Consider the following 47,528-nt stretch of genomic DNA (forward strand, 5'->3'; position numbering starts at 1 on the left):
GTCACGCCCTACCGCGACGGCATGAACCTCGTCGCCAAGGAGTACGTCGCCTGCCGCTGCGACAACGACGGTGCCCTGGTGCTGTCGGAGTTCGCGGGTGCGGCCGACGAGCTGCGCCAGGCCTGGCTGGTCAACCCCTACGACATGAACGGCATGAAGGCCGCGCTGCTGGAGGCCTACCGGGCCGAGCCCAAGGAGCTCACCCGCCGGATGAAGGCGATGCGCAAGCAGATCAGCCAGCACGACGTGAAGGCCTGGGCCGACAGCTTCATGACCGAGCTCGAGGCCGACGCCCAGCACGTCCACACCAAGACCGTCCGGCCGGCGACGAAGTCCTGACCCGGCCGCCGGCCGGAGGTACCGTTCGGCCATGGATCTGGTGCCGCTGCGCTCCCGCTCGGTCCCGCTCCCGGGATCGGCGCTGGTGCCCGGCTTCGTGCCCGGGCCCGACCAGGTGGTGGCCGCGGCGAGCAACGTCGCGCACAAGGTGCTCTACGGCGGCCTCGCCGACCTGCGCCCGATGCCCCGCACCCTCATCGACGAGGGCACCCTCCGCGAGGTCTACCACTACCGGCCGAGCGGCACCGTGCAGGAGACCGGCGACCCCGTCCTGCTCGTCACGCCGCTGGCCGCGCCGTCGATCTGCTACGACCTCCGCCGGGGGTGCTCGCTCGTCGAGCACTTCGTGACCGAGGGCCGCCCCACCTACCTCGTCGAGTACGGCGAGGTGTCCTTTCGCGACCGCAACCTCGGCATGGAGCACTGGATCGACGAGGTGGTGCCCACCGCGATCCGCGAGGTCTCCGAGCACGCCGGCGGTCGACCGGTCCACGTGGTCGGCTGGAGCCTTGGCGGCATCTTCTCGCTGCTCACCCTCGCCGACGCCAGGTCGGGCGACCTGCCGGTCGCATCGCTGACGGTCGTCGGCTCGCCGATCGACGTCAGCCAGGTACCGCTGCTGGCACCCTTCCGCCCGCTCCTGAACTGGAGCAACGGCAAGGGCGTGATCACCCGTGGCTACCAGGTGCTCGGCGGGGCGCCGAAGCCCCTGGTCCGCTGGGCCTTCCAGCTCACCGGCTTCCAGAAGCTGGTGACCAAGCCCCTCGCGATCGCCACCCACATCGACGACCGGGAGTTCCTGGCCCAGGTCGAGGCCGTCGACCGGTTCACCGACAACATGATCGCCTACCCGGGCCGCACCTTCGGCCAGCTCTACCACCGGTTCGCCAAGGGCAACCAGCTCGCCGGCGGCACGTTCGAGCTCGACGACCGCACGATCGACCTGGCCGACATCGACGTGCCGGTGCTGGTCTTCGCCGGCTCCACCGACGGGATCGCCCCGGTGGGGGCGGTCCGTGCCGTCGTACCGCTGCTGACGGGGGCGCCGGAGGTCCGCTTCGAGATCGTGCCGGGCGGCCACCTCGGGATGCTGACCGGGCGCGCAGCGCGGCGCACGACGTGGCTGGTGCTGGACGAGTGGATCAGCCGGTGGTCCGAGGGCGAGGCCGCGACGCCGGACCCCGCCACCGCCGGCGAGACCGGCGGGTCCGCGGCGCCGCCCGCGATCGGCACCAACCGCACCCGCCGGCACTCCTCGGCCGCCTCCCGCGCACTGTCGAAGTAGCGCCGCGCCGATCGCCGCCGGGACCTAGTCCCAAAGGACTAGCGACCTCCGACCTGCTGCCCGATTCCCCGCCCGCCGCCGCCACATAGATTTCTACTCACCGACGCGGACCTCGATTCACTGGAGGGAGCCCCTCCGGGTCCGGCGCCCCTCGCGGGAGCGCCGCCGGAGGACCAGTCAAGGCTTGAGGTCCGCGTCGGAGCTAGCGCAGTGCCGCCTGCGTGGCGCCCCTTGGAGGGAGAGGGGCGCCGCAGGCGGAGCTGGGCGGCAGGGAGTAAAAGGAGAGCGGCTCCACGGCCGGGGCCCTGGGGGGGCCAGTTATGGTCCCGGCCGTGGGAGCACTCTCCGGACTCGTCTCCAAGGGCCTGATGGCAGCCGACTGGGCCGAGGCCCTGGCACCGGTCGAGGACCGCGTCGCCGACCTCGGCCGGTTCCTGCGGGCCGAGCTCACCGCCGGCCGGTCCTACCTTCCGAGCGGCGACCAGGTCTTCCGCGCCTTCCGCCGTCCCCTGGCCGACGTCCGCGTGCTCGTCGTCGGCCAGGACCCCTATCCCACGCCGGGCCACCCGATCGGGCTCTGCTTCGCCGTCGACCGCGCCGTCCGGCCGATCCCGCGCAGCCTCGCGAACATCTACCGCGAGCTCGCCGACGACGTGGGCGTCGTACCGCCGCCGCACGGGGACCTGACGGCGTGGACGGAGCAGGGCGTGATGCTGCTCAACCGGGTGCTCACGGTCCGGCCCGGCGAGCCCGGCTCGCACCGCGGACAGGGCTGGGAGCACGTGACGGCGTGCGCGATCCAGGCGGTCGTACGACGAGCCGAGGCGGGTGCTCCCCTGGCTGCGATCCTCTGGGGGCGCGACGCCGGCACGCTGGCGCCGCACCTCGGCCCGATCCCGTGGGTGGGGTCGGCCCACCCCTCGCCCCTCTCGGCGTCGCGCGGGTTCTTCGGCTCCCGCCCGTTCAGCCGGGTCAACCGGCTCCTCGCCGACCGGGGCGGCACGCCGGTCGACTGGTCGTTGCCGCACTGAGGGCAGCCCCTTCCTCCCCCGCGATGGAATATAGTTAAGTTCTCAACCATTGGGGAGGCATGGACAGCTCGACGACCGCGATGCCGGCGCTCTACCTCGGGCACGGGGCACCGCCCCTGCTCGACGACCCGGTCTGGAGCGCGCAGCTCGCGGCGTGGGCAGGCGACCTGCCCCGACCGCGGGCGATCCTGATCGTCAGCGCGCACTGGGAGTCCGCGCCCCTGTCCCTCTCCGCGAGCGGAGCACCGCTGGTCTACGACTTCGGCGGCTTCGACCCGAAGTACTACCGGATGACCTATCGCACCCCCGACGCCACCGCGCTGGCGGAGCGCGTGGCCGCGATGATGCCCGACTCCGAGCCGGTGCACCAGCACCGCACCCGCGGACTGGACCACGGCGCGTGGGTGCCGCTGGCGATCATGTATCCGGAGGCGGACATCCCGGTCGTGCAGATGTCGCTGCCCACGCACGACCCCGCGAAGCTGCTTCGGATCGGGGAGCGGCTCCGCCCGCTGCGCGAGGAGGGCGTGCTGGTGATCGGCTCCGGCTTTCTGACCCACGGCCTGCCGTTCCTGACCGAGTTCCGGATCGACGCCGCGGCACCGGGGTGGTCCGCCGAGTTCGACGCCTGGGCGGGCGAGGCGCTCGCGCGCGGCGACGTCGACGCGCTGGCGTCGTTCCGCTCGGCGGCACCCGGCATGCCGTTCGCGCATCCCACCGTCGAGCACTACAGCCCGCTCTTCGTGACGCTCGGCGCGGCCACCGACCCGGCACAGCCGGGCGAGCAGCGGATCGACGGCTTCTGGATGGGCCTCTCGAAGCGGTCGCTGCAGGTCTCCTGACTCTTGATTTTCAGAAACAACTTTCCTACAACTGGTGTTGCAACTATGTGCCGACCGGCCACGGCCGGCCCCAACGCCGAAGGAGGTTGAGACCGTCATGTTGCTGCGTACCACCGACCCGTTCCGTGACCTCGACCGGCTGACCAGCCAGCTCCTGGGCGCCGGATGGGGGACCACCAACCGACCTGCCGTGATGCCCATGGACGCCTGGCGCGAGGGCGACCGCTTCATCCTCGAGTTCGACCTGCCGGGCGTCGCCAAGGAGAGCATCGACATCGACGTCGAGCGCAACGTGCTGACCGTCCGGGCCGAGCGGGTCTCCGGCAACGGGGACTGGCAGCGGCTGGCGTCCGAGCGCACCCACGGCCAGTTCTCGCGCCAGCTCGTGCTGGGCGACAACCTCGACCTCGAGCGCATCGACGCCGCCTACGACAACGGCGTGCTGCGCCTGGTCGTCCCCGTCGCCGAGAAGGCCAAGCCGCGGAAGGTGCAGGTCGCCGGCGTCGAGGCACCGGCGGAGCGCGATGCGATCGGGTCGCGGGCCGAGACGTCGGACGCCACGGCCTGACCGGACCTGACCGGCCCTGACCGGACCTGCTCGGACCTGATCAGGCCTGGTCCGGCCGGGCTCCTGCGGGCTGCGCTGCTCGACCGCCTTCACGCAAGGCGGTCGGGCAGCGGCGTGCTCAGCGGACGCCGAGCCTGCGCATCAGCTTCAGCGACGAGAGCATCTGCTTGACGTAGGCGTCGTAGTCCTGGCCGGGGCGGGCGCCCATCACCTGCTTCTTCAGCACACCGACGTTTTTGACGTCGGTGTACTTCAGCAGGCCCTGGTCGCCGTGCCGCGCGCCGACACCGGAGTTCTTCACGCCTCCGGAGGGCGTGCCCTTCGACGCGTAGGCGGTGGCGAGCGCGTCGTTGATGTTGACGTTGCCCGACTCGATGCGCGCGGCCACCGCCTCGGCGCGGGCGAGGTCACCGGCCCACACCGACGCGTTGAGGCCGTAGTCGGTGTCGTTGGCCAGCCGGACCGCCTCGTCCACCGTGCGGTACTTGTACAGCCCGACCACCGGACCGAAGGTCTCGGTGGATCCCGCCAGCATGTCCTTGGTGACGCCCTCGAGCACGGTCGGCTCGAAGAACGCCGGGCCGATGTCGGGCCGCGCCCGCCCGCCGCACAGCACCGTCGCGCCCTTCGCGACGGCGTCCTCGACGTGCGAGGCGACCCGGTCGCGGTGGTCGACGGAGACCAGCGAGCCGAGCTCCGGGCCGAAGTCGTACGCCGCGCCGATCCGCAGGCTCTTGGCCCGCTCCACGAACGCAGACTTCAGCTCGTCGTACCGGCTCTCGGGGAGGTAGATGCGCTCGATGTGCATGCAGATCTGCCCGGTGTTGCCGAAGACGCCGAAGGCGGTGGAGTTGACCCACTCCTCGACACCGGCGTCGTCGAGGTCGTCGAGCACGATCATCGGGTTCTTGCCGCCCAGCTCCAGGCAGCACCCGATCAGGTTGCGCCCGGCACGCTCGCCGATCACCCGGCCCGTCGCCGTGGAGCCGGTGAACATGATGTAGTCGGCGTTGTCGATCAGCGTCGGGCCGACGTCGGGACCCTCGCCGCACACGACCTGGAACAGGCCCTTCGGCAGGCCGGCCTCCTCGAGCAGCGAGATGCCGTAGAGGGGCGAGAGGGCCGTCTTGTTGTCCGGCTTCACCACGACGGCGTTGCCGGCGATGAGGGCGGGGATCGCGTCGGACAGCCCCGTGGCGAACGGGAAGTTCCACGGCGCGATGATCCCGACCACGCCCTTCGGCGTGCGGACCTCGGTGGAGGAGGAGACGAACGGCACCGGCCCACCGCGCTTCACCGGCTTGAGCAGCTTCTCCGCGCGCTTGAGGTAGTAGCCGATCACCATCGGCGGATCGCAGGTCTCCTCGATGGCCATCCGCCGGTTCTTGCCGCTCTCGGCCTGGATCAGGTCGGCGGTGGTGTGGGCGTTGTCGACCAGCAGGGTGTGGGCCCGCTTGAAGACCTCGAGCCGCCTGGCGACGGGCCACTGGGCCCACAGCCGCTGCGCCTCGCGCGCCGCCTCGAAGGCGGCCGTGATGTCGTCGGGGGTCGACTGCGGCAGCTCGACCAGCACCTCGCCGGTGTAGACCTCGGTGAGCTTCCAGGTGGCTCCGGACCGGCCCGGCACGCGCGCGACCAGCCGCTCCAGGAACTCGTCGGTCAGGGTCGCGGGGCGGGTCAGGTCGGTCACCACGAGGCACCTCCCAGGATCAGCTCGGCCGCCTTCTCGCCGATCATGAAGCACGGCGCATTGGTGTTGCCGCCGGTGATGGACGGCATGATCGAGGCGTCGGCGACCCGGAGCCCGTCGATGCCCTTGACCTTGAGGTCCGGCCCGACCACCGCTCGGTCGTCGACGCCCATCCGGCAGGTGCCGACGCCGTGGTAGACGGAGGTGGACCGGATCCGCAGCGCCTCGCGGAGCTCCTTGCCCTGCAGCGCCGCGCCGGGGTGGATCTCGTCCTTGACGGCACCGCCGAACGCGGCGCCCTTCATGATCTCCCGGATCATCTCGGTGCCCTCGGCGAGCACCTCGAGGTCGTCGGGCTCGTTGAAGAAGCCGTAGTCGATCAGCGGCGCGGCGAGGGGGTCGGACGACGCGAGCCGCAGGGTGCCGCGACTGCGCGGGTAGATCAGCGTCGAGAACACCGTGACCGCGGGACGCGGGTCGACGTCGTGGCGGATCGGCTCGTCCTGGTTGGGGCTGACGTAGGACCACGGCAGCATGTGCAGCTGCAGGTCCGGCACGTCGGTGGCGAAGGACGTACGCACGAAGCCGACCGACTCGAAGACCGAGTTCTCGAGGAACGACGTGCCGCGGGCCAGCTGGCGCACCAGCCCGCCGGCGAAGTACGACGCCTTGCCGCGGTGGGTGACCGTCGGCACGTGGAAGGTCAGCGGGTGGAACAGGTGGTCGTGCAGGTTGTCGCCGACGGGCAGGTCGGCCAGGCAGTCGATGCCGAGGCCCGCGAGGTGGTCGGCGTGACCGATGCCGGAGAGCATCAGCAGCTGCGGGGAGCCGATGAACCCGGCGGAGACGATGACCTCCTTGGCGGCGCGGATCATCCGCCGCGTGCCGCCGCGGCGGCCCTGGTCGAGCACCTCGACGCCGACGGCGCGGCCGTCCTTCACCACGATCCTGGTGGCGACGACCTGGGTCTGCACCTCCAGGGTCTGGGGCGCGAGGTGGTGGACGTAGCCGCGGGCCGAGGAGTAGCGCAGGCCGCCGGCAGCGTTCTGCTGCATCCGGGCGATGCCCTCCTGCTCGGCGGCGTTGTAGTCGTCGAGCACCTTCACGCCGAGGGTGTCGGCGGTCGCCTGGATGAACTGGAGCGTCGCCTCCTGCGGCTTCTTGGCCCGGGTGATCTTGATCGGGCCGCCGGCGCCCCGGTAGGCGTTCTCGCCGTCCTCGAAGTCCTCGTAGCGCTTGAACGCCTCGTTGACGCTATCGGCGTCCCAGCCGGTGTTGCCCTCGGCGGCCCAGGAGTCGTAGTTGGCGCGGTTGCCGCGCACGTAGACCATGCCGTTGACAGAGCTCGACCCACCGAGCACCTTGCCGCGCGGTGCCGGCATCCGCCGGCCGTTGAGGTTCTCCTGGGGGACGGAGTAGAAGCCCCAGTCGTTGAGCTTCTTGATCTTGGGCTCGGCGTGCATCGGGCCGATCATCCCGGGGATCTTGGTCAGCAGCTGCTCGTCGGACTTGCCGGCCTCGAGCAGGATCACCTTCGCGCCCGACTGTGCCAGTCGGCCCGCGAGGACCGAGCCGGAGCTGCCGGACCCGACGACCACGTAGTCGGCCTCGTTGCTGCGTGTGCTCGTCCGTCCCGCACGCTTCGCCATGGCGCTTCCCATCCTCTTGGTGACCCTAGTCGCCGGCGTGACCCGGCTCACGTGAACTGTAACGCGTTCTATTCTGGGACGTACAGGTGTCTCCGCGATACGAAACGCTTTCGTCTGCGACCATCGAGGGGTGCGGATCCTCTCCATCCAGTCCCATGTCGCCTACGGCCACGTCGGCAACTCCGCCGCCGTGTTCCCGCTCCAACGGCTCGGCCACGAGGTCTGGCCGGTGCTCACCGTGCACTTCTCCAACCACACCGGCTACGGGTCCTGGCGCGGCCCGCTGCTCGCCCCCGACGACGTCCGCGACGTGGTCTCCGGCATCGAGGAGCGCGGCGTGCTGCCGACCTGTGACGCCGTGCTGTCGGGCTATCTCGGGTCCCCGGCCGTGACCGAGGTGGTGGTCGACGCGGTCCGCCGGGTGAAGGCGGCCAACCCCGCCGCCACCTACACGTGCGACCCGGTGATGGGCAACGCGAGGTCCGGCTGCTTCGTGAACCCCGAGATCCCGCCGATCATCCGCGAGCGCGTGGTGCCGGTCGCCGACGTCCTCACCCCCAACCAGTTCGAGCTCGGCTTCATGACCGGCCACGACGGCCTCGGCGAGCCGTCGCCGATCGAGGACGTGCTGACGGCCGCCGACGAGGTGCGCGCCATCGGCCCGTCGCTGGTGCTGGTGACGTCGGTCGACCGAGTCGACGCCCCGGCCGAGACGATCGAGATGCTGGCCGTCTCCGGCGAGGGCGCCTGGATCGTGCAGACGCCCCGGCTGCCGATGAAGGCCAACGGGTCCGGCGACATCACCGCGGCGCTGTTCACCGCCCACCTGCACGCGAGCGGGTCACCGGCGGTCGCCCTGTCCCGGACCGCCGCGTCGGTCTTCGACGTGCTGGAGACGACGCTGCGCTCCGGTGAGCGCGAGCTGCGGCTGGTCGCCGCCCAGGACGCGATCGCCCACCCCGACGAGCGGTTCGAGGTCCGTCAGCTGCGCTGACCCGGCGCTTCGCTTAGCCGGTGCTGCGCTGGGCCGTCCCCTCAGTCCCGCTTCCGCTTGGTCTGCAGCGCGACCAGCGCGCTGGTCACCCGGTCGGAGAGGTGGGTGGCGGTCTCCACCATCATCGCGTTGAGGACCGAGCCGGCGCGGACGTGCGGCTTGCCCTTCATCATCCCCTCGAACCCGTCCTTGGCCACCGTCGCCGGGTCGTCCTTGCGACCGCGCGCCAGCGGGGAGTCCTCCATGTCGGCCCGGGCGAACAGCTCGGTGTCGGTCGGCCCGGGCATCAGCGAGGTCACGGTGACGCCGGTGCCCTTGAGCTCGTGGCGGATCGCCTCGGCGAAGGAGTGCACGAACGCCTTCGAGGCGGCGTACGTCGGCTGGAAGGGCGCCGGCGCCACGGCCACGATCGAGGCGGTGATCAGGATGCGTCCCCGGCCCTGGGCGACCATGTGGTCCACGACCCGCTTGCCGAGGTGGACCGTGGAGCGGACGTTGAGGTCGACCAGGCCCTGGTGGTCCTCGAGCGAGGTCTCCGCGAACCGGCCGGCGACGGCGGTCCCGGCGTTCAGGGCGGCGGCGGCCAGCGGCCGACCCAGCCGCTCGACCTCACGCCACACCTGCTCGACCTCCGCCGCCACGGTGAGGTCGGCCCGCACCGGGACCACCTCGCGGCCGGACCGCCGGAGCTCCTCCGCCGCCTGTTGCAGCTCCTCGTCCTCGGCGACGACCACGACGTCGTACCCGTGGTCGACGAACTGGCGGGCCAGCTCGAAGCCGATCCCGCTGGACGCCCCGGTGACCAGGGCGAGGTCCGCGTCAGCACTCATGCGTGAGCGGTACCCAGCCGGCGCCGGCCCAGTGCCGTCGCTGACTAGGATTGCCCGGCGCCCGCAGGGCAGCGCCGGTGTAGCTCAGTTGGTAGAGCGCCTTACTTGTAATAAGGATGTCGCGGGTTCGATTCCTGTCACCGGCTCCCACCACGTCCGTCCGGCCTCGGCGCGCCGATGAGTCACCCGCGACCACCTAGTCTCAGGTCTCGTGGACCTGCCCGTGATGCCGCCCGTCCAGCCCATGCTCGCCAAGTCGGTCTCGGGGGTGCCCGACCCGGCCAAGCACGATCGGGTCGGCCTCTCCTTCGAGCCGAAGTGGGACGGGTTCCGGTGCATCCTGTTCCGGGACGGCGACGAGGTCGAGCTGGCGAGCCGCAACACCAAGCCGCTGACCCGCTACTTCCCTGAGCTCGTCGAGGCCGCGCGCAGCGAGCTGCCCGAGCGGTGCGTGCTGGACGGCGAGATCTTCGTCGCGGTCGGGCCGCGGCTGGAGTTCGAGGTCCTCCAGGAGCGGATCCACCCGGCGGCGTCCCGGATCAACCTGCTCGCCGAGCAGACGCCGGCGAGCTTCGTCGCCTTCGACCTGCTGGCCCTGGGCGACGAGTCGCTCCTCGAGCGTCCCTTCGGCGAGCGACGGGCCCGGCTGGAGGAGGCGCTCGGCGGTCTCGCCGACCGCGCGGGGCGTTGCCACCTCACCCGGACGAGCACCGACCCGGCCGTCGCCGAGCAGTGGTTCCACCAGTTCGAGGGCGCCGGGCTCGACGGCGTGGTGGCCAAGCCGCTGAGCGCGCCGTACTCCCCCAACGCCCGCACCATGCTCAAGATCAAGCACGAGCGCACGGCCGACGTGGTCCTCGCCGGCTACCGCGAGCACAAGACCAGCACGCCCGAGCGCCCGCTGATCGGCAGCCTCCTGCTGGGGCTCTACCAGGACGGCGAGCTGCAGCACGTCGGCGTGAGCGCCAGCTTCACCGAGAAGCGGCGGGCCGAGCTGTGGCAGGAGCTGCAGCCGCTGGTGTGCCCCATCGAGGAGCACCCCTGGGGCCGGTGGCAGGAGTTCCTCGTGGCGAACCCCAGCCGGGTGCCCGGCACCCAGAGCCGGTGGAGCCAGGGCAAGGACCTCTCCTTCACCCCGCTGCGGCCCGAGCGCGTCGTCGAGGTGAAGTACGACGCCATGGAGGGCCGCCGGTTCCGCCACACCGCGCACTTCAAGCGGTGGCGCGACGACCGCGACCCCGAGTCGTGCGGCTACGAGCAGCTCGACCAGCCGGTGCGCTACGACCTGGCCGACGTCCTGGAGGGATGAGGCGAGCCGACTCGACCGTCGACCCCGCTCGGTGTAGGACTGAGGCATGAGCACCGAGCCCGTCGGCAGCCCGTCCGGCTCCGGCAGCGACGACTACGACGTCGTCCTGCTGGTCGAGCAGACCCTCACCGTCGCGGACGCCGCCCAGGTCCGATCCCTGCACGAGGCGCTGGACGTGCCGGTCGTCTACCACGTGCTGCTGCCCATGGCCGACGCCGCGGCGGCCGTCGAGGCGTCGCTGGGCGTGATGGGCGGCGCCGACCTGATCGCGCCCGCCGTTACACCCTCGGCCGACGAGATCGAGCACCTCCGCGACGAGTACCGCGAACAGGCCCGCCGCGACCTCGACCGGACGGCGCAGGCGCTCGCGAGCGCGGGCGCCGCGGTCGGCAGCGTCACGGTGGTGACCGACGCCCCCGTGGACGCGCTGGCCCGCAAGGTGCGCGAGGTCGACGGCCGGGAGGCGATCGTGCTGACCCGGCCGCACGTGGTCGCCGAGTTCTTCCACGTCGACTGGAGCTCCCGGGCGCGGCGCAAGCTGGGCGTCCCCGTCCTGCACCTGCTGGAGCACGAGAGCTTCGACGAGCAGGCGGGCGGTGGCGAGGGCGTCACCGGCATGTGACCGCTCGGTCCCTCCCACCGGCTGCGTCAGCCGTCCGACTCGTCCCCGTCCGCCCGGCTCGCTCCGACCGCTCCGAGCTCGACGACGATGTCCAGGTGGCCCGCGTGCCGTGCGTACTCCGCCAGCACGTGGAAGCAGATCCACTCCAGCGTCGGCGGCGCGTCGTCGAAGCGGCCGCCGACCGCGCCCCGCGCCGTCAGGGAGTACGACGCCAGCACCTCCCTGGTGCGAGCGCCCACGGCGTGCAGCCGCTCGACGAGGTCGGCGGCCGCCACGTCGTCGGGCACCGTCCACCGGGCGGCCGGCCTGGTCTCGTCGCCGTCGTCGGAGACCCACGGCTCCGGCACGTTCCAGTCGCCCCACGGCTCGGCCACCTGCTCGCCGAGGAAGCCCCACACGAACCAGCGCTGCTCCATGTGGAGCACGTGGGAGAGCAGCTCGATCGGCGTCCATCCCGACGGCACCAGGGAGGTGCGCTGCCGGTCCTCGGGCAGCGCCAGCACCGCCCGCGCGAGATCGCCGCGGACCCAGTCGAGGTAGTCGGCCCAGCGGGCGGCACCCGCCCGGTCGGAGCCGGAGCCCGGCTCCTGCGGCTCCGGAACCGCCGCGCGACTGCTCGTCACCGGCCGCCGACCCGGTTGCCGTGCTCGTCCCAGTGCTCGGCCACCTTCTTGCTCGGCTGCACCCGGGGCGGCTCGCCGGGCATCTTGGGATAGTCGGGCGGGAAGTTGAGCTCGCCCTCGCCGTCGGCGACCTGTTGCTCCCACAGCTCCAGCAGCGGCTCGAGCGAGAAGGCCCGGGCGTCCATGTCCGCCCAGGGGTCGCCGTCGGCGAGGCGGTCGGGCACGGTGAACAGGTTGAAGGCCCGCGGGTCGGTGACCTCCGCGAGCTCCTCCCACGTGACGGGCGTGGACACCGGCGCGCCGGGGAGCGGGCGCAGCGACCACGCGGAGGCGATGGTGCGGTCGCGGTTGTTCTGGTTGAAGTCGACGAAGATCCGCTCGCCGCGCTCCTCCTTCCACCACGCGGTGGTGACCTGCTCGTCGCGCCGGGCGAGCTCGCGGCCGAACCCGATCGCGGCGTGCCGGACGTCCTCGAACTCCCAGCGCCGCTCGATGCGCACGTAGATGTGCACGCCGCGGTTGCCCGAGGTCTTGGGGTAGCCGCGGATGCCGAGCTCGTCGAGGAGCTCGCGGGCGACGCCGGCGACCCGGACCGCGTCGCCGAAGGTCGTGCCGGGCTGGGGGTCCAGGTCGATCCGCAGCTCGTCGGGGTGGTCGGTGTCGTCGCGGCGCACCGGCCAGGGGTGGAAGGTGAGCGCCCCCATCTGGGCGCACCACACCGGCACGGCGATCTCGGTCGGGCAGATCTCCTCGGCCCTACGTCCGGACGGGAAGGTGATCTCCACCGACTCCAGGTAGTCCGGGGCGCCCTTGGGGACCCGCTTCTGGTAGAACGCCTCGGCGTCGTTGTCGCGTGGCCCCGTGGCCAGCCGGAACCCCTCGCGCACGCCCGACGGCCACCGCTCCAGCGCGGTGGGCCGGTCGCGCAGCGCGCGCATCAGGCCCTCGCCGACGGCCGCGACGTACTCCGCGACCATCAGCTTGGTCACCTCGGGCGTGCTGTCGGTCGCCTCGTAGATCACCCGGTCGGGGCTGGAGATCCGGACCTCGCGCTCGCCGGCCCGGACAGTGGCCGCCGCGGTCTTCGCCATGGGCCGACCCTAGCCCGTCGGCTCCGTCCCGGACCCGGATCGCCGCGGGGCGCGGCGGCTGCGCCGCTACTCCGGGGCTACTCCGCCGCCGCCGCCCCGTCGAGGGGCTCGAGGGTCAGGCTGATCGAGTTGATGCAGTAGCGGTCGCCAGTCGGGGTCCCGTAGCCGTCGGGGAAGACGTGGCCGAGGTGGGAGCCGCAGTTGGCGCAGCGCACCTCGGTGCGCTTCATGCCGTGCGAGTTGTCCTCGAGGTACTCGATCGCCTCGTTGTCGAGCGGCTGGTAGAAGCTCGGCCACCCGCAGCCGGAGTGGAACTTCGTGTCGGACTCGAACAGCGTCGCCTGGCACGCCTTGCAGCGGTAGACGCCCTTGGTCTCGGTGTCGGTGTACTCACCGGTGAAGGCACGCTCGGTGCCGGCCTGGCGGAGCACGGCGTACTCCTCGGGAGTGAGCTCCTTGCGCCACTCCTCGTCAGTCTTCTCGACCTGGTAACCCATGCCTTCAAGGCTACCGGGACGCGCCAGCCGGAGCCTCAGGGAAGCCGGGCGAGGAGGTCGGCGACGTCGGTCCGCCGCCCGGTGTAGAACGGCACCTCCTCGCGCACGTGCCGACGGGTCTCCGAGCCGCGGAGGTGACGCATCAGGTCGACGATCCGGGTGAGGTCGTCGGCCTCGAACGCCAGCATCCACTCATAGTCGCCGAGCGCGAAGCTCGGGACGGTGTTGGCCCGCACGTCGGGGTAGCCGCGCGCCATCTGACCGTGCTCGGCCAGCAGCCGCCGGCGCTCGGCGTCGTCGAGGAGGTACCACTCGTAGGACCGGACGAAGGGATACACCGCGACGTAGTCGTGCACCCGCTCGTCGGCCAGGAACGCCGGCAGGTGGCTGCGGTTGAACTCCGCGGGGCGGTGCAGCGCCATCTGCGACCAGACGGGTGCGAGCCGGGTGCCGAACGCCGTACGACGCAGCCGGTGGTACGCGTCCTGGAGCTGGTCGCTGGAGCCGGCGTGCGACCACACCATCAGGTCGGCGTCGGCGCGGAGCCCCGCGACGTCGTAGACGCCGCGCACCACCGTGTCGCCGGCGGCCAGCTCCGCGAACAGCGCCTCGACCTCGTCGGCCTCGGCCTTGCGGGCGACGTCGTCGTCCCCGAGCGGCCGGTCGAGCCGGAACACCGACCACATCGTGAAGCGGACCGTCTCGTTGAGCTCGTTGATGCGTGCGGCGTTGGACTGGATGTGCGCCTGCGGGTCCGACATGGCTCCATTCTGCCCGGCGGGCGGGGACGCCGGGACGCGGCCCGCCCCCGGGGCTCAGCGGCCGTAGCCGGCCTCACGCGCCTTGACGATGGCGTCGGCGCGGCCGGTGGCGTGCAGCTTGGCGTAGATCGCGGAGACGGTGTTGCGGACGGTCTTGTTGGACACGTGCATCGCGGCGGCGATCTGGTCGTTGCTGCGGCCGGCGGCGATCAGCTGGAGCACGCCGCGCTCCCGGTCGGTCAGCTCGGGGAACGGCTCGGCGCCGGGGGCGTGGGCGGCAGCGCCGGACGCCCCGGCGAAGAACCCGGCGACGCGTCCCGCGAGGCTCGCACCGAACACCATGCCGCCGGCGGCCGCCGAGCGGATCGCGGCCTGCACCTCCTCGGCGCCCGCTCCCTTCAGCAGGTAGCCGCAGGCGCCCGCGCGGATCGCGCTCAGGATGGTGTCGTCGTCCTCGTTCATGGTCAGCATCACGACCCGCAGGCCCGGCTGCCGGCCGGTGAGGAAGCGGGTGGCCTCGATCCCGTCGAGGCGAGGCATCTGGATGTCCATCACCACCACGTCGGGACCGGTCTCCTGCACCACGTGGATCGCCTCGCGGCCGTCGGCGGCAGCGCCGACGACCTCGATGCCGTCCAGCGCCCGCAGCAGCGCGACGAGTCCGTCACGCACGATCTGGTGGTCGTCGACGACGACGACCCGGACAGCCGAGCTCATGGCCGGCTCCTTCCTGACGGGGTGGGCTCGAGCGGCAGGCGGGCCCGGACCAGGGTGCCGCCGCCGGGTGGGCAGCTGACGTCGGTGGTGCCGCCGAGCTCCGCGGCGCGCTCGCGCAGGCTGGACAGTCCCACCCCCGCCTGTCGCTCCGGCGGGATGCCGCGGCCGTCGTCGGCGATCTCGACGAGGAGCGCCTCGTCCGCGAGCTCCAGCCGCAGCCGGGCGCGGGTGGCGCCGGCGTGGCGGGCGACGTTGGTGAACGCCTCGCCGGCGATCCGGTAGGCGGCCACCTCGACCGCCGCGGGCAGCCGCCCCTGCAGGTCCTCGTCGGGCGCGACGACGTCGACCTCGAGCGGCAGGTCGAGCAGGTCGGCCTGCTGCCGGAGGGCACCCACCAGGCCGCGGTCGTCGAGGGCCGGCGGCCGCAGGTCGTGCACCAGGCGTCGTACGTCGGCGACGACGTCCTGCACCTGGCCGGTGACGGCCGCCAGCTGGTCGCTGGCTCGGCCGGGGTCGGTCCGCACCGCCATCCGGGCCGCCTCGAGCTGGAAGACGATGCCGCCGAGGGCCGGGCCGAGCCCGTCGTGCAGGTCGCGGCGGATCCGCCGCCGCTCCTCCTCGCGCGCCGCGACCAGCCGCTCGCGGCTGCGCTGCACCTCCTCGGCCAGCTGGCTGGTGCGCGCGGCCGTCGCCGCCTGGCGCACCAGGTCGCCGAGCAGCTGCTCGTCCTGCGCGGTGAGCCGGCTCCGCAGGCCGCGCGCCGGCAGCACCAGGCGGCCGACGCCGGCGCCCCGGTAGGTGATCGGCAGCGTCCGCACCTCGGCGGGCCGCGCGCCGTACGTCGTGACGAGCCGCTCGCCGTGACTGCGGTCCACCTCCACGCTGACGAACGCCACACCGAAGGCGGCGGCGACGGCCCGCGCCACCGCGGCGAGCTGCTCCCCCGTGTCGTCGGTCGTCTCCAGCGTGGAGGCCAGCCCGGCCACGGCGTCGTAGCGGTTGCCGCGCTCCCCCAGCATCAGCCGCTGGACGGTCGAGGAGAGGCGCTGGCGGAGCGGGCCGTAGAGCAGCACGGCGACCACGAGCACCACCGCCACCACCTGCGCCTGGGTGAGCGCGTCGTCGAGCACGACCGTCAGCAGGGCGAGCACGGCGACGTCGGCGACCACGAGCACGACGAGCAGCGCCGCGAGCACGGCCGTCCTCGCCAGCAGGTCCCGGATCGGCACGATCGAGGGGTCGACCACGGCGATCGCCATCGAGCCGACGGGCAGCACCATCACCACCGCGGACAGCAGGTAGTCGTCCGCGGGCAGGTCGACGACCAGGCCGGCGAGCAGGACCGCCCCGATGACGGTCACGCTCCACAGCAGCCACCGCATCCGGTCGCGCATCAGTCCCTGCGAGGCCCGGTAGCGGACCACCACGAGCACCATGGTGAGCAGGAACCCCACCACACCGGCGCCCACGCCCACCGACACGACCTGCTCGCCGTGACCGCGGAGCAGCTGCAGGGACGTCGGGTCCAGGTCCACCTCCGACGGCACCATCCCCGTGGCCAGCCTTCCCTCGGCGGGCGCCACCAGGAGCGCCGCCCCCGCCACGAGGGACAGGCCGAGGGCCGCCCTCCCCACGAGACGCCAGACGCCCGGCAGGAGCCGGCCCGTGGGGAAGAACAGGAGCAGAACGGCGACCGAGATCGGGAGGAACGCGCCGAACCGGTTGAGGAACCAGACGGCGAACGTCATCGCCGGCCAGGCCATGTCTGCGGTCAGGCCCGCTCGGACGTATCCCTGCGCCAGGCCGTCGAGCGCCCAGAAGACCCCGAGCAGGGCGATCAGCGACCCGAGCAGGAGGTCCCTTCCCCGCCTCAGGATCGCCGCTGCGCAGAGCGCGATGAGAAGGCCGTTGGCCGTGAACGGCCAGCTCACGCCGGGCGCGAGCCGCGCGCCCGGCCCGCTGGGCTGCGCTTGCAGGTCGAGCGCCACCGATCCCGCCACGGCCACGGCACACAGCAACGGCACGACCACCGCCGCCGCCAACGCGCCGCGACGCCTCGACCGGGGGGCCGGCGGTCGGTGGCTCGCGTCGTCGGGCTGCAGCACCGGGACATTGTGCAGCCGGTCCGGCCCCCCACGGGCCGGACCGGCTGAGATGGTGCGGCTCCTCACCCGCAGCGGTCAGCCGCGGCCACGGTGCGCCCTGTCACCGACGAGGAACCCGAGGGCGAGGACCAGCACCAGGACCGGGCCGGTGAACCCGGCCATGTACTGCGCCGGCGAGATCCCGGCGAGCAGTGTGAGCCCGCCGAGGAGCAGTCCCACCAGGGCGATCCAGCGCGGGACTGTCCCGTCCCGGCCGGCAGAGAAGACCGCCAGGCCGGCCAGACCCGTCAGGCCCCACACCCACGGGATGGTGGCGATCCAGTGCCCGAAGAAGACCGCGTTCACGGGGTCGGTCAGACCGTCCTCCGCCAGTCCGAACATGAACTCGGTGTTGAGACCCGCACCGAGCATCACGATCACCGACGTGCCGAGCATGCCGGCGAAGGCGACCATCGGTGCGATGCTGCCCGGCGCGGCCGCCCTCAGCCGACGGTGGAGACCGGCGGCGAACACGACGAGCAGCACGGCACTCAGCCCGGCGAGGACGTGGAAGGCCGCGATCTGCGGGATCTGCTCGGCCAACCGGTCGGCCTGGCCCGCCGTGTCGCCTCGCAGGTCGGGATCGTAGATCGCGTCCACCTGGAGCGAGGTCACGACGGCCGCGGCGCCGAGGGCACCGGCCCCGACGCCGGCGAGCGCCCATCGGGCCGACCCCTCGGCGGACGCGACGGCCGACGGGTCCGCCGCGTCGGTGACGGGCACGTCGGACCGGACCGGATGGTGACTGACGGTGTGCGTGGTCATGCCTGCTCTTCTCCTTCGGTTGGCGATGACCCGACGGTGCCCGTCCCGTCGTCCCGCCCCCCAGGGACAAGGGGGCAGACCTGCCCGGGACACCCGGGTCCCCGGTCCCTGGTTCCCGGGACACCGGGTCGGCCACGCTCGGCGCACCGAGGACCAAGGAGGCCCAGACGTGAGTTACTTCGCCGTCGCCCAGCTGCAGATCCACGAGTCGGACTGGATCCCCGACTACGTCGAGGAGGTGAGCCCCCTCGTCGAGCGGTACGGCGGCCGCTACCTGGCCCGCACCCCGCGGGTGGAGTGGGTGGAGGGCGAGGAGCAGCCCGGCCGGCTGGTCGTGCTGATCGAGTGGCCCTCGCGCGACGCGGCGATGGAGTTCTACCGGTCCGAGGCCTACCGCCCGCACCTCGAGGCGCGCCGGTCCGGCTCCAGCGGCGACTTCCTCCTCGTCGCCGGGGAGGACGGTGCGCGCTCGAGCTAGGAGCCGGCAGCGCCGAGGACGTCGTGGACCGCCCGCCGCGCGGAGCCGACGGTGGCCGGGATCCCGACGCCGTCGTACGCGGCACCGCAGACGGCGAGGCCGGGGACCCTGGCCACCGCGGCCCGGATCCGCGCGACGCGGTCGAGGTGTCCCACCCAGTACTGCGGGAGGCCACCTCCCCAGCGCTGCACCACAGCGTCCACCGGTGCCGAGGTCAGCCCGGTGGCGTCGGCGAGGTCGACGAGCGATGCGTGGACAAGCTGCTCGTCGGGAACCTGGAGCGTCCCTTCCTCGCCGAAGCGGCCGAGGGAGGTGCGGAGGAAGAGGAGACCTCCGCCCTCCCCGGCCGCCCTGACCCAGTCCCACTTGGCGAAGGAGAAGGTCGAGGCCTTCACCCGGCGACCGTCCACCGGAGGGACCAGGAACCCGGACGCGCCGACGTCGAGGGCCTCCCGCACGCCGGGGTCGTCGGCCCGGAAGGCGAGGGTGACCACGGCGACGGAGGCGTAGCCGATCTCCTCCAGCTCGCCCGCGGCGGCGGGCGCGACGTCGGAGAGCAGCCGCGCGGTCGCCGGCGCGGGGGTGGCCAGCACCAGCACCCCCGCGCGCTCCTCGCCGGCGGACGAGGAGACCGCGAAGCCGTCGGACGTACGACGCACGCCGGTGACCGTCGTCCCGTGGCGGACCTCCACGCCGGGCCGCTCCCGCAGGTCCGCCTCGAGCGCACCGGGCAGCCGCCACATGCCGCCCGCGACGCCCGCGAAGACCGGCGGCGCGTCCGCGGGAGGGTGCGGGACCGTGACCTCGGGCCGGACGATGAGGTCGGCGAGCTGCGGGATCGCCGCTCGGACGGAGATGCTCCGCGCCTGGCCGGCGTACACGCCGCCGAGCAGCGGCTCGACGATGCGGTCGACCACCTCGTCGCCGAACCGGGCGGCGACCAGGTCGCCGACCGACCGGTCGTCGTCCACCGTCGGCACCTGCTGGTGGCGAGCCCGCGCCATCCCCTCGTCGCTGAGGATGCCGGACCGTTCGAGGTCGTCGAGGTCCAGCGGTGCGCCCATCAGCGTGCGAGGGAGCCGACGGAGCGCGCCACGGGTCCAGATCCGTGAGCTCGCCCCGGTCGGGTGGACGATCGGCAGGTCGAGGTCGGCGGCCAGGCCGACGCCCTCGGGCCGCCGGCTGATCATGGCCTCCGCGCCGACGTCGACGGTGACTCCGGCCACCTCGCCCGCCCGCAGCTTGCCGCCGGCGCGGTCGGTCGCCTCCAGCAGCAGCACGTCGGCGCCCGCCGCGGCCAGCTCCCGGGCGGCCACGAGCCCCGCGACACCAGCACCGACCACGACCGTCCTCACCCGGCCAGTGTCCCAGACCGGCGTGGTGGGAACCGGTGACCCGCTCCGGCCGTCCGATCGTCATGACCACCCGCCGAACCACCCCGCGCAGACCGATCCTGCTGGTTGCCGCCGCCCTGGTCGCGGTGCTCGCCGCCGGCTGCTCCGACGGCTCCGACGACGCAGGCCGGGCCGGGACGATGTCGGGCGACCCGATGCAGGCGGAGGCGCCCACCGCCGCCGACGAGGCCGCTCCGGCGGACGCCCTGATGGACCGGTCCGCGGGCGGGGCCGACTCGGACAAGCGCGGCAGGGACGGCAGCGGCCGGCCCGGCAGCGAGCCGGGCGACGTGCAGCCGGCGGTGATCTCGACCGGCACGGTGTCGCTGGCGGCCGCCGACGTGGCCGATGCCCGCGCCGAGGTGCAGCGGATCGCCGACCACGCGGGAGGTGCCGTCACCCAGGAGGAGACGACCACCGACGACGACGGCGCGCTGTCGACGGCGCGGATGGTGCTGCGGGTGCCGAGCGCCGAGTTCTCCGCGACCACCGACGCCCTGGAGGAGGTCGGCACCCTGGAGAGGTCGACGACCGGCTCCGAGGACGTGACCACCGAGGTGCTCGACGTCGCCGCCCGGATCCGAGCGCAGGAGAAGAGCGTCCGCCGGGTGGAGGCACTCCTCGCCCGGGCCGACACCCTCAGCGAGATCATCACCATCGAGGCCGACCTCGCCGAGCGTCAGGCCGACCTCGACTCGTTGAAGTCGCGGCAGAAGTGGCTCGAGGACCAGACCAGCCTGTCCACCATCACGGTGCACCTGCACCGCACCGGCGACGACGAGACCGACGACGAGGACGGCGCGGACGGGTTCCTGGGCGGCCTCGAGACCGGCTGGGACAGCTTCGTCGCCGGACTCGCCGTGGCTGCGACGGCGGTCGGGTTCCTGCTGCCCTGGGTGCTCGCACTGGCCGTCCTCGGCGCGCCGCTGCTCCTCTGGTGGCGGTCCCGCCGCCGGCACCGGCAGCTCGCACCGGCAGCCGGTCCGACGGCCGGTCCCGCGGCTGGGCCATGATGGGCGGATGGATCCCGCCACGACGCGCCTCGCGGTGCTCATCGACGCCGACAACACCTCACCGAAGCACGTGAGCGCGCTCCTGGAGGAGCTCGCGCAGTACGGCGTCGCCACCGTGAAGCGGGCCTACGGCGACTGGACCACCCCGCAGCTCAGCGGCTGGAAGGCCGAGCTCAACCAGCACGCGATCCTGCCGGTGCAGCAGTTCTCCTACACGACCGGCAAGAACTCGACCGACTCGGCGCTGATCATCGACGCGATGGACCTGCTCTTCGAGGGCAACCTGGACGCGTTCGCTATCGTCTCCAGCGACAGCGACTTCACCCGGCTCGCCGCGCGCCTGCGCGAGTCGGGCAAGAGCGTCTACGGGCTCGGCCTGCGCAAGACGCCGAAGCCGCTCGTCGCGGCGTGCGACACCTTCATCTACCTCGAGGTGCTCGGGACGGAGCAGTCCGGCAGCGGAGGCGGGCAGGACCCGGCCGAGGAGCCGGCGAGCGGGCAGGAGCTGCCGAACCTCCAGAGCCTGCTGACCCGGGCGGTCAACACCACCTCGCAGGACGACGGCTGGGCGCACCTGAGCGCGATCGGGTCCTACCTCCGGTCGGTGAGCTCGTCGTTCGACTCCCGGCTCTACGGCTACCCGAAGCTGCTCGCCATGGTCGAGGCCCAGCCCTACCTCACGGTCGCCAACGACGGCAACGGCGTGCTGGTGCGGCTCAAGGGCGGCAAGGCGCCGGCGAAGAAGGCCGCCGCCAAGAAGACTGCCGCGAAGAAGACGAGCGCGACCAAGACGACCGCGTCCAGCAAGCGCTCGTCGAAAGCGACGAACCAGGCTCAGCCCAGCGGGTAGCCCTGGACGAACTCGGTGAGCCGGGCGAGCTGGTCGGGGTCGGTGCTCGGGATGACGCCGTGGCCGAGGTTGAAGATGTGACCCTTCGCCGCCCGACCCGCCTCGATGATCTCGCCGGCGCGAGCGGTCATCACCTCGGTGGGGGCGAAGACCAGGGTGGGGTCGAGGTTGCCCTGGACGACGCGGTCGCCCACGACCGGGATCGCCCGGTCCAGCGGCGTGCGCCAGTCGACGCCGACCACGTCGGCGCCGGCCTCACCCATCAGGTCGAGCAGGTTCGTCGTACCGACACCGAAGTGGATGCGGGGGACGCCCAGCTCGCCCACCTCGGCGAGCACCCGCGCCGAGTGCGGCTGCACGTGCTCGGCGTAGTCGGCGGGGGTCAGGGCACCGGCCCAGGAGTCGAAGAGCTGCACCGCCGAGGCGCCCGCCGCGACCTGGGTGGTCAGGAACGCCGCGGAGATGCGCCCGATCTTCCGCATCAGCGCATCCCAGACGTCCGGCGCGCCGAACATCAGCGCCTTCGTCCTCGCGTGCTCCTTCGACGGCCCGCCCTCGACGAGGTACGACGCCACGGTGAACGGGGCGCCCGCGAAGCCGATGAGCGGGGTGCCGCCGTTGATCGCGGCGAGCTCGGCGGTCAGGCCCTGCACGGCCTGGGTGATGAAGGGGATGTGCTCCGGCGTCAGGTCGGGGATGGCCTCGACGTCGGCGAGGGTGCGGACCGGCCGGGCCACGACGGGGCCGACGCCCGGCACGATGTCGAGGTCGACGCCCACCGCCTTCAGCGGCAGCACGATGTCGGAGAAGAAGATCGCCGCGTCGACGCCGTAGCGGCGCACCGGCTGCAGCGTGATCTCCACGATCAGCTCCGGGTCGGCGCACGCGTCGAGCATGGCGACGCCCTCCCGCACCTTGAGGTACTCGGGCAGCGAGCGGCCCGCCTGCCGCATGAACCACACCGGGGTGTGCGGGACCGGCTCCCCGCGGGCCGCCCTGAGGAAGGCGCTCCCCGCCAGGTCGTCGTGCCGTGCCTGCTCACTCACGGCTCCAGCCTGACAGGTCGGCGGCGTGGGACGCACATCCAGCCGCCGGTTTCGGCTTAGTGTGACCCCATGGTCGCCCGGCAGGAGACGAACCAGGGGCCCGGCGCGGCCGGGGCACCCCCGGAGTTCCTCGCTGCCGTGGAGGCCCTCCGTGCGGCGGTGCTCCGGCCGGAGGTGCTCTGCGAGGAGATGCCGGCCCCGCAGCGGATCGCGCCGTTCGCGACCGCGCTGTCCGCCGACGTCACCGTCGACGGCGAAGACGTCGCGACCGGGCGGCTGGTGGTGCTGCACGACCCGGCCGGCAACGACGCCTGGGAGGGCACCTTCCGCTGCGTCGCCTACTGCCGGGCCGAGATCGACGGTGAGCTCGCGACCGACCCGCTCCTGACCGACGTCGGCTGGACCTGGCTGACGGAGGCGCTGGACGCCCACGGCGCCGCCCACGTCGCCGAGTCCGGCACGGTCACCCGGGTGGCGACCGAGAGCTACGGCACCATGGCCGGCGAGCCCGGCAACGCGCAGCTGGAGATCCGGGCGTCGTGGACGCCGGCCGACCCCGCCGACCTCACCCGCCACGTCGAGGCGTGGGGCGAGCTGCTGTGCACCGCCGGTGGCCTCGAGCCGGTGCCGGAGGGAGTCGCCGTGATGCCGTCGCGTCGCGGTCAGCGGGGTGGCGCCGGCTGATGGCTGGACCGACCGGGCGCGACCCCTCCGCCGAGACCACCCCGGAGGAGGAGCAGGAGCCCGTCGAGCTGCTCGAGCTCTCCGGTGGACTGCCGCCGGTCATCGACACCCCCGCAGCGCTGGCGGAGTACTGCGCCACCCTGGCGGCGGGCACCGGGCCGGTCGCCATCGACGCGGAGCGCGCCTCCGGCTACCGCTACTCCAGCCGCGCCTACCTGATCCAGGTCAAGCGCGAGGGAGCCGGCATCGGGCTGATCGACCCGATCCCGTTCCCCGACCTGCGGCCGCTCGCCGAGGCGATCGGCGACGCCGAGTGGATCCTCCACGCCGCCACCCAGGACCTGCCGTGCCTCGCCGAGGTGGGCCTGCGGCCGGCCGCCCTGTTCGACACCGAGCTCGCCGGGCGCCTCCTCAACTATCCCCGCGTGGGCCTGGCGACCCTCGTCGAGACCCTCCTCGGCCGCCAGCTGCTCAAGGAGCACTCGGCGGTCGACTGGTCGACCCGGCCGCTGCCCGAGCCGTGGCTTGAGTACGCCGCGCTCGACGTGGAGGTGCTCGTCGAGCTGCGCGCGATCCTGGTCCAGCAGCTGGAGGAGGCCGGCAAGACCGACTGGGCGCGTCAGGAGTTCGAGCACCTGCGCGGCTTCCAGCCGACGGTCCGGGTCGACGCCTGGCGGCGTACCTCGGGCCTGCACAAGGTCCGCGGGCGGCGCACCCTCGGGGCGGTGCGGGCGCTGTGGGAGACCCGCGACCGGATCGCCCGCGAGCGCGACGTCACGCCCGGCAGGCTGGTGCCCGACTCCGCGATCGTCGCGGCCGCGACGGCGATGCCGACCAGCCGCGGGGCTTTGATGAGCACCCAGGGCTTCCACGGTCGCGGCGCCTCCCGCTACGCCAACGAGTGGCTGGCGGCGATCCGCGAGGCGGCGGAGATGCCCGAGGACGAGCTGCCCAGCCGGGTGAGCCAGGGCGACGGGCCCCCGGCCCCGCGCACCTGGGCCGACCGCGACCCGGTCGCCGCCCGGCGGTTGGAGGCCGCACGCTCCGCCGTCGCCGCGATCGCAGAGGACAACGCGGTGCCGGTCGAGAACCTGCTCACCCCCGACCACCTGCGCCGGGTGATGTGGTCCCCGCCGCGGACCCGCGACCCGGTGGAGCTGCTGGAGGCCGTGATCGACCAGCTCGCCGCCCTCGGCGCGCGGAGCTGGCAGGCCGGGCTCACCGCGCCCGCGTTGACCCGGGCGATCCTCGATGCGGAGCAGCCGGCGGCTCAGTCGCGCAAGCGGTCGTCGCCCGTCGACCCCGAGGGCGACCCCGACGGCGACCCCGACGGCGACGCCGGAAGCGACGACGACGGGTCGCCCTCGTCGCCGTCCGCGCCGTCGTCGGACTCCTCCGGCTCGTAGTCGGGGTCCAGCACCGAGCGTGACTCCTCGTCGATCTCCGCGAGGGACTCCCGCAGGTCGTCCAGCGCCGGGGTGGTCAGCAGCGCCTCGATGTCAGGGTTGACGAGGGCGCGCAGCTCCTCGCCCTCCTCCATCAGCGGCGGCAGCACGATCGTGCCGGCGGCCTCGTTGAACACCTGGGAGTGCTCGGGTGCCTGGTCGGGCTGGAGGAACGCCGGCGTGAGCGCGACCTTGAGGTTCGCCGGCTGCAGGTAGCCGGTCTGGGCGACCCGGGCCACCGCCTCCTCGCTGACGAAGTAGGTGAGGAAGTCGGCCGCGCTCTCGGCCCGGGCCGGCTTGCCGGGCGAGAGGCAGATGCCGGTCAGCTCGCCGACCGTCTGGTTGGAGCCGAGGGAGGGCATCGGCATCACGTCGAACTCCAGCCCCTTGGTCCTGCGCAGCTCGGGCGTGAGGCCGCGGAAGCCGGCGATCATCGCGAGTCGTCCACGCTTGAACCACTCCAGCGCCGGCCGCCGCTCGAGCTGGCGGCTGGTGAGGGTGAGGCGGGGGTCGCGCAGCAGCTCGAGGGTCTGCCGCAGGGCGCTGGCCGAGTCGTCCTCGCTCAGCGTCAGCCGCCGTGGTCGGACCTCGTCGTCGAACACCTGGCCGCCGCCGGAGTGGACGAAGGGTGCCAGCCCGTCGAGGGTGGGGTCGATGTGGACACCCCGGGTGCGCTGGCGGGGCTTGCTGGCGAACTCTGCCGCGGCGCGGAACTCCGTCAGGCTCCAGCCCGTGTGGTCGGGGTTGGGCGTCGGGAGGTCCTGGGCCTCCATCCGCTCGAAGTCGACGAGCCGGGTGTTGTAGTAGATCACCATCGGCGAGGAGCCGTACGGCATGCACTGGAGGTCGTCGTCGGCGGAGAACGCCGAGATCGCGTCGCGCGAGAAGTCGTCGCCGATCGGCACCTCGCGCGAGTCGAGCAGGTCGAGGAGCGGGCGGTTGCGCTCCTCCGCGATCGTCTCCGCGAGGTCGCTGTGCGGGATCAGGAACAGGTCGGGGTCGGTCGCCCCGCTGCGGATGTCCTCCATCATCTCCGCCGCGGTGGGCCAGGAGACGAGCGAGACGTTGGTGTCCTCGGTCGAGGCGTTGTAGTCCCTGACCACCGCGCGGTAGGCGGCGACCTCCTCGTCGCTGCCCCACACCGCGAACTGGAGGCGGACCATCGCCGGGGCGGTCGACCGGTCCGGGCGCGGCTGGTCGTCGGCGCTGCCGTCGGAGATCGCGATCATGCCCACGAGGACCGCCACCGCGACGACCACCACCACCGCGACCGTCCGCCAGTCGAACCGTCCCACCCCAGACTCCACGTCCTGATCCCCTGTCCTCGGAACGATCCACTCTCCCGCAACGCGCCACCTTACCGAGCGCCCCGCGCCGAGGAGGCAGCTTGCCGACCCACGCGCGTCGACGGGGTCGGGCCGGGAGCCTCGCGGCGCCCTGCGCCGGTTGACGAGACCGGCTCCACAGGGCCAGCGGGGAGAGCACGCCGAGCCGGGAGCGCCTCACGGCGCATGGCCGCTCGTAGCGGCTTTCAGTTGGGACCCGGGGCTGCCGCGACCCGGCGTGCTCGACCCCCCACTGTAACGACTTCGCGGTGAGCCGGGGCCGGTGTGAACAGGCTCTCAGCCCAGCCCGCGACCGAGCTCGACGTGACCGGCCGACTCCAGCTGCTCGGCCAGCACGAGCATGCGTCGTACGTCGTCGTGCGGCACCTCGGGCGTGGCGGCCCGCCCGGCCGCGACCACCCGGGCGAACGCGGAGGCACGGAAGAGGACGTCGGCGAAGTCGCCGCCCGCGATGCCGCGGAGCACCTCGTCGATCATGGCCCGCAGCTCGTCGGGGCCGGGCGGGTGGGCCACGCCGGCGACCACCTCGGCGAACTCCGCGCGGGAGCGCCCGCTCTCGAACTGGTGCGCCACGCCGCTGGGATCGGCGTGCACCCAGGACCGCAGCAGGTAGAGCCGCCACAGGCAGCCCGCCAAGGAGTCCGGAGCGGCGTGGGACCAGACCTCGGCGATCGCCTCGATGCCTTCGGTCTCGGTCAGCCGGACCAGCCGGTCGGCGACCCCGGCGTCGTCGCTGGAGCGTGCACCGCGCACCAGCAGCACGGCGGCACGCTCGGCGGCCTCCATCACCAGCGCCGGGTCGGCGCCGGCGGCCACCTCGTCGAAGAAGGCAGCCTCCCGCGGGGCGGGACGGTGGTGCTCGCGGCGCTCGGACACCGCACCAGCCTAGGGGGTGGCAGGGCACGGCTCCGGCGGTTTCGACGTGCTGCGGGACTGCCCGCTCACAGCGCGTCGAGCGCCTTGCGGATCCGCACGTCGGAGACCGGCCCGTCGGTGCCCAGCGCCTGCGCCCACAGGGACACGCGGTACTCCTCGAGCATCCAGCCGACCTTGCGCAGGCCGGCGGCCGGCGGCCGTCCCTCGGGCAGGGCCGCGAGGCGGGCCAGGTAGGCCTCCTGCAGCGGCTGGACCAGGTCCATCCGCTGCCGGTCCTTCACGACCGCGGCGGCGCCGCCGGTGTCGAGCGCGGTGCGGCGCTCGCGCATCCCCATCAGGTAGGTGCGGTAGCGGCGCAGCCGAGCGGCGCCGGCCTCGCCGACGAAGCCCTCGCGCACCAGCCGGCCGAGCTGTGCCTGAAGATCGGTCAGGGCGGGCAGCAGCGGCAGATCGGCCCGGCCGCTGAGCAGGCGGTCCACCTCCCGCCAGAGCGCGAGCACCCGGAGCAGCTCGGCCAGGACCTCGCGAACAGCGGCCGGGCCGTCCTTGCGCAGGGCCGCGAGCAGGGCGTCGTACTGCTGCTCCGTGCGGACCTCGCCCGCCGCGTCGACGGCGTCGACCACCACCGCGCGCAGGCAGTCGGCGAGGATCGCCGGCACCCCGGCGTAGGGCGTGCCCGCGAGGCCCAGCTTCTCGGCGTTGCCGAGCCCGTCCGCGATCCCCGCCAGCGGCGCGTCGCCGAGCTCCAGCAGCAGCAGGCGTACGACGCCGAGCCGGTGCCGCGCGGCGCGCTCGTCGGCGGACCCGAAAACCTGGAGGCCGACGGTCGCGCCCTCGTCGACGAGGCCGGGGAACGCCTCCACCTCGTGGCCGGCGCGGGTCCAGGTCGCGGTGGCCGGCACCTCGCCGAAGGCCCAGCTCGTCTCACCGGTGTGCGCGACGCCCGAGTCGGACGCCACCTCGGCCATCGCCTTCTCGAACTGGGGCCGCAGCGGTGCCTTGAGCTCGGTGAGCGACTTGCCGCGGGCCTGCTCGCGGCCCCGGTCGTCGACCACCCGGTAGGTCGGCTGCAGGTGCGCCGGCAGGTTGTCGAGTCCCCAGGCCTCGCGGGGCACGTGCACGCCGGTCGTGGAGCGCAGGTAGCGCTCCAGCGCGTCGAGCAGCGGCTCCTCCCCCGGCGGCACGTTGGCGAGGAACTCGCGGGCGGTGTTGGGCGCCGGCACGAAGCTGACCCGCAGCTGCTTGGGCAGGCTCCGCAGCAGCTCGGTCACCAGCTCCTCGCGCAGTCCCGGGACCACCCAGGAGAAGTCCTCGTCGGCGACCCGGTTGAGGGTCGCGACCGGGATGTCGATGGTGATGCCGTCGTCGGCCGCCCCCGGCTCGAAGTGGTAGCGGATCGGGAAGCTCAGCCCCTCGTCGAAGGACCACGCCTCGGGGTAGTCCGCCTCGCGCACCTCCTCGACGGTGTCGTGGGTGAGCATCGCGGGGTCGAAGGTCAGCAGCTCGGGCTCCGCCTTCCGCGCGTCCTTCCACCACCGGTCGAAGTGCGCGCCGCTGACCACGCCCTCGCCGACCCGCTGGTCGTAGAAGTCGAAGAGCGTGTGCTCGTCCACCACGAGGTCGCGCCGGCGGGCGCGGTGCTCGAGCTCCTCGGCCTCCTGCAGCAGCCGGCGGTTGCGGTGGAAGAAGCGGTGGCGGGTGTCCCACTCGCCGTAGACCAGCGCGTGGCGGATGAAGACCTCCCGCGCCAGCGCCGGGTCGACGCGCCCGTAGGAGACGAGACGGTCGGTGGCCAGCGGCACGCCGTACAGGGTCACCCGCTCGCGCGCCATCACGGCCTGCCGCTTGCGCGACCAGTGCGGCTCCGACCAGCTGCGCTTGACCAGGTGGTCGCCGAGCCGCTCGGCCCACTCCGGCTTGATTTCGGCGTTCTGGCGGGCCCAGAGCCGCCCGGTCTCGACCAGCTCGCCGGCCATCACGAACGGCGGGTTCTTCCGCGCCAGGACGGAGCCGGGGAAGATGGCGAACCTCGCGCCGCGGGCACCGAGGTACTCCCGCGGCCCGGGCCGGCGACGCTCCTTGGGGGCGCGCCCGGGTGGCGGCTTCTCGCGCTCCTCGCGCAGGCCGATGTGGGACAGGAGCCCCGAGAGCAGCGCCTGGTGCACGCCGTCGGCGTCGTACGGCGCCCCTCCCTCGGCGCCGCTCTCCGCGCCGCGCGTCGGCTCGACCCGCAGCCCCATCTCCTTGGCGACCTGGCGCAGCTGCGCGACGAGCTCCTGCCACTCCCGCACCCGCAGGTAGTTGAGGAACTCCCGCTTGCACATCCGCCGGAAGGCGCTGCTCGACAGCTCGTGCTGCTGCTGCCGCAGGTGCCGCCAGAGGTTGAGCCAGGTGAGGAAGTCCGAGCCCTCCGCCTTGTAGCGGGCGTGCAGCTGGTCGGCCTGGGCCCGCTCGGCCGGGCGGTCGGCCCCGGGCCGCTCCCGGGGGTCCTGGAGCGACAGCGCGGCGACGATGACCATCACGTCGCGCACACAGCCCAGCCGCTCGGCCTCCAGCAGCATCCGGCCCAGTCGCGGGTCGACGGGGAGCCGCGCCAGGCGCCGGCCCACCTTCGTCAGCTCGCCCTTCGCCGAGACCGCGCCCAGCTCCTCGAGCAGCTGCACACCGGCCTGCACGTTGCGCCGGTCGGGCGGCTCGACGAAGGGGAACCGGGCGATGTCCCCGAGGCCCAGGGCGGTCATCTGGAGGATCACCGACGCCAGGTTGGTGCGCAGGATCTCGGGATCGGTGAACTCCGGCCGCCCCTCGAAGTCCTCCTCGGAGTAGAGCCGGATCGCGATGCCGGCGGCGACCCGCCCGCACCGCCCCGACCGCTGGTTGGCGGAGGCCTGGCTGATCGGCTCGATCGGGAGCCGCTGGACCTTCGTGCGCGAGGAGTAGCGCGAGATCCGGGCGACACCGGTGTCCACGACGTACCTGATGCCGGGCACGGTCAGCGACGTCTCCGCCACGTTGGTCGCCAGCACCACCCGCCGGCGGGATCCGCTGGCCGGCGCGAAGACGCGGTGCTGCTCCGCCGCGGACAGCCGGCTGAAGAGCGGCAGCACGTCGATCCCGCGCGGGCCCTCCTCGAGGGGCGCCAGCGCCTCGGCCGTGTCCCGGATCTCCCGCTCGCCGGGCAGGAACACCAGCACGTCCCCCGGCCCCTCGGCCGAGAGCTCCTTCACCGCGTCGACGATCGCCTCGGTCTGGTCGCGGACGATCGGCTCGCCGTCCTCGTCGGCGGCCGGCAGCTCCAGGAGGGGGCGGTAGCGGACCTCGACGGGATAGGTGCGCCCGGTCACCTCGATCACGGGCGCGGGCGTGCCGTCCGGGCCGGCGAAGTGCTCGGCGAACCGCGCGGTCTCGATGGTCGCCGAGGTGATGACCAGCTTGAGGTCCGGCCGGCGCGGCAGCAGCTGGCGCAGGTAGCCCAGCAGGAAGTCGATGTTGAGGCTGCGCTCGTGCGCCTCGTCGATGATGATCGTGTCGTAGCGGCGCAGCATCCGGTCACGCTGGAGCTCCGCCAGGAGGATGCCGTCGGTCATCAGCTTGACCCGGCTGGCGCGCGAGGTGCGGTCGGTGAACCGCACCTGGTAGCCGACCAGCTCGCCCAGCTCCACGCCGAGCTCCTCGGAGATCCGCTCGGCGACCGACCGGGCGGCGATCCGGCGGGGCTGGGTGTGGCCGATCATCCGGGTCCGGCCGTCGGCGTCCTCCGCACCACGCCCCAGCTCGAGGCAGATCTTCGGCAGCTGGGTGGTCTTGCCGGAGCCGGTCTCCCCCGCGACGATCACGACCTGGTGGTCGCGGATCGCGGTCGCGATGTCGTCGCGACGGGCGCTGACCGGCAGGTCGGGCGGGTAGGAGATGTCCACAGCACGACCATTGTCCCCTGCCCGCCCTGACCGGCGCGCGCCGGTTTGCCCGGCGGGTACGGCCGTCGCCGGTCAGTCGCCGCGGATCGCGAAGTACTCGTCGGTGCCGGTGGTGCCGGTGTAGGCGTGGTCGGCAGGTCGGTCCCACGTGGTGACGGTGACCACGACGACCTGGCCGGGGAACTCCGCGGCGACCTGGCTGACGCCCGCCTTGGTCGCCAGCCTCGCCCGGCTCGCTCCCTCCACGGCGACGTCCTCGCAGGTCCACCCCGTCGGGCAGTCCGCGGCGCCGGTCTCCTCCCACGTCGGCGCGGCCCCCATCCCGAGCCGGACCCAGGGCTGGTCGCCCAGCTGGTCGTCGAGGGCCGCCGCCACGGCCTGCAGCTGGGCGAGCTGCCCGCTCCCCTCGTCGTCGGTCGCGACCTCGCCCAGCCTCTGCTCGAGGGTGCCGACCGGTGTCCGGCCGGGCGCCTCGGCCGCCTTCGGCGCCGCCGGCCGCTGCCGCTGCTCGGCCGCCGGCGTCGTCGCGGCCTGCTCCTCGCCCGCCGGGGCACCGCCGAGCGTCGTCGCCGCTCCCGCCAGTGCGGCGACGGTGACGACCGAGCCGGCCGCCGCGAGGGCCTGGTTGCGGCGCAGCCGCCCGCGGCCGCGTCGTACGTCGTCGCCGGGGGCGAACCCCGGCACCTCCACCTCGCTCGCGAGCCGGTGCAGCCGGTCGCCGAGGCGGTCCTCCAGTGTGTCGTTCATCGGTACTCCCTCTCCGTCTCGGGCTCTGCCAGCACGGCGCGCAGCGCACCCAGCGCGGCGGACGTCTGGCTCTTCACGGTTCCGGTGCTGATGCCGAGGTCGGCGGCGGTCTCCTGGACGCTGAGACCCCAGAAGTGGCGCAGCACGACGATCCGGCGCATCCCCGGCGGCAGCCGTCGCAGCGCCTCCCACAGCGCGTCGCGCTCCCCCGGGTCGGGCGGCCGGACCTCGCGCTCGGGGAGGTCGTCGCTCGCGGACGTCTCCCGTCGCCACGGTCGGCGGGTCTCGTCGACGTGGGCGTTGACGAGCGCCCGGCGGACGTAGGCGTCCACCGAGTCGGCGCGCTGGACCCGCGGCCAGGCGACGTACAGGCGGGTCAGCGCCGCCTGCACCACGTCCTCGGCCCGGTGCGGGTCCCCGCACAGCAGCCATGCCGCGCGGTAGAGCTGCGGCCGCCGCTCCGCGACGTAGGCGGCGAACGCCTGGTCCCTGTCCGGCCGCCGGGCCATCCGGTCCCCTCTCCTGGTCGGCCGACCTTCGGCCTCACCTGCTTGACGGAGCTCGTCCATGATCGGTTGGCCGCGCCGGGCACCGGGGTTTGACACGGCCCGGCGTGGCGTGGGTTACAGTGGCCCCGGGATTGTCTGACAATCACCACGACGCCGCAGATCCTCCTGCGAACCCACCTTCTCAGCGGAGGCTTCACCATGAGCATTGCGCCTGACCGCACGATCGCCCCTCGCCTGACCGCGAAGGAGGTCGATCGCGCCGCCGCCCGGACCGCGCACAACTACCACCCGCTGCCGGTCGTGCTCAGTCACGCGGAGGGCGCCTGGCTGACCGATGTCGACGGCCGCCGGTTCCTGGACCTGCTCGCCGGCTACTCCGCACTGAACTTCGGCCACGGGCACCCGCGCCTGCTCGCGGCCGCGCACGGGCAGCTCGACCGGCTCACGCTGACCAGCCGGGCGTTCGTGCACGACCGGTTCGCCGACTTCTGCGCCGCCCTGGGCGAGCTGTGCGGCAAGCAGCTGGTGCTGCCCATGAACACCGGCGCCGAGGCCGTGGAGACCGCGATCAAGGTCTCCCGCAAGTGGGGCTACGACGTGAAGGGCGTCGCGCCCGACGCGGCCCGGATCGTCGTGGCGGCCGGCAACTTCCACGGCCGCACGACGACCATCGTCGGCTTCTCCGACGACCCCGACGCGCGGGGCGGCTTCGGCCCGTTCGCACCCGGGTTCGACCTGGTGCCCTACGGCGACACCAGCGCCCTCGCCGCGGCGATCACGCCGGACACCGTCGCGGTGCTCATCGAGCCCATCCAGGGCGAGGGCGGGGTGATCATCCCGCCCGAGGGCTACCTGCGGGAGGTCCGCGAGCTGTGCACCCGCGAGCGGGTGCTGCTCGTCGCCGACGAGATCCAGTCGGGCCTCGGCCGCACCGGTCGCACGTTCGCGTGCGACCACGAGGCGGTCGTCCCCGACCTCTACCTGCTGGGCAAGGCCCTCGGCGGCGGCATCGTGCCGGTCTCCGCGGTGGTCGGCGACAGCGACGTCCTCGGGGTGCTCCGGCCCGGCCAGCACGGCTCGACCTTCGGCGGGAACCCGCTGGCCTGCGCCGTCGGGCTCGAGGTGGTCGACATGCTGAGCACCGGCGAGCTCCAGGCACGAGCGACCGAGCTGGGCACGCTGCTGGCCGAGCGGCTGCACGCACTGCTCGGGCAAGGGCTGGTCTCCTTCCGCTCCCGCGGCCTGTGGGCCGGCGTCGACATCGACCCGGCGATCGGCACCGGCCGCGAGGTCTGCGAGCGGCTCATGGAGCGCGGGGTGCTGGCCAAGGACACGCACGGCTCGACGATCCGCCTGGCACCGCCCCTGGTGATCACGCCGGACGACCTGCACTGGGGGATCGACCAGCTGGCCGCCGTACTCGCCTGACCATCGGAGCAAAGGAGCACGCCATGGCGCGCAGCATCAACCACGTCGGAGTCATCGGACTGGGCAAGGTCGGCGAGCTCGTCGCCGGCCTCCTCAACGACGCCGGCTTCAAGGTCAGCGGGTACGACGCCCAGGGCCGGCCCGGGCTCCGGTTCGAGACCGCCCAGCTCGACGTCGGCGACGGGGAGGTGCTGCGCAACGCGCTGCGCGGCCTCGACGCCGTCGTGTCGTGTCTCCCCTACGACCGCAACATCGAGGTGGCCGAGGCGGCCGCCGCGGTCGGCTGCCACTACTTCGACCTCACCGAGGACGTGCCGACCACCCAGCGGGTGATCGAGCTGGCCGAGCAGACCCCGGGCGTGGCGTTCGTGCCGCAGTGCGGCCTCGCCCCGGGCCTGATCGGCATCGTGGGGGCCTCCCTGGCCAAGGGTTTCGAGGAGATCCGCTCCATCGAGCTCAAGGTCGGCGCGCTCCCCCAGAACCCGACCGGCCTGCTCGGCTACGCCTTCAACTGGTCGGCGGAGGGTGTGGTCAACGAGTACCTCAACGACTGCGAGGTGCTCCGCTCCGGCCGCCGCAAGATGGTGCCGGCGATGGAGGAGAAGGAGCGCGTCGTGATCGGCGGCATCGAGCTCGAGGCCGCGCTCACCTCCGGCGGGCTCGGCACGATGTGCCAGACCTACGAGGGTCGCGTGCAGCGGCTGGACTACAAGACGCTGCGCTACCCCGGCCACTTCGACCAGATGCACTTCCTCTTCGACGAGCTCGGGCTGCGCGACGCCCGCGAGGAGGTCGGCCGGATCCTGGTGCGGGCCAAGCCGCCGGTCAACGACGACATCGTCTACCTCCACGCGGCGGTCGAGGGCGTCAAGGACGGCCAGCCCTTCCGGGAGAACCACGTCAAGGGCTACCTCCCCATCGAGATCGACGGCCGGAGCTGGCGGGCGATCTCGTGGACCACCGCGTCCTCGGCGGTCGCCGTCGTCGAGCTCGTCGCCGACGGCGTGCTGCCCCACGAGGGCTTCGTCCGCCAGGAGGACATCTGCCTCGAGGACCTCTACGCGACGCACGCCGGACGGCGCTTCGCGGACTACGGAAGGATCAGCGCATGAGCCAGCAGGCGACCACAGGACTCGCCGACCGCGCGCGGGAGATCCTCGCCGCGCTCGGCGTGGACCCGGCGCTCCTCGAGCAGGGCACGGGCCCGTCCGCCTCGGGCACGCTCGTCGCCCGCACGCCGGTCGACGGCTCGGAGCTGGGCCGGCTCGCGGCCCACACGCCCGCCGACGTCGCCGCGGTGGTCGGCTCGGCGCAGGCGGCGTACGAGCAGTGGCGCTCGGTGCCGGGACCCGTGCGCGGACACCTCGTCCGCGAGCTCGGCGAGCTGCTCCGCCAGCACAAGGACCTGCTGGGCGAGCTGGTGTCCATCGAGGCGGGCAAGATCCGCTCCGAGGGCCTCGGCGAGGTGCAGGAGATGATCGACATCTGCGAGTTCGCGGTCGGCCTCTCCCGCCAGCTGCACGGCCTCACCATCGCCTCCGAGCGCCCCGGCCACCGGATGATGGAGCAGTGGCACCCGCTCGGCGTGGTCGGCGTGATCAGCGCCTTCAACTTCCCCGTCGCGGTGTGGTCGTGGAACGCCGCCCTGGCACTGGTCGCGGGCGACGCGGTCGTGTGGAAGCCGTCCGAGAAGACGCTGCTCACTGCGCTGGCCTGCCAGGCGCTCGCCGCCGAGGCGGCCCGGCGCGTGGGCGCTCCCGACGGGCTCACCCAGGTCGTGCTGGGTGAGCGCGAGGTCGGCGAGGCCCTCGTCGACGACCCCCGGGTCCCCCTCGTCTCGGCCACCGGGTCGACGCGGATGGGCAAGCAGGTCGCACCGCGGGTCGCCGCGCGGCTGGGCCGCTGCCTCCTCGAGCTCGGCGGCAACAACGCGGCGATCGTGGCCCCGTCCGCCGACCTGGACCTGGCGGTCCGCGGCATCGTGTTCGCCGCCGTGGGCACCGCCGGCCAGCGGTGCACGACGCTGCGCCGGGTGATCGTCCACGAGTCGGTCCACGACGAGCTGGTCTCCCGGCTCTCCAAGGCCTACGGCACCCTCTCCATCGGCGACCCGCTCGACAAGAACACCCTCGTCGGGCCGCTCATCGACGCCTCGGCCACCGAGGGCTTCCTCGCCGCGGTCGAGACGGCGCAGCGCGACGGCGGCCGCCTGGTGACCGGCGGCGTCCGGGCCGACGGGGTTGCCGGCGGCGAGTACGTCGTACCGGCGATCATCGACATGCCCTCCCAGACCGACATCGTCAAGGCGGAGACCTTCGCGCCGGTGCTCTACGTGCTGACCTACACCGACCTCGACGAGGCGATCGCCCTCCACAACGGCGTCGCGCAGGGACTGTCGTCGGCGATCTTCACCCTCGACGCCCGGGAGGCCGAGCTGTTCATGTCGGCCACCGGCTCCGACTGCGGCATCGCCAACGTCAACATCGGCACGTCCGGCGCGGAGATCGGCGGCGCGTTCGGCGGCGAGAAGGAGACCGGCGGCGGACGCGAGTCCGGCTCGGACGCGTGGAAGGCCTACATGCGCCGCACGACCAACACGGTCAACTACTCCACCGAGCTGCCGCTCGCCCAGGGCGTGGAGTTCGGGTGATGCCCGGCTCGGTCACACTGGTCGGCCCCACCGAGCTGCGCGCCCGGTTCGCCCGGGCGCTCTCCGCGCTCTACGGCTCGGAGGTGCCCGCCTACAACAGCCTGGTGGAGGTCTCCGCGGCCGTGAACGCCGACGTCCTGGCCCGGATGGGCGAGGAGGCGGAGCGGCTGGGGAGCATCGAGCGGGTCACCGCGGAGCGGCACGGCGCCATCCGGGTCGGGACCCCTGCGGAGATCGAGCAGGTCGGCCGGATCTTCGGTGCCTGCGGGATGTATCCGGTCGGGTTCTACGACCTGCGTGAGGCCAGCCCGCCGATCCCGGTCGTCTCGACCGCGTTCCGGCCCGTGGACCGCGCGGAGCTGGCGGCCAACCCGTTCCGGGTGTTCACCTCCCTGCTCGTGGTCGACGACCGTCGCTTCTTCGACGAGCGGACGCAGGCCCAGCTGGAGGAGTTCCTCGCCGCCCGGCGCCTGTTCCCCGACGAGCTGCTCCACCTCGCCGACCTCGCGGAGAAGGCCGGCGGGCTCACGGCCGACGACGCCGACCGCTTCCTCGAGCTCGCCACGGCGTCCTTCGCCCTCTCCGCCGAGCCGGTCGACCGGGCCTGGTACGAGCATCTCGAGGCGATCTCGTCGGTCGCGGCCGACATCGGCGGGGTCACCTCGACCCACATCAACCACCTCACGCCGCGCGTGCTCGACATCGACGACCTCTACCGGCGGATGACCGACCTCGGGATCACCATGATCGACCGGATCCAGGGGCCGCCGCTGACCACGAAGCCCGCGGTGCTGCTGCGGCAGACGTCGTTCCGGGCGCTGGCCGAACCACGCACCTTCCGTGAGGCCGACGGCTCGCTGACCTCCGGTGAGCTGCGGGTGCGGTTCGGCGAGGTCGAGGCCCGCGGCGTTGCGCTGACGCCCGAGGGCCGCGCCCTGTACGACGCCTCGGGCATCGACGCGTTCCCCGACACCGAGCAGGAGCTCCACGACGCCGGCCTGGCCTACTACGGCCGGGACGCCGACGGGCGGCTGCAGCCCATCGTCTACGAGGACTTCCTCCCGAAGTCGGCGGCCGGCATCTTCGCCTCCAACCTCACCTCCGACGGCACGGTCGACGCCGCCCAGCGCGCCGCCGCGCGCGACGCCGGCTGGCTGCGGGAGGCGCTGGGCCGCCCGCTGCACGACCCCTACGCGCTGTACACCGCCGAGGCGGCCTCCGCCTGACGAGGCTCCCGCTCGTGGGTCCGGCACGGGTGTGAGCGTGGGTCAGCGCGGCGGCGGGGGCAGGGCGTCCGTCGCCTCCAGCGGTCCCATGCCGGTGACTAGCAGGAGGTCGGCGACGATGGCGCGCATCTGCGCCAGGATCGCCTCGGCCGCGAGCTCGTCGCTGCGCTCCACCCGACCCGTCGCCGCGCCCACGGCCAGCACCACGTCGCGGGCGCCCACCGCCGGGCGGTCGGCCGCCAGCTCGTCGGCGACCGCGTCGGCCGCCGCCGCGAGGTCCGCCGTCAGCATCGAGTACGACCGCGGCACCGGCCGTCGACGGTAGGCGGCGACCGACGTCTGCCGCACCAGGACCCGCGTGCTGCGCAGGGCCCGGTCGAGCGGGTCCACCAGCTCGACCAGCCGCCGCAGCGGCTCGCGGTGCCGCACCCGGAAGGGGGAGGAGCTGACCACCGAGGTGCCCTCCGAGGCCGCCGCCTGCAGCTCCCGGATCATCCGGTCCGTGGCGCGGGCGTCCGCGAGCAGCTCCAGGGCGGGGTCGACCTCGCCGTCGACCATCACGTCGGAGGCCGCCCGGAGCAGCTCGGCGACCTTGCGGGCGACGGCGGCGGCCTGCTCACGCGGGCGGCGCAGCGGCGCGCCGGGCACGACCATCGCCGCCACGAGCGCGACCGCGCCGCCGATCAGCGCGTCGGTCCAGCGGAGGAAGGCCCCCTCGGCGCCGGGCACCAGGGCGGCGACGACGATCGACTGCACCGCGGCCTGGGTCACGAACAGGGTGCCGGCGTCCAGGAGGAGGGCCGTGGACATGGCGAGCAGCACGATGAGCGCGAGCTGCCAGGCACCCGACCCGATGCCGGCGACGATCGCGTCGGCCACGAAGACCCCGATCGCGACGCCCAGCGTCACCTCCACCACGCGGCGCAGCCGCTGGCCGTAGGACGTGCCGAGCGAGACGACGGCGGCGATCGGCGCGAAGAACGGCGTGTCGTGGCCGAGCAGGTCGGCGGCGATCCACCAGGCGACCCCGGCGGCGACGGCGCACTGGCCGACCACCCACCACTTGCCGCGCCACCGGTCGTACCGTCCGCGCAGCGAGAGTCGGCTCCTCGCCCACATCCGGTCGAGTGACGCCTCCACGCCGCGATCGTCCCACGCGCGCGAAGGCGTCACCACGAGCCGGTCAGACCACCTTGGCCTTGGGCGGCAGCACCTTGCGCGAGGCCATCGCCACGATGTCCTCATAGCGGGAGCCGGTGAGCTTCGCCATCTGGTGGAGGGCGTGGGCGTCGATGCCGACGAGCACCCGTGCCTGGTTCTTCACGATCCCCTTGACGATGATCTCCGCGGCGCGCTCCGGCGTCATCCGGGCCAGCTTCTTGTCGAACAGGTCGGCGGTCGCCTTCTTGTCCTCGGTGGCCGCGACCCGGGCGTTGCGCGCGATCGCGGTCTTGATGCCACCCGGGTGCACGCAGCTGACGCCGACCTTGTGCCCGGCGATCAGCATCTCCTCGCGCAGGGCCTCGGTGAAGCCGCGGACGGCGAACTTGGTGGCGTTGTAGGCGCTCTGCCCCGGCATCGCGATCAGGCCGAACAGCGAGGAGAGGTTGACGATGTGGGCGTCACCGGAGGCGATCAGGTGGGGCAGGAACTCCTTGGTGCCGTGCACGACGCCCCAGAAGTTGATCCCGGTGATCCACTCCATGTCCTCGTAGGTCAGGTCGGTGACGTCACCGGCCAGCGCGACGCCGGCGTTGTTGACGACCACGTTGACCCGGCCGAAGTGGTCGGCGACCTTCGCGGCGTAGGCGGCGAAGGCGGCACGGTCGGCGACGTCGAGCCGGTCCGAGATCACCTCGGGCGCGCCGGCCTGGGTGGCCAGCGAGACGGTCTCGGCGAGGCCGGCCTCGTCGACGTCGGACAGGGCGAGCAGCGAGCCCTTCCCGGCGAGGTTCACCGCCAGCGCCCGGCCGATGCCCGAGCCGGCTCCGGTGATGACGACGACCTTGTTGTTGAGGTTCTTCACGCGCTTCCCTTCCTGCCTGAATCCTGCGGTGCCTCACTACGGCGGACTTCGTTCCTCAGCCCACCTGCGTGGGGGCTCCTCGGACTCACGCGCTGACTGCCTCTCGCTGGGTGACCGGCTCCACGTCGTACTGCTCGATGTCGAAACGCGACAGTAGCCGCCGGAAGGTGAACGTCTGCCCCGGCCACAGGGTGGTGTTGTTGCCGAACTTGTCGAGGTACCAGCTCGCGCAGCCGCCGGTCTGCCAGACGGTCGGTCGCATCCGGCGGCGGATCCGCGCGGTCCAGCGGTCCTGCGCGGCCTGCGTCGGCTCGACCGCCGCCAGGCCCTCGCGGCGGAGGGTGCAGACCGCGTCGACGACGTAGCGCACCTGGGACTCGATGATGAAGATCATGCTGGAGTGGCCGAGCGCGGTGTTGGGCCCGACGACCTGGAAGTAGTTGGGGAAGCCGTGCACGGTCGTGCCCTTGTAGGCCGCCATGCCGGCCTCGTCCCAGACCTCGGCCAGCGTCCGGCCCTCCCGGCCGATGATGTGCTGCGCGATGGGCGGCTCGGTGACGTAGAAGCCGGTGGCCACCACGAGCACGTCGATCGCGCGCTCGGTGCCGTCGGCGGTGACGACCGAGTCGCCGGTGATCTTCACGATCGGGTCGGTGACCAGGTCGACGTTGTCGGCGGCGAGCGCGGGGTACCACTTGTTGGAGATCAGGATCCGCTTGCAGCCCGCGCGGTAGCTCGGGGTGACCTTCGCCCGGAGCTCGGGGTCCTTGATCGCCTTGGCGATGTTGCGCTTGCCCTGCGCCTCGACGGCCGCCATCAGGCCGGGGAACCGGTTGAACGCCGGCACACGGGCCTCGAGCGTCGCGTAGACGGCCGAGCGCACCGCACGCTGCACGGCCGGCGCCCGTCGGAACAGGCTCTTCTCGAGCGCGGTGAAGGACCGCTCGTTGCGCGGGATGATCCAGTTCGGCGTGCGCTGGTAGACGTCGAGGTGGCCGACCACCTCCTGCAGCTCGGGCACCAGCTGGATCGCCGAGGCGCCGGTGCCGATCACCGCCACCCGCTTGCCGGCGAGGTCGACGTCGTGGTTCCAGCGGGCCGAGTGGAAGACCTCGCCCTGGAACGTCTCGATGCCCTCGATCTCGGGCAGACGCGGCTCGGACAGCCCGCCGGATCCGGAGATCAGCGTGCGGGCGGCGTACTCGCGGGTCCCGTCGGGGCCCTGGACGGTCACGATCCAGCGCTGCTCGGCGACGTCCCAGCGCGCGTCGGTCACGGCGGTGTCGAAGACGAACCGGTCGAGCGTGCCGGACTCCTCGGCGACCCGGCGGGTGTAGGCCCAGATCTCCTGCTGCGGCGAGAAGACCTTGGACCACTCCGGGTTCAGCGCGAACGAGTAGGAGTAGAGCTGGCTCGGGACGTCGCACTCCGCGCCGGGGTAGGTGTTGATGTGCCAGGTGCCGCCGACGTCGCTGTCCTTCTCGACGACGACGAAGTCACGCTCGCCGGCCTCGTCCAGCTTGATCGCGGCGCAGAGACCGGCGAAGCCGGCACCGACGACGAGGTGGTCGACCTGTGTGCGACCCGGAGTAACAGTCATGACTCCGACGCTATTGGCACTATTGAACGACTGTCAATAGACTGGGCGGCGTGACGCGGACCACCCCTGCCCCGGCGCCTCGCACCCGGCTGTCGCCGGAGCAGCGCCGTACCCAGCTGCTGGACCTGGGCGTCGAGCTGCTCGCCACCCGCTCGCTCGACCAGCTCTCGATCGACGTGCTCGCGGAGGAGGCGGGGATCTCGCGGGGGCTGCTGTACCACTACTTCGGCGGCAAGCAGGGCTTCTACGAGGCCGTGGTGCAGCACGCCGCCGCCGACCTCTACGCCCAGACCGCTCCGCCCGCCGGGGGCGAGCCGCTCGACCGGCTGCTGGCCTCGATCACCGCCTACGTCGACTACGTCGTCGCCAACCACGCCGGCTACCGGTCGCTGGTCAAGGCCGCCGCCGGCGGCAACGAGGCGCTCCGCGCCGTCTACGAGGCCACCCAGGAGGCGCTCGCCGAGCGCATCTTCGCCGAGGACGCGCTCGGCGAGGTCGTCCCCGACACCCCCGCCGTCCGGCTGCTCGTCCGCGCTTGGCAGGCCATGGTCGAGGACCTCGTCCTCACCTGGTGCGAGGACCCCACCTCCCTCTCCCGCGACGACCTCCTCCAGGTCATCACCACCTCCCTTCCCACCCTCGTCGCCACCCTCCCCTGACCCGCCCCCGACCCCACGAGGTGGCGGGTTTCGGCGCGCGAGGTGGGCGGTTTCGGCGCGCGAGGTGGGAGGTTTCGGCGCGCGAGGTGGGCGGTTTCGGCGCACCGGCTGACCCCACCCGTCCCTCGATGCACCACATCCGCGCCCGGTCCCTGTGGAAGAACGGCCAGCTCCACAACCCGGCCCGCCGGCGATGCGTCGTACGACGGAACGGCGGAGCCTCGTCGGGTGCCCACATTCGACCCGTTCAGCGGCGAACCGTTCACCATCGCGATGGCGGCGGCCGCCGGCGTCAGCCCCGCGAAGGTGCGTTACCTGCGCCGTGCCGGCGTCCTTCGACCCCTCCTGCACGGTGTGTACGTCGCCAGCTCGGCCACCGACTCGGTCGACCTCCGTGCGCGGGCGGCCGCGCTGGTCCTGCCGCCGCACTCCGTGGTCTGCGACCGGTCAGCGGCGTGGCTGCACGGCATCAGCATCCTCGACCTCGGTGAGCTGGACGTCGTCCCTGATCTCGAGGTCGTGTCCCGCGACGGCAACGACCGGTCGAGACGGCAAGGCCTTCAGGGCGGCAAGCGCGACCTGGTCGACTCGGAGGTGATGCTGGTCGGCGACGTCCCGGTCACCACGCCGATCCGCACGGCATGCGACGTCGCCCGGTTGCGCGGCCGCTATCGCGCTATGGCCACCCTCGACACCTTCCGGCGCCGGCACGGTCTGACCCAGCAAAGCCTCACTCGGATGCTGCCACGCTTCGCCGGGCACCGCGGGGTGCGGCAGCTGCGCGAGCTGATCCCGCTCTCCACGGACCTCGCCGACTCTCAGCCCGAGTCATGGCTGCGGCTGATGATCCACGACGACGGCATGCCGATGCCGGCGGCGCAGGTCTGGGTGGACGTCCCCACGTGGGGCCGGGCGAAGATCGAGAACGCCTACGAGCACCTTCGCATCGCCGTGGAGTACGACGGCGAGGAGCACCACACACGGCCCGAGGACCAGGAGCGTGACGATGCCCGCCGCCGTGCGCTGCGCGACGAGCTCGACTGGCACATCATCGTCGTCCGGAAGGCCGGGCTCGCTGCCCAGGCCCGTGATGCCTGGCTTCGCGAGCTACGGGCCGTGCACGCGAAGCGGTCACCGGAGACGCCGGTCAGGCGGATCTACTCGCGCGGACCGGACGAGCCGTCGTACCGCCGCCGTCCGCGTCGTCCGTGAGCCGAGGCCCGCCACCTCGCACACCCGGATCTGCCACCTCGCGCGCCACAACCTCCCACCTCGCGCGCCAAACCCGCCACCTCGCACGCCACAACCTCCCACCTCGCGCGCCACAACCTCCCACCTCGCGCGCCACAACCTCCCACTTCGCGCGCCACAACCTCCCACCTCGCGCGCCACAACCCGCCACCTCGCGCGCCACAACCTCCCACCTCGCGCGCCACAACCCGCCACCTCGTGCTACTTGCGCTTGCGGGTGCGGGTGACGCCGACGAGGCGGGGGCCGGCGAGGCGGGCCTCGACGCGCCGGGCCTCGCGCTTGACCGGCTGGGCGACGTACTCCCCGAGGATCACGCCGGAGGCGAGGGCGATGGCGACGGAGGCGGCGGTGGCCATGGCGAGCAGGCCGCCGGCGACCTGGCCGCCGCCCTGGTCGCCGAGCAGGAAGAGGCCGCGGTAGATCGAGAGGCCGGGGAGGAGCGGGACGACCGCGGAGACCACGACCACCAGCGGCGGCACCCGGAACCGCCCGGCGACGGTGTAGCTGAACAGCCCGATGCCGAACGCCGCGACCCCGACCGCCCAGGCGCGGGCGAAGTCGGCCTGCTCGACCGCCTCGGTGGTCGCGATCCCGAGCCCGCCCAGCAACCCGATCGGCAGCAGGATGCGCCACGGGGCGTAGCAGGAGAAGGCGAAGGCCGCCGCGGCCAGCCCGCCGCCGACGGCCGCGGTCGAGACCGACACCAGGTCGAACCGCGGCAGCGTCAGCCGCTGGATCTCCAGGCCGACCGCGCCGGCGAGGCTCAGCCCGCCACTGACGCCGGCGATGATGCCGGCCGTCGCGAGGACCGCCTCGAGGATCCGTGCCCCACCGGTCACGAAGAAGCCCGACAGCGAGTCCTGGATGGCGCCCATGAACCCGATGCCCGCGAGGAGCATCACGATGTTGGCGATCACCACGAGGGAGGTGTTGAGGTGCACCCACGGCTCGAACAGCCGGGTCGCGGCCGCGGCCAGCACGCTCGCGACGACGCCGCCCGCGACCTGCTGGTAGAACAGCGGCAGCCGGCGCCGGGTCATCGCGAGCTGGATCCGCGCGATGCAGATCGAGGCGAGGAAGGCGACCAGCGCCACCACGATCCCGCCGCCGAGCTGCACAGCCACCCCCGCGCACATCAGGCCGGAGCCGAGCGCCGCCGCCCACCGCGGCCGGGCGTGGCCGGAGGAGGCGATCCGCGCCATCTCCCGGCGCGCGTCGTCGAGCCCGAGCCGACCGGCCACCACGTCGCGGACCAGATGGTCGACCCGGGTCAGGTCCTCGTAGTCGATGTCGCGCTGCGTCACCTGCCTGATCTGCATCACCGGCGACTCGTCGGCGTCCCGTTGGACGCTCATGGACAGGGAGGTGAACGTGACGTCGATCTGGGTGTGCGGCACGCCCAGGGCGCGCGCCAGCGCCCGCATCGTCGCCACCACGTCGGGCGCACCGGCGCCGGAGGAGAGCAGCACCTCCCCCACCTTCAGACAGAGGTCGAGGGTGCGGTTGAGCTCGCGTCCTTCGGCCATGACGGTCATGCTGGCAGGCCTCTGGTAGACACGCGGCATGACCCCCGGTGACCCGATCCGGGTCGTGATGACCAAGTGGGGCGACCGCCCGCACTGGGAGTACGACGGGACGTTCCTCGGCTCCGACGCGTACGGCGACTGGCTCGGCTTCCCGCTCGGGACGCACTACCGGCGGCCCGGCCTGGAGTTCGTCGCGGAGTTCGCCGGCGTGGTGGTGGTGCCGACCGGTGGCGCCGCCCACGTCGCGGCCTTCAACGACGCCAAGGCCACGCACCGGGTCTACGTCGACATCACGACACGCCCCGCCTGGGACGGCAGCGTGCTGCGAGCGGTCGACCTGGACCTGGACGTGGTGATGCTCCAGGACGGCACCGTCTACCTGGACGACGCCGACGAGTTCGCCGAGCACCGGGTGGCCTACGGCTACCCGCCGGAGGTGGTCAGGTCGGCCGAGGAGTCCGCCGCCCGGGTGCTGGCCGCCGTCCGGGACGGCGAGCCGCCGTTCGACGGTACGGCCGAGCGCTGGCTCCACCTCCTAGGCTGATGAGGTGCGCATCGACTTCCACGGATCGCCCGAGCCGACGCTGGGGGTGGAGTGGGAGTTCGCGCTCGTCGACCGCCGCACGCGCGACCTGCGCAACGACGCCGCGCACCTGTTCGCGCGCGCCAAGCCGCGGATGCCCGACCCCGCCAAGCTCCACAAGGAGCTGCTGAAGAACACCGTCGAGGTGGTCACCGGCGTCTGCCACACCGTCGGCGAGGCGATGACCGACCTGCGCACCACGCTCGGCCACGTGGTCGCCGCCGCCGACGACCTCGACCTCGACCTGTACGGCGCCGGCACGCATCCCTTCGCGGACTGGACCGGCCAGCAGCTCAGCGAGGGGCACCGCTACGAGGAGCTGATCAACCGCACCCAGTGGTGGGGTCGCCAGATGCTGATCTGGGGCGTGCACGTGCACGTCGGCCTGCCGGAGAAGGCCCGCGTGATGCAGGTGCTCAACGGCCTGCTCACCTACTACCCCCACCTCCAGGCGCTCTCGGCGTCGTCGCCGATCTGGATGGGCGTGGACACCGGCTACGCCTCCAACCGGGCCCTGATGTTCCAGCAGCTGCCGACCGCCGGGCTGCCGTTCCAGTTCCAGACCTGGGAGGAGTTCGAGCGCTTCGCCCACGACCAGCTGACCACCGGCGTGATCGACGACCTCAGCGAGATCCGCTGGGACCTGCGGCCGGCCATGAAGCACGGCACCATCGAGAACCGGGTGTGCGACGGCATCTCCACCTTCACCGACATGGAGGCGCTGGTCGCGCTGATGCACTGCCTGGTCGTGTGGCTCGACGAGCGCGCGGCGGCCGGGGAGCAGCTCCCGACGATGCCGCCGTGGCACGTGCAGGAGAACAAGTGGCGCGCGGCCCGGTACGGCGTCGACGCGATCGTCATCCTCGACGCCCACTCCAACGAGCGGCTGGTCACCGACGACCTCGCCGAGCTGGTCCCGCGCCTGGAGCCGACCGCCCGCCGGCTGGGCTGCGAGGCCGAGCTGGCGTCGGTGCTGGAGATCCCGGCCCGCGGGGCGTCGTACGCCCGGCAGCGGGCGGTGGCCGAGCGCACCGGCGACGACCTGGTGGCCGTGGTGGACTCCGTGGTGGCCGAGCTGCGCCGCGGGCTGGACTAGGCCGCGGCCCGCCAGCCGTCGGTACCAATCAGTAGATGCCGACCTTCGGGAACTCGATCCGGCACTTCTCGTCCTGGCAGGTGGGGGTCTCCGCCCACACCACGGCGGGCTCGAACGAGGTGCCGGTCGACGTCATCACCTGCACGCCGGTGAACTTCGCCTCCTCGTAGGACTTCACCACGAAGACCACGTCGCCGTCGCCGTCACCGTCGACGTCGCTGAGCGTCGCGCCCTGGAGGTTGCGCCGGCCCACCTTCGACGTGCCGGAAAAGCCGGGGATCTCCTTCAGCTGTCCGCCGGAGACGTCGTAGACGGCGATCGCGATCTCCTCCTCGTAGCTGTTCACGTCGACGCCGACGACCCGGTCCACGCCGTCGCCGGCGACGTCGCCCACCAGGAGCTCGTTGTGGTAGATCCGGCTCTTGGTGATCGCCCCGAGCTCGAAGTTCCGGCCGCTGGACTTCAGCAGCGCCCAGCCGCGGTCGCCGGAGTAGTAGCTGGTGTAGTCCTTGTCGGCCAGCTTGTCGGCCGGCAGCTCGGCCCACAGGTCGTCGTCGCCGTCGGCGTCGAAGTCGCCCGCGCGCACGGTCGTCGCCTCGATCACGGCGTTCGGGATCGACAGCCACAGCACGGGCGCCGCGAACGTCCCCTTGCCGTCGTTGAGCATCACCGAGACGTCGACGAGCTTGTCGTTGGGTCCGGCGAGGGCGAGGTCCTCGTCGCCGTCACCGTCGAAGTCGCCGCTGACGACCTGGATCCGGATGTCGCCGTACTCCTTGAGCGTCGACAGCGACATGGTGTGGGTCTGCTCGCCGGGGAACTCCTTGTCGCTGGAGGACAGCGTGATCTGGTCGCCGGAGCCGACGAACGACCAGGTCAGCTTGTCGTTGGCGCCGTCGCCGTCCCAGTCGAAGTAGAGCTCCTCGGGCTCGTTGTACGGGTCGGCCGCCAGCTCGGTGGTCTCGAAGACCTCTCCCGTGCTCCTGGCGGTGACCTTCTTGACGTCGTCGTAGTCCTGGTAGACGTAGTAGATCGCGTCGCCCCGGCCGTCGCCGTCGACGTCGCCCTGGGTGGCCGCACCGGCGTCCTCGCCGTCGGGGTCCTCGGGGTCGTCGCCCTTCGCCGAGCCGTCGGACCCACCGCCGTCCCACGGCTGCACCACCGCGAGGGTGACGCCGGTGCCGAGGACCAGCGCCAGCACCACGGCGAGCACCGCCCACACCCACGCCTTCCCCCTCCGGCGGTCGCCGGACGGGCCGACGGGGTGCAGCGGCGGGCCGCCGTACGCCGGACCACCCGCCGGCACCTGGCCGTACGACGCCTGCGGCGGGCCCTGCGGCGCTGCCGGCTGCGGGTGCCGCTGCTGCGGGGCCGTCGGCGCGTCCGGCCCCCCGTAGGGCGGGCTGTACGGCGGCGGGCC

Annotated in this window: 42 protein-coding genes, 1 tRNA gene and 1 pseudogene; 22 read left to right on the forward strand and 22 right to left on the reverse strand. The window is 72.9% G+C overall.

Features of this window, described 5'->3' with window-relative positions:
* The 5 genes from ACPOLA_RS16515 to ACPOLA_RS16535 all read left to right on the forward strand — a co-directional run.
* Positions 1–339: trehalose-6-phosphate synthase (locus ACPOLA_RS16515; RefSeq protein ID WP_435771598.1), on the forward strand; the 339-nt coding region annotated here is incomplete at its 5' end.
* Between the two features lie 31 nt (positions 340–370).
* Complete coding sequence (locus tag ACPOLA_RS16520; RefSeq protein WP_435771599.1) at positions 371–1,624, forward strand: alpha/beta fold hydrolase; 1,254 nt, start codon at positions 371–373, stop codon at positions 1,622–1,624.
* Positions 1,625–1,956: 332 nt separating this feature from the next.
* Positions 1,957–2,655: a uracil-DNA glycosylase gene (locus ACPOLA_RS16525; protein WP_435771600.1), complete on the forward strand. Its 699-nt coding sequence runs from the start codon at positions 1,957–1,959 to the stop codon at positions 2,653–2,655.
* Between the two features lie 59 nt (positions 2,656–2,714).
* Positions 2,715–3,497, forward strand: a complete 783-nt coding sequence (locus ACPOLA_RS16530) for a dioxygenase family protein (RefSeq protein WP_435771601.1) — start codon at positions 2,715–2,717, stop codon at positions 3,495–3,497.
* A gap of 97 nt (positions 3,498–3,594) precedes the next feature.
* Positions 3,595–4,065, forward strand: coding sequence for an Hsp20/alpha crystallin family protein (locus ACPOLA_RS16535; RefSeq protein ID WP_435771602.1), 471 nt, complete (start codon positions 3,595–3,597; stop codon positions 4,063–4,065).
* A 118-nt stretch (positions 4,066–4,183) separates the two neighbouring features.
* Here ACPOLA_RS16535 and ACPOLA_RS16540 read toward each other — a convergent pair whose 3' ends face one another.
* Together ACPOLA_RS16540 and ACPOLA_RS16545 are read right to left on the reverse strand one after the other, a co-directional pair.
* Positions 4,184–5,755, reverse strand: a complete 1,572-nt coding sequence (locus tag ACPOLA_RS16540; RefSeq protein ID WP_435771603.1) for a succinic semialdehyde dehydrogenase — start codon at positions 5,753–5,755, stop codon at positions 4,184–4,186.
* Positions 5,752–7,404 carry a GMC family oxidoreductase gene (locus ACPOLA_RS16545; protein WP_435771604.1) on the reverse strand — a complete coding sequence of 551 codons (1,653 nt, stop codon included), beginning with the start codon at positions 7,402–7,404 and terminating at the stop codon, positions 5,752–5,754. Before ACPOLA_RS16545 ends, ACPOLA_RS16540 begins: the two co-directional genes overlap by 4 nt.
* A gap of 130 nt (positions 7,405–7,534) precedes the next feature.
* Here ACPOLA_RS16545 and pdxY point away from each other — a divergent pair, with 130 nt between their 5' ends.
* Positions 7,535–8,398 (forward strand): pyridoxal kinase PdxY, encoded by an 864-nt coding sequence (pdxY, locus tag ACPOLA_RS16550; RefSeq protein ID WP_435771605.1) that lies wholly within the window; start codon positions 7,535–7,537, stop codon positions 8,396–8,398.
* 41 nt (positions 8,399–8,439) lie between these two features.
* On the opposite strand, the gene ACPOLA_RS16555 is transcribed toward pdxY, so the two are convergent.
* Positions 8,440–9,228 (reverse strand): SDR family NAD(P)-dependent oxidoreductase, encoded by a 789-nt coding sequence (locus ACPOLA_RS16555; protein ID WP_435771606.1) that lies wholly within the window; start codon positions 9,226–9,228, stop codon positions 8,440–8,442.
* Positions 9,229–9,301: 73 nt separating this feature from the next.
* Here ACPOLA_RS16555 and ACPOLA_RS16560 point away from each other — a divergent pair.
* From ACPOLA_RS16560 to ACPOLA_RS16570, 3 genes are all read left to right on the forward strand, one after another.
* Positions 9,302–9,374, forward strand: a tRNA-Thr gene (locus ACPOLA_RS16560).
* 65 nt (positions 9,375–9,439) lie between these two features.
* Complete coding sequence (locus ACPOLA_RS16565; protein WP_435771607.1) at positions 9,440–10,537, forward strand: ATP-dependent DNA ligase; 1,098 nt, start codon at positions 9,440–9,442, stop codon at positions 10,535–10,537.
* A 46-nt stretch (positions 10,538–10,583) separates the two neighbouring features.
* Entirely contained in the window at positions 10,584–11,159 is a 576-nt protein-coding gene (locus ACPOLA_RS16570) for a hypothetical protein (protein WP_435771608.1), read from the forward strand.
* Between the two features lie 26 nt (positions 11,160–11,185).
* On the opposite strand, the gene ACPOLA_RS16575 is transcribed toward ACPOLA_RS16570, so the two are convergent.
* From ACPOLA_RS16575 to ACPOLA_RS16605, 7 genes are all read right to left on the reverse strand, one after another.
* A complete protein-coding gene (locus ACPOLA_RS16575; protein ID WP_435771609.1) occupies positions 11,186–11,782 on the reverse strand; it encodes a mycothiol transferase in 597 nt (198 codons plus the stop codon).
* The gene (locus tag ACPOLA_RS16580; protein WP_435771610.1) at positions 11,779–12,873 is read right to left on the reverse strand and encodes a DNA polymerase domain-containing protein; all 1,095 of its coding nucleotides are present in this window, start codon (positions 12,871–12,873) and stop codon (positions 11,779–11,781) included. Before ACPOLA_RS16580 ends, ACPOLA_RS16575 begins: the two co-directional genes overlap by 4 nt.
* A gap of 77 nt (positions 12,874–12,950) precedes the next feature.
* Positions 12,951–13,370 carry a peptide-methionine (R)-S-oxide reductase MsrB gene (msrB, locus tag ACPOLA_RS16585; RefSeq protein WP_435771611.1) on the reverse strand — a complete coding sequence of 140 codons (420 nt, stop codon included), beginning with the start codon at positions 13,368–13,370 and terminating at the stop codon, positions 12,951–12,953.
* A 35-nt stretch (positions 13,371–13,405) separates the two neighbouring features.
* Positions 13,406–14,131, reverse strand: coding sequence for a hydrogen peroxide-dependent heme synthase (gene hemQ, locus ACPOLA_RS16590; RefSeq protein WP_435771612.1), 726 nt, complete (start codon positions 14,129–14,131; stop codon positions 13,406–13,408).
* Positions 14,132–14,185: 54 nt separating this feature from the next.
* Positions 14,186–14,848: a response regulator transcription factor gene (locus ACPOLA_RS16595; protein WP_435771613.1), complete on the reverse strand. Its 663-nt coding sequence runs from the start codon at positions 14,846–14,848 to the stop codon at positions 14,186–14,188.
* Positions 14,845–16,953 carry a histidine kinase gene (locus tag ACPOLA_RS16600; protein ID WP_435771614.1) on the reverse strand — a complete coding sequence of 703 codons (2,109 nt, stop codon included), beginning with the start codon at positions 16,951–16,953 and terminating at the stop codon, positions 14,845–14,847. The genes ACPOLA_RS16595 and ACPOLA_RS16600 overlap by 4 nt, the downstream gene beginning before the upstream one ends.
* Positions 16,954–17,028: 75 nt before the next feature.
* Complete coding sequence (locus ACPOLA_RS16605; protein ID WP_435771615.1) at positions 17,029–17,757, reverse strand: hypothetical protein; 729 nt, start codon at positions 17,755–17,757, stop codon at positions 17,029–17,031.
* Positions 17,758–17,926: 169 nt separating this feature from the next.
* Between ACPOLA_RS16605 and ACPOLA_RS16610 the strand changes: the two genes are divergently transcribed.
* Positions 17,927–18,235 carry a DUF1330 domain-containing protein gene (locus ACPOLA_RS16610; protein ID WP_435771616.1) on the forward strand — a complete coding sequence of 103 codons (309 nt, stop codon included), beginning with the start codon at positions 17,927–17,929 and terminating at the stop codon, positions 18,233–18,235.
* Here ACPOLA_RS16610 and ACPOLA_RS16615 read toward each other — a convergent pair.
* Entirely contained in the window at positions 18,232–19,590 is a 1,359-nt protein-coding gene (locus ACPOLA_RS16615; RefSeq protein WP_435771617.1) for a protoporphyrinogen/coproporphyrinogen oxidase, read from the reverse strand. The genes ACPOLA_RS16610 and ACPOLA_RS16615 overlap by 4 nt on opposite strands.
* Positions 19,591–19,652: 62 nt before the next feature.
* Here ACPOLA_RS16615 and ACPOLA_RS16620 point away from each other — a divergent pair, with 62 nt between their 5' ends.
* Positions 19,653–20,642: a DUF4349 domain-containing protein gene (locus ACPOLA_RS16620; RefSeq protein WP_435771618.1), complete on the forward strand. Its 990-nt coding sequence runs from the start codon at positions 19,653–19,655 to the stop codon at positions 20,640–20,642.
* Between the two features lie 7 nt (positions 20,643–20,649).
* Positions 20,650–21,492: an NYN domain-containing protein gene (locus tag ACPOLA_RS16625; RefSeq protein ID WP_435771619.1), complete on the forward strand. Its 843-nt coding sequence runs from the start codon at positions 20,650–20,652 to the stop codon at positions 21,490–21,492.
* Here ACPOLA_RS16625 and hemE read toward each other — a convergent pair.
* Entirely contained in the window at positions 21,477–22,538 is a 1,062-nt protein-coding gene (gene hemE, locus ACPOLA_RS16630; protein WP_435771620.1) for a uroporphyrinogen decarboxylase, read from the reverse strand. The genes ACPOLA_RS16625 and hemE overlap by 16 nt on opposite strands.
* A gap of 69 nt (positions 22,539–22,607) precedes the next feature.
* On the opposite strand from hemE, the gene ACPOLA_RS16635 reads away from it, so the two are divergent.
* On the forward strand, positions 22,608–23,222 hold the full coding sequence (locus ACPOLA_RS16635) for a DUF3000 domain-containing protein (RefSeq protein WP_435771621.1): 615 nt from the start codon (positions 22,608–22,610) through the stop codon (positions 23,220–23,222).
* A complete protein-coding gene (locus ACPOLA_RS16640; protein WP_435771622.1) occupies positions 23,222–24,628 on the forward strand; it encodes an HRDC domain-containing protein in 1,407 nt (468 codons plus the stop codon). The genes ACPOLA_RS16635 and ACPOLA_RS16640 overlap by 1 nt, the downstream gene beginning before the upstream one ends.
* A 221-nt stretch (positions 24,629–24,849) precedes the next feature.
* Here the strand turns inward: ACPOLA_RS16640 and ACPOLA_RS16645 are convergent.
* From ACPOLA_RS16645 to ACPOLA_RS16665, 5 genes and pseudogenes are all read right to left on the reverse strand, one after another.
* Positions 24,850–25,896 (reverse strand): annotated as a pseudogene (locus tag ACPOLA_RS16645) (extracellular solute-binding protein); the annotation flags it as partial.
* Positions 25,897–26,289: 393 nt separating this feature from the next.
* The gene (locus ACPOLA_RS16650; protein ID WP_435771623.1) at positions 26,290–26,889 is read right to left on the reverse strand and encodes a hypothetical protein; all 600 of its coding nucleotides are present in this window, start codon (positions 26,887–26,889) and stop codon (positions 26,290–26,292) included.
* 65 nt (positions 26,890–26,954) lie between these two features.
* A complete protein-coding gene (gene hrpA, locus ACPOLA_RS16655) occupies positions 26,955–30,806 on the reverse strand; it encodes an ATP-dependent RNA helicase HrpA (protein WP_435771624.1) in 3,852 nt (1,283 codons plus the stop codon).
* Positions 30,807–30,878: 72 nt separating this feature from the next.
* Entirely contained in the window at positions 30,879–31,553 is a 675-nt protein-coding gene (locus ACPOLA_RS16660) for a hypothetical protein (RefSeq protein WP_435771625.1), read from the reverse strand.
* Positions 31,550–32,062 carry a SigE family RNA polymerase sigma factor gene (locus ACPOLA_RS16665; RefSeq protein ID WP_435771626.1) on the reverse strand — a complete coding sequence of 171 codons (513 nt, stop codon included), beginning with the start codon at positions 32,060–32,062 and terminating at the stop codon, positions 31,550–31,552. Before ACPOLA_RS16665 ends, ACPOLA_RS16660 begins: the two co-directional genes overlap by 4 nt.
* A 198-nt stretch (positions 32,063–32,260) precedes the next feature.
* Here ACPOLA_RS16665 and rocD point away from each other — a divergent pair, with 198 nt between their 5' ends.
* Genes rocD through hglS form a run of 4 tightly spaced genes read left to right on the forward strand, consistent with a single transcriptional unit; the run spans position 32,261 to position 37,366 of the window.
* Positions 32,261–33,490, forward strand: a complete 1,230-nt coding sequence (gene rocD / locus ACPOLA_RS16670; RefSeq protein ID WP_435771627.1) for an ornithine--oxo-acid transaminase — start codon at positions 32,261–32,263, stop codon at positions 33,488–33,490.
* 23 nt (positions 33,491–33,513) lie between these two features.
* Positions 33,514–34,602, forward strand: coding sequence for a saccharopine dehydrogenase family protein (locus ACPOLA_RS16675; protein WP_435771628.1), 1,089 nt, complete (start codon positions 33,514–33,516; stop codon positions 34,600–34,602).
* Positions 34,599–36,140 carry an L-piperidine-6-carboxylate dehydrogenase gene (gene amaB / locus ACPOLA_RS16680; RefSeq protein ID WP_435771629.1) on the forward strand — a complete coding sequence of 514 codons (1,542 nt, stop codon included), beginning with the start codon at positions 34,599–34,601 and terminating at the stop codon, positions 36,138–36,140. Before ACPOLA_RS16675 ends, amaB begins: the two co-directional genes overlap by 4 nt.
* Entirely contained in the window at positions 36,140–37,366 is a 1,227-nt protein-coding gene (hglS, locus tag ACPOLA_RS16685) for a 2-oxoadipate dioxygenase/decarboxylase (RefSeq protein ID WP_435771630.1), read from the forward strand. Before amaB ends, hglS begins: the two co-directional genes overlap by 1 nt.
* A gap of 42 nt (positions 37,367–37,408) precedes the next feature.
* Here the strand turns inward: hglS and ACPOLA_RS16690 are convergent, their stop codons facing one another.
* The 3 genes from ACPOLA_RS16690 to ACPOLA_RS16700 form a co-directional block, all read right to left on the reverse strand.
* Positions 37,409–38,506, reverse strand: a complete 1,098-nt coding sequence (locus ACPOLA_RS16690; RefSeq protein ID WP_435771631.1) for an FUSC family protein — start codon at positions 38,504–38,506, stop codon at positions 37,409–37,411.
* A 43-nt stretch (positions 38,507–38,549) separates the two neighbouring features.
* Positions 38,550–39,392, reverse strand: a complete 843-nt coding sequence (locus tag ACPOLA_RS16695; protein ID WP_435771632.1) for an SDR family NAD(P)-dependent oxidoreductase — start codon at positions 39,390–39,392, stop codon at positions 38,550–38,552.
* Between the two features lie 85 nt (positions 39,393–39,477).
* Positions 39,478–40,992, reverse strand: a complete 1,515-nt coding sequence (locus tag ACPOLA_RS16700; protein ID WP_435771633.1) for a flavin-containing monooxygenase — start codon at positions 40,990–40,992, stop codon at positions 39,478–39,480.
* 50 nt (positions 40,993–41,042) lie between these two features.
* On the opposite strand from ACPOLA_RS16700, the gene ACPOLA_RS16705 reads away from it, so the two are divergent.
* Positions 41,043–41,651, forward strand: coding sequence for a TetR/AcrR family transcriptional regulator (locus tag ACPOLA_RS16705; RefSeq protein WP_435771634.1), 609 nt, complete (start codon positions 41,043–41,045; stop codon positions 41,649–41,651).
* Between the two features lie 228 nt (positions 41,652–41,879).
* A complete protein-coding gene (locus ACPOLA_RS16710; RefSeq protein WP_435771635.1) occupies positions 41,880–42,863 on the forward strand; it encodes a type IV toxin-antitoxin system AbiEi family antitoxin domain-containing protein in 984 nt (327 codons plus the stop codon).
* 240 nt (positions 42,864–43,103) lie between these two features.
* On the opposite strand, the gene ACPOLA_RS16715 is transcribed toward ACPOLA_RS16710, so the two are convergent.
* Positions 43,104–44,429, reverse strand: a complete 1,326-nt coding sequence (locus tag ACPOLA_RS16715) for a threonine/serine exporter family protein (RefSeq protein ID WP_435771636.1) — start codon at positions 44,427–44,429, stop codon at positions 43,104–43,106.
* 37 nt (positions 44,430–44,466) lie between these two features.
* Between ACPOLA_RS16715 and ACPOLA_RS16720 the strand changes: the two genes are divergently transcribed.
* Both ACPOLA_RS16720 and ACPOLA_RS16725 read left to right on the forward strand, forming a co-directional pair.
* A complete protein-coding gene (locus tag ACPOLA_RS16720; protein WP_435771637.1) occupies positions 44,467–44,973 on the forward strand; it encodes a DUF402 domain-containing protein in 507 nt (168 codons plus the stop codon).
* Between the two features lie 4 nt (positions 44,974–44,977).
* On the forward strand, positions 44,978–46,108 hold the full coding sequence (locus ACPOLA_RS16725) for a glutamate--cysteine ligase (protein WP_435771638.1): 1,131 nt from the start codon (positions 44,978–44,980) through the stop codon (positions 46,106–46,108).
* A gap of 28 nt (positions 46,109–46,136) precedes the next feature.
* Here ACPOLA_RS16725 and ACPOLA_RS16730 read toward each other — a convergent pair.
* On the reverse strand, positions 46,137–47,528 hold a 1,392-nt coding region (locus tag ACPOLA_RS16730), incomplete at its 5' end, for an FG-GAP-like repeat-containing protein (protein ID WP_435771639.1).

This window comes from Nocardioides proteolyticus, assembly GCF_051280635.3.
GTDB lineage: Bacteria > Actinomycetota > Actinomycetes > Propionibacteriales > Nocardioidaceae > Nocardioides.

What these genes read in the sequence shown, in the direction of transcription:
- ACPOLA_RS16520 (WP_435771599.1), top strand. Translation starts at nt 371, where the DNA reads ATGGATCTGGTGCCGCTGCGCTCCCGCTCGGTCCCGCTCCCGGGATCG.
- ACPOLA_RS16530 (WP_435771601.1), top strand. Translation starts at nt 2,715, where the DNA reads ATGGACAGCTCGACGACCGCGATGCCGGCGCTCTACCTCGGGCACGGG.
- ACPOLA_RS16535 (WP_435771602.1), top strand. Translation starts at nt 3,595, where the DNA reads ATGTTGCTGCGTACCACCGACCCGTTCCGTGACCTCGACCGGCTGACC.
- ACPOLA_RS16545 (WP_435771604.1), bottom strand. Translation starts at nt 7,404, where the DNA reads ATGGCGAAGCGTGCGGGACGGACGAGCACACGCAGCAACGAGGCCGAC.
- ACPOLA_RS16555 (WP_435771606.1), bottom strand. Translation starts at nt 9,228, where the DNA reads ATGAGTGCTGACGCGGACCTCGCCCTGGTCACCGGGGCGTCCAGCGGG.
- ACPOLA_RS16570 (WP_435771608.1), top strand. Translation starts at nt 10,584, where the DNA reads ATGAGCACCGAGCCCGTCGGCAGCCCGTCCGGCTCCGGCAGCGACGAC.
- ACPOLA_RS16580 (WP_435771610.1), bottom strand. Translation starts at nt 12,873, where the DNA reads ATGGCGAAGACCGCGGCGGCCACTGTCCGGGCCGGCGAGCGCGAGGTC.
- msrB (WP_435771611.1), bottom strand. Translation starts at nt 13,370, where the DNA reads ATGGGTTACCAGGTCGAGAAGACTGACGAGGAGTGGCGCAAGGAGCTC.
- hemQ (WP_435771612.1), bottom strand. Translation starts at nt 14,131, where the DNA reads ATGTCGGACCCGCAGGCGCACATCCAGTCCAACGCCGCACGCATCAAC.
- ACPOLA_RS16595 (WP_435771613.1), bottom strand. Translation starts at nt 14,848, where the DNA reads ATGAGCTCGGCTGTCCGGGTCGTCGTCGTCGACGACCACCAGATCGTG.
- ACPOLA_RS16605 (WP_435771615.1), bottom strand. Translation starts at nt 17,757, where the DNA reads ATGACCACGCACACCGTCAGTCACCATCCGGTCCGGTCCGACGTGCCC.
- ACPOLA_RS16620 (WP_435771618.1), top strand. Translation starts at nt 19,653, where the DNA reads ATGACCACCCGCCGAACCACCCCGCGCAGACCGATCCTGCTGGTTGCC.
- ACPOLA_RS16625 (WP_435771619.1), top strand. Translation starts at nt 20,650, where the DNA reads ATGGATCCCGCCACGACGCGCCTCGCGGTGCTCATCGACGCCGACAAC.
- ACPOLA_RS16635 (WP_435771621.1), top strand. Translation starts at nt 22,608, where the DNA reads ATGGTCGCCCGGCAGGAGACGAACCAGGGGCCCGGCGCGGCCGGGGCA.
- ACPOLA_RS16640 (WP_435771622.1), top strand. Translation starts at nt 23,222, where the DNA reads ATGGCTGGACCGACCGGGCGCGACCCCTCCGCCGAGACCACCCCGGAG.
- ACPOLA_RS16660 (WP_435771625.1), bottom strand. Translation starts at nt 31,553, where the DNA reads ATGAACGACACACTGGAGGACCGCCTCGGCGACCGGCTGCACCGGCTC.
- ACPOLA_RS16665 (WP_435771626.1), bottom strand. Translation starts at nt 32,062, where the DNA reads ATGGCCCGGCGGCCGGACAGGGACCAGGCGTTCGCCGCCTACGTCGCG.
- rocD (WP_435771627.1), top strand. Translation starts at nt 32,261, where the DNA reads ATGAGCATTGCGCCTGACCGCACGATCGCCCCTCGCCTGACCGCGAAG.
- ACPOLA_RS16675 (WP_435771628.1), top strand. Translation starts at nt 33,514, where the DNA reads ATGGCGCGCAGCATCAACCACGTCGGAGTCATCGGACTGGGCAAGGTC.
- amaB (WP_435771629.1), top strand. Translation starts at nt 34,599, where the DNA reads ATGAGCCAGCAGGCGACCACAGGACTCGCCGACCGCGCGCGGGAGATC.
- hglS (WP_435771630.1), top strand. Translation starts at nt 36,140, where the DNA reads ATGCCCGGCTCGGTCACACTGGTCGGCCCCACCGAGCTGCGCGCCCGG.
- ACPOLA_RS16700 (WP_435771633.1), bottom strand. Translation starts at nt 40,992, where the DNA reads ATGACTGTTACTCCGGGTCGCACACAGGTCGACCACCTCGTCGTCGGT.
- ACPOLA_RS16715 (WP_435771636.1), bottom strand. Translation starts at nt 44,429, where the DNA reads ATGGCCGAAGGACGCGAGCTCAACCGCACCCTCGACCTCTGTCTGAAG.
- ACPOLA_RS16720 (WP_435771637.1), top strand. Translation starts at nt 44,467, where the DNA reads ATGACCCCCGGTGACCCGATCCGGGTCGTGATGACCAAGTGGGGCGAC.